Below are 57,671 nucleotides of genomic sequence, written 5' to 3' on the forward strand. Positions count from 1 at the left end.
GCTTACTTTTGCGCTTTTCAAAAGTGAGCCGCTGTAAAAGCGGAACCATTAGCAGCCGTGACCGAAGAAACGGATATGTACTCGGTCTGATCCAGCATCCTGGTCGGCCCAGAGGCCGTCATCGGGGGCAAGCCCCCTCCCACATGGAATCCCCCGCGATTTCACGACTGTATTACCCATGACCGAATCCCAACTCACAGTCACAAATTTCGCGCTATCCTCGCTAATCGTGCTGGCTACTGCATAGAACTGGACAGTCACAAAGGCTTTGCGGCATAGTCGCCGGGTTCTGCGCTACCCCAACCAATAACAAGGAACAGCCGATGGCGACCTTACTGGTTCTTCACGGACCCAACCTGAACCTGCTCGGCACCCGTGAACCGGGCGTCTACGGGGCAGTGACGCTGGAGCAGATCAACCTCGATCTGGAACAGAGGGCCCGTGTTGCCGGCCACCATTTGCTCTACCTGCAAAGCAATGCCGAGTATGAATTGATTGATCGCATCCACGCCGCGCGCGGCGAAGGCGTGGACTTTATTCTGATCAATCCCGCCGCTTTCACGCATACAAGCGTTGCATTACGTGACGCGCTGCTGGCGGTGAGCATCCCATTCATCGAAGTGCATTTATCGAACGTGCACAAACGCGAAGCTTTCCGCCATCACTCTTACTTCTCCGATGTAGCGGTAGGAGTGATCTGCGGCCTTGGCGCCAGCGGTTACCGACTGGCCCTGGAGGCCGCCCTGGAACACGTTGAAGAACAGGCTAAACGCCCCTGACCGACCCTTGGGAGTTGATGATTCATGGATATCCGTAAAGTTAAGAAACTGATCGAACTGCTGGAAGAATCCGGTATCGACGAGCTGGAAATCAAGGAAGGCGAAGAGTCCGTACGGATCAGCCGTCACAGCAAGACCCCGGCCCAACAGTTCTACGCACCCCAGATGCAAGCACCGGCGCCAGCCGCTGCCGCACCTGCCGCCGCCGCTCCAGCCGCAGCACCTGCGGCCCCGGCAGCCCCTGAGCTGAACGGTTTCGTGGTCAAGTCGCCAATGGTCGGTACCTTCTACCGCACCCCGGCACCGACCTCGCCGGCCTTCGTTGAAGTGGGCAAGACCGTGAAAGTGGGCGACACCATCTGCATCGTGGAAGCGATGAAGATGATGAACCACATCACTGCGGAAAAAGCCGGCGTCATTGAATCCATCCTGGTAGAAAACGGTCAGCCGGTTGAGTACGACCAGCCGCTGTTCACCATCGTTTGAACCGCGGAGCACCTTCGATGTTGAAACCTGCGAAGAAACTGCAAAAAGTCCTGATCGCCAACCGCGGCGAGATCGCGCTGCGTATCCTGCGCGCCTGTAAGGAAGAGGGCATCAAGACCGTCGCTGTTTACTCGACGGCCGATACCGAATTGATGCACGTGAAACTGGCGGACGAAAGCATCTGCATCGGCCCGCCACTGGCCACGAACTCGTACCTGAAAGTCTCGAACATCATCGCGGCCGCTGAAGTGACCGGCGCTGATGGCATCCACCCGGGCTACGGCTTCCTCGCGGAAAACGCCGATTTCGCCGAACAGGTGGAAAAATCCGGCTTCGCCTTCATCGGCCCTAAAGCCGAAACCATCCGCCTGATGGGCGACAAGGTTTCGGCCAAGGACGCCATGATTGCAGCCGGCGTGCCCACCGTTCCTGGCTCCGACGGCCCGTTGCCGGAAGACGAGGAAACCGCGCTGCGCATTGGTCGCGAAGTCGGTTACCCGGTGATCATCAAGGCCGCCGGTGGTGGTGGTGGTCGCGGCATGCGCGTGGTGCACAAGGAAGAAGACCTGATCGAAGCCGCCAAGCAGACCCGCTCCGAAGCGGGTGCCTGGTTCGGCAACCCGATGGTCTACCTGGAGAAGTACCTGACCAACCCACGTCACGTGGAAGTGCAGGTACTGTCCGACGGCCAGGGCCACGCGATCCACCTGGGTGACCGCGATTGCTCGCTGCAACGTCGTCACCAGAAGGTCCTGGAAGAAGCGCCGGCACCGGGTCTGGACGAAAAGGCCCGCCAGGAAGTCCTGGCGCGCTGCGTCAAGGCGTGCATCGACATCAACTACCGTGGCGCCGGTACCTTCGAGTTCCTCTACGAGAACGGCCGTTTCTACTTCATCGAGATGAACACTCGTGTGCAGGTAGAGCATCCGGTTTCGGAGATGGTCACCGGTATCGACATCGTCAAGGAGATGCTCAGCATCGCCGCCGGCAACGTGCTGTCCTTCACCCAGGATGACGTGAAGATCCACGGCCACTCCCTGGAGTGCCGCATCAACGCCGAAGACCCGCAAACCTTCATGCCGAGCCCTGGCCTGGTCAAGCATTTCCACGCGCCCGGCGGCAACGGCGTACGTGTGGATTCGCACCTGTACAGCGGCTACAAGGTTCCGTCCAACTACGACTCGCTGATCGGCAAGCTGATCACCTGGGGCGCGACCCGCGACGAGGCCATGGCCCGCATGCGCAACGCCCTGGACGAAATCGTGGTCGACGGCATCAAGACCAACATCCCGCTGCATCGGGACCTGGTTCGTGATGAAGGCTTCTGCGAAGGTGGTGTGAACATTCACTACCTGGAACACAAGCTGGCCAACCAGTAAGTGCTCCACCCAACAAAGCCGCCTTCGGGCGGTTTTGTTGTTTGTGCACCCCAACTTTCAGGCCATACACAGTCCAAATGTGGGAGGGGGCTTGCCCCCGATAGCGGTGGATCAGTTACAGATATTGAGACTGACACACTGCAATCGGGGGCAAGCCCCCTCCCACATTTGATCTGTGCAGGTCGTCTTCTGCCGTTCGCTCGCGTAAACTTGCGCGCTTTCGCGGCCTACGCGCTGCACACTCATTTTTTTCAAAGGTGCCCGCCATGCCTTGGCTGCAAGTTCGTCTCGCCATCAGCCCGGAACAAGCCGAAACCTACGAAGACGCTTTCCTCGAAGTCGGCGCCGTGTCGGTGACTTTCATGGATGCCGAAGACCAGCCGATCTTCGAACCGGAACTCAACACCACCCCGCTGTGGTCCCACACCCATCTGCTGGCCCTGTTCGAAGACGGCACCGATGCCGACGCCGTGCTGGCGCATATGGAATTGCTCACCGGCGGCCCGCTGCCCGAGCATCACAGCGAAGTGATCGAAGACCAGGACTGGGAACGCAGCTGGATGGATAACTTCCAGCCCATGCGCTTCGGCCAGCGCCTGTGGATCGTACCAAGCTGGCACGCCGCACCCGAGCCGGAGGCCGTCAACCTGCTGCTGGACCCGGGCCTGGCGTTCGGCACCGGCACTCACCCCACCACCGCGCTGTGCCTGGAATGGCTGGACGGCCAGGACCTGACTGACTGCAACGTGCTCGACTTCGGCTGCGGCTCGGGGATCCTGGCGATCGCCGCCCTGCTGTTGGGCGCCAACGAAGCCGTGGGCACCGATATCGACGTGCAAGCGCTGGAAGCTTCCCGCGATAACGCCGGGCGCAATCACATTGCTGAAGGCAAATTCCCACTCTATCTGCCTGAGGACCTGCCCCAGGTGCAGGCCGATGTGCTGGTCGCCAATATTCTCGCCGGCCCGCTGGTTTCACTGGCGCCGCAGTTGTCGAGCCTGGTCAAGCCGGGCGGGCGCCTGGCGCTGTCGGGCATCCTCGCCGAGCAGGGCGAAGAGGTCGCTGCCGCCTACGCCCGGGATTTCGAGCTGGACCCCATCGCCAACCGTGACGGTTGGGTGCGCATCAGTGGACGTCGGCGCTAGAATGAGCGCTTGCCTGAATCGGATGGCCGCATGACCGACAGTTTCGTCACCCAGTGCCCGCATTGCCAGTCGCGCTTTCGCGTCAGCCACGCTCAGTTGAACGTGGCCCGCGGCGTGGTGCGCTGCGGCTCGTGCCTGCAAGTGTTCAATGCCGCTCGCCAGCTACTGGAGCAACGGGCGCACATGCAACCTGGCCAGGCTGCTGACCATGCTCCTGGCCACGCTCCTGACTATGCTCCCGACCACGCCCCTGAGCTTGAGCCTGCCGCCGAAGCCCCACGCGCCATCAGCCAGAAGCAGTGGACGGCCGAAGAACTGGACCTGGACAACCTGGACCTGGACGAAGAGCTAGCCAAACTCGAGCGCCGCGAGATTCAGCACACCCAGCCCGTCGGCGCAGAACGGCGCCAGCCGGGGGCCGACCGTCGGCACAAGGACGAGGCCCTCAGCGCCAGTCGCCATACGGTCAAGGCCGAGGAAGAAAAATGGGCCGCCAGTCTGTTCAGCGAGCCGCCGCAGGAACGCGACCTGCCCGCCGAAGCGGAACCTGCGCCGAGCGCCCGCACCGAACCGTCCATGTCCTTTCACACCGACGATATCGACGACGAGCCGCCACTGCGTGAGACCCCGCACGACGATGATGATCCGGACCCACCGTTCACGCCCCTGACCCCGGCGGCGAACGCAGTCGACGAGCGTGCGCAATCGCGGCGCAAGCGAGTGCGCGCCGATTCCAGCGCCCACGACGACCTGTTCCAGGAGCTGGAAGACGATCCGCTGCACCTGTATGCGCACAAGCGCGCGTCAGGCTGGGGTCGCCGCCTGATCTGGATCGTGCTGGTGCTGCTCGCTGCCGCCGGCCTGGCAGGCCAGTACATCGCCTACCAATTCGACGAACTGGCCCGCCAGGACACCTACCGCCCGTGGTTCCAGCAACTGTGCCCGACCTTGGGCTGCACCGTGCCATCGCGGGTCGACATCGCCCATATCAAGAGCAGCAACCTGGTGGTGCGCAGCCACCCGGAGTTCGCCGGGGCCCTGGTGGTGGATGCGATCATCTACAACCGCGCAACCTTCTCCCAGCCCTTCCCGCTGCTGGAACTGCGTTTTGCCGACCTCAACGGCGGCCTGATCGCCAGTCGGCGCTTCAAGCCCGCCGAATACCTGAGCGGCGAATTGGCCGGGGTCAGCGAAATGCCATCGCAGGTGCCGATCCACATCTCCCTGGACATCCTCGACCCCGGCAACAAAGCCGTGAATTACAGCCTGACCTTCCATTCGCCCGAATGAAGCTACGCCGCAACCGTGGTTTGACGACGGATTATTGACTGCACCGGCGTCATCCAAACCGATGGCGATAAAAAAATAACTGTTCAGATTTTATCCAATTCAGCCTTTATCCAGTCATCGAGAGCGGGTATCATGCCAACCCTTTTTCGAACTCTAATGATCCGGCCCCACAACAGGGAAGTCCTATGTCGGCGGTACGCATCGGCCCATATACATTGCACAACGGCTTGATCCTCGCCCCGATGGCGGGCGTCACGGACCAGCCCTTTCGTCAGCTCTGCAAACGTTTGGGCGCGGGTCTAGTAGTCTCTGAAATGGTCACCAGCGACATGAGTTTGTGGAACACCCGCAAGTCGCGGATGCGCATGATCCACGAAGGTGATCCCGAGCCGCGCTCGGTGCAGATCGCCGGGGGAGATGCGCAGATGCTGGCGGATGCGGCCAGGGCCAATGTGGAGCTGGGCGCGCAGATCATTGATATCAACATGGGCTGCCCGGCCAAGAAGGTCTGCAACAAGGCCGCCGGTTCCGCCCTGTTGAAAGATGAGCAGTTGGTTGCCGAGATCCTGCAGGCCGTTGTCGCCGCAGTCGATGTGCCGGTGACCCTGAAGATTCGTACCGGCTGGGACCGGGACAACAAGAATGGCCTGACGGTGGCGAAGATCGCCGAACAGGCGGGTATTGCAGCGCTGGCGGTGCATGGCCGCACCCGCGCCGACCTTTATACCGGGGAAGCCGAGTACGACACGGTTGCCGCGATCAAGCAGGCCGTGTCGATGCCGGTGTTTGCCAATGGCGATATCGATTCAGCCGAGAAAGCCCGGCGCGTGCTGCACGCCACCGGTGCCGACGGCTTGTTGATCGGCCGGGCCGCCCAGGGGCGGCCATGGATTTTCCGTGAAATCGAGCATTTCCTGCGTACCGGCGACGTGTTGCCGGCACCGGGACTGACCGAGGTGGAACGTATTCTGCTGGAGCATCTGGCCGCCCTGCACGCCTTCTATGGGGACGTGATGGGCGTACGTATTGCTCGCAAGCATGTCGGCTGGTACCTCGCCACCTTGCCGGGCGCCAAGGAATTGCGCGCTCAGTTCAATCGTTTGGATGAAACGCAGGCACAGGTCGCCATCGTTCGTGAATTCTTCGCCGAACGTGACAAGAGCCTGGCAACAGGGGATGGAGAAGGGGTGGCCGCATGACCTTGATGACCGAGACTTTAGTGAGTGGAACAGCACCCGTGAGCGACAACGTCAATTTGAAACAGCACCTCAACACGCCGAGCGAAGAAGGCCAGACCCTTCGCGGGAGTGTCGAGAAGGCGCTGCACAATTATTTCGCCCACCTCGAGGGTGCTTCCGTCACGGACGTGTACAACCTGGTGCTCTCCGAAGTCGAGGCGCCCCTGCTCGAGAGCGTGATGAACTACGTCAAGGGCAACCAGACCAAAGCCAGTGAGCTGCTGGGCCTCAATCGTGGGACCTTGCGCAAAAAGCTCAAGCAGTACGATTTGCTGTAAGCATTCAATCAAACCAGAAAGGCGCCCGCGTAAAAACGGTCGCCTTTTTTGCTGACTCCTTTGCTTTTGATGGAAATTGAAATGACCGACCAGACTACCCGCCTGCCGATCCGCCGCGCCTTGATCAGTGTTTCCGACAAGACCGGGATCCTCGAATTTGCCCGGGAGCTGGAAGCCCTGGGCGTGGAAATCCTCTCCACGGGCGGGACCTTCAAACTGCTGCAGGACAACGGCGTGGCCGCAGTAGAAGTCGCGGACTACACCGGTTTCGCGGAAATGATGGACGGTCGGGTCAAAACCCTGCACCCGAAAATTCACGGCGGCATCCTCGGCCGTCGCGGTATCGACGACGCCATCATGAACGAGCACGGCATCAAGCCGATCGACCTGGTGGCCGTCAACCTCTACCCCTTCGAAGCCACCATCAACAAGCCAGGCTGCGACCTGCCGACCGCCATCGAAAACATCGATATCGGCGGCCCGACCATGGTCCGCTCGGCGGCCAAGAACCACAAAGACGTGGCCATCGTGGTCAATGCCGGCGACTACGCCCAAGTGCTGGAAAGCCTGAAGGCCGGCGGTCTGACCTACGCCCAGCGTTTCGACCTGATGCTCAAGGCGTTCGAACACACCGCCGCCTACGACGGCATGATCGCCAACTACATGGGCACCGTGAACCAGGCGGCCGAGACCTTGAGCACAGAAGGCCGCAGTCAGTTCCCGCGTACCTTCAACAGCCAGTTCATCAAGGCCCAGGAAATGCGCTACGGCGAGAACCCGCACCAGAGCGCGGCGTTCTACGTGGAGGCAAACCCGACCGAAGTGGGCATTGCCACTGCGACCCAGCTGCAAGGCAAGGAGCTGTCCTACAACAACGTGGCCGACACCGACGCCGCGCTGGAATGCGTGAAGAGCTTCGTCAAACCGGCCTGCGTGATCGTCAAGCACGCCAACCCGTGCGGCGTGGCCGTGAGCCCGGACGCTGAAGGCGGGATCCGCCAGGCCTACGAACTGGCCTACGCCACCGACACCGAATCGGCGTTCGGCGGCATCATCGCCTTCAACCGCGAACTGGATGCCGAGACCGCCAAGGCGATCGTCGAGCGCCAGTTCGTCGAAGTGATCATCGCGCCAAGCGTCAGCGAAGAGGCCCGCGCCATCGTCGCGGCCAAAGCCAATGTGCGCCTGCTGGCCTGCGGTGAATGGTCGGCTGACCGCGCCGCTGCCTGGGATTACAAGCGCGTCAATGGCGGCCTGCTGGTACAGAGCCGCGACATCGGCATGATCGGCAGCCAGGATCTGAAAGTCGTGACCAAACGCGCGCCCACCGAGCAAGAGATCAACGACCTGATCTTTGCCTGGAAAGTGGCCAAGTACGTCAAGTCCAACGCCATCGTCTACGCCAAGAACCGCCAGACCATCGGTGTCGGCGCCGGCCAGATGAGCCGTGTGAACTCGGCGCGTATCGCCGCGATCAAGGCTGAACACGCCGGCTTGCAGGTGATGGGCTCGGTGATGGCGTCCGATGCGTTCTTCCCGTTCCGTGATGGCCTGGACAATGCCGCGAAAGCCGGCGTGACCGCCGTGATCCAACCGGGTGGCTCGATGCGTGATGCTGAAGTCATCGCCGCCGCTGATGAAGCCGGTATAGCGATGGTCTTCACCGGCATGCGCCACTTCCGCCACTAAACACCACTGCTTCCTACTGTAGGAGCGAGCTTGCTCGCGAAAAGCCCGAGAGCGCCACGGGGGTCAGGTTTCCCCCGTTATCGTTGACGATCTTCGCGAGCAAGCTCGCTCCTACAGTGAAGCACAGCGTTTCCCAGAGGTTTTTGAAATGAATGTTTTGATCATTGGCAGCGGTGGCCGTGAACACGCCTTGGCCTGGAAAGTTGCCCAGGACCCCCGTGTGCAGAAAGTCTTCGTTGCGCCCGGCAACGCCGGTACCGCCATTGAAGCCAAGTGCGAAAACGTCGCCATCGACGTGCTGGCGCTCGAGCAACTGGCGGACTTTGCCGAAAAGAACGTCTCCCTGACCATCGTCGGCCCGGAAGTACCGCTGGTGGCCGGCGTCGTCGACCTGTTCCGCAGCCGTGGCCTGGATTGCTTCGGCCCGACCGCCGGTGCCGCTCAACTGGAAGGCTCGAAAGCCTTCACCAAGGACTTCCTGGCGCGCCACAAGATTCCGACCGCCGACTACCAGAACTTCACCGAGATCGAGCCGGCCCTGGCTTACCTGCGTGAAAAAGGTGCGCCAATCGTGATCAAGGCCGACGGCCTGGCCGCCGGTAAAGGCGTGATCGTCGCCATGACCCTGCAGGAAGCCGAGGACGCCGTACGCGACATGCTCGCCGGCAACGCCTTTGGTGATGCCGGTTCGCGCGTGGTCATCGAGGAATTCCTCGACGGCGAAGAAGCCAGCTTCATCGTGATGGTCGACGGCAAGAACGTCTTGCCGATGGCCACCAGTCAGGACCACAAGCGCGTCGGCAACGGCGACAGCGGCCCGAACACCGGCGGCATGGGTGCTTATTCCCCGGCGCCGGTGGTCACCGCCCAGGTGCACCAGCGCGTCATGGACCTGGTGATCTGGCCGACCGTGCGCGGCATGGCCGACGAAGGCAACGTCTACACCGGTTTCCTCTACGCCGGCCTGATGATCGACAAAGCCGGCAACCCGAAAGTCATCGAGTTCAACTGCCGCTTCGGCGACCCGGAAACCCAACCGGTGATGCTGCGCCTGCAATCGAGCCTGGTGCTGCTGGTGGAAGCCGCGCTGGCCCAGGCCCTGGACAAGGTCGAAGCACAGTGGGACCCACGCCCGAGCGTCGGCATCGTGCTCGCGGCCGGCGGTTACCCTGCCGATTACGCCAAGGGCGATGTGATTGAAGGCCTGGACGCCGCGGCTGCGCTGGAAGGCAAAGTGTTTCATGCCGGCACTGCGCTGCAGGACGGCAAGGTCGTCACCGCCGGTGGCCGCGTGCTGTGCGCCACCGCGATGGGCGCCAGCGTCGATGCCGCGCAGCAGCAAGCGTACAAGTTGGCCGCAAAAATCGACTGGAAAGGCTGCTTCTACCGCACCGACATCGGTTACCGCGCCATTGCCCGTGAACGCGGCGAGAACCACTGAGTAGCTATCCGTTCGGGTAGGTAAGGGCCTCTGGCCCTTGCCGTACTCATGCCGCCCCGCGCATAGTTAACCCGTGCATTCACCTACGAAGGGACTTCGCCGTGCGCTGGCTCAGGATCGCCTTAGGTTTTACCGTCAGTCTGCTGACCCTGCTCTGCCTGGTCCCGGCTCAAGCCGCGGCGCAAGGCAGTGGTTGGGCAGTCTTGCTCGATGATCAGGCCGACCTGCAACTGAGCGACATCCGTTCCTCGCGCTACACCAATCAATTCAGCCCCATCGAACTGGACCGGATTACCGCCGCGCCCCCGGACGGTGCGTTGTGGGTACGCTTCAAGCTGCAACCCGGCAAGCATGAACAGGTGCTGCGGGTGTTCGCCCCGGACTTGTCGAGCCTGAGCCTGTATGTGCTGGACGGCAACAGCCTGGTGGAGCAGCAGACCACCGGCACGCGCCAACCCCAGGCCGAGCGCCCGCTGCCCAGCAGTGACTTCATGCTGCCGATGCCACAGAGCCAGCGCCCGCTCGAGGTTTACCTGCGCCTGGTGTCGGAACACGAGCTGCGCCCCTATATCACCCTGGAACCCGCCGTACTCGCCGCCGCCAACCAGAACCAGACGCTGGTCTACGGCTTGCTGTTCGGCGTCCTGCTGATGCTGATCCTGCATAACCTCACGCGCTTCGCCTACCACCGCTCGCGCAGCAGCCTGTGGCTGGCCGCGTGTGAGTTCCTGCTGATGCTCAGCCTGGCACTGTTGCTCAACGTGGTGGGGCCGTGGCTGCCCAACTGGCACGCGATCCAGACCCCCGGCGCCTACCTCGCCCTGCTGCTGACCGCGCCGTGCGGGCTGATGTTTGCCTATCGCTTCTTCATGCCGCTGGGCCCGCACCCGCTGAACAAACTGTTGATGGCCGACATATTGGTGATCGTGCTGTGTGGCCTGCTGCTGTTGTTCGTCAACACCCTGCCGCTGAACATCATCACCTATGCCCTGGTGGCGCTGGCCGGCCTGAGCATGCTGTTTGTCTCGGCCTATCACTGGCAACGGGGCTATCGTCCGGCGCGCCTGTTCGTGGCGGGGATGGTGGTGTTCAACATCGGCACGCTGATCATTCTTCCCGCCCTGCTCGGCCTCACGTTGTTGGCACCGCAAGGCCTGATCATCACCCTGCTGAGTTTCATCTGCATCAGCGGCCTGCTGATGAGCCTGGCCCTTGGCGAACGCCAGCGCGCCATTGTTGAAACGCGCTTCAGCCTCAGCCGCGACCTGGCCGCGAGCAATGCCGAAATCGCGGCCAAAGCGGAGTTCCTGGCGAAAATCAGCCACGAAATCCGCACCCCCATGAACGGCGTGCTGGGCATGACCGAGTTGCTGCTGGGCACGCCGTTGTCGGTGAAACAACGCGACTACGTGCAGACCATTCACAGCGCCGGCAACGAATTGCTCACGCTGATCAACGAAATCCTGGACATCTCCAAGCTCGAATCGGGGCAGATCGAACTCGATGATGTGCAGTTCGACCTCAACGCGCTGATCGACGACTGCCTGAGCATCTTCCGCGCCAAGGCAGAGCAGCAGAACGTCGAGCTGATCAGCTTTATCCAGCCCCAGGTGCCGCGCGTGATCAGCGGTGACCCGACACGCCTGCGCCAGGCGCTGTTGAGCCTGCTGGAAAACGCCCTGCATAAAACCGACGAGGGCGAAGTGCTGATCGTCGTTGCCCTCGACGAGCGCAGCCCCCAGCCACGCCTGCGCATTGCCGTGCAAGACAGCGGCGTGCCCATGGACGCCGCCGAGCGCGACGCCCTGATGCACAGCGAACTGCACAGCAAGAACTTCCTCTCGGCCACACGCTTGAGCGGCCACCTGGGCCTGGTGATCGCACGCCAGTTGATCCTGTTGATGAACGGCGAATTCGGCGTCAAGAGCGGCAGTCACCAGGGCAGTACCCTGTGGCTGACCCTGCCGTTGGACCCCGAACGCCTCGAGCACCCGACCTCCGATCTCGACGGCCCGCTCAAGGACGCACGGGTACTGGTGGTGGACGACAACGACACCTGCCGCAAGGTGCTGCTGCAGCAATGCTCGGCCTGGGGCCTGAACGTCAGCGCCGTGGCTTCGGGCAAAGAGGCCCTGGCCCTGCTGCGCACCAAGGCGCACCTGCGCGATTACTTCGACGTGGTGTTGCTGGACCAGAACATGCCCGGCATGACCGGCATGCAACTGGCGGCCAAGATCAAGGAAGACCCGAGCCTGAACCACGATATCCTGCTGATCATGCTCACCGGCATCAGCAACGCGCCGAGCAAGATCATCGCGCGCAACTGCGGGATCAAGCGCATCCTCGCCAAGCCGGTGGCCGGTTATACGCTCAAGACCACCCTGGCCGACGAACTGACCCAGCGCAGCAAAGGCGCCCCCCACCCTCGCCTCGCTCCCGCCGCGCCGGCAGCCATTACCGTGCCCAGCGACTTCCGCATCCTGGTGGCCGAGGACAACAGTATCTCCACCAAAGTGATACGCGGCATGCTCGGCAAGCTCAACCTCAACCCGGATACCGCCAGCAACGGCGAAGAAGCGTTGGAGGCGATGAAAGCCCAACGCTATGACCTGGTGCTGATGGACTGTGAAATGCCGATCCTCGATGGTTTCTCCGCCACCCAGCAGCTGCGCGCGTGGGAAGTCAGCCACCAACGTGTGCGCACGCCGGTGGTGGCGCTCACGGCGCATATTCTCTCGGAACATAAAGAACGCGCGCGCCAGGCGGGGATGGACGGGCATATGGCCAAGCCGGTGGAACTGTCACAGTTGCGCGAGCTGGTGGATTACTGGGTTGTGCAACGCCAGCAACGCCCGGAACACGCGCCTTCCTGATTGAAATGCCATCAAGTGCTATGGGTGATCAAATGTGGGAGGGGGCTTGCCCCCGATAGCGGTGGGTCAGTGACAAATAAGCTGACTGTCACACTGCAATCGGGGGCAAGCCCCCTCCCACATTTGACGCGCGTCGCCTGATAGACTCACTGCACTTCCACCGCCCGCGAGTCCCCCCATGCTCCACGTGTTATTCAGCGTTTACCTGAAGATGCTGGTGCTCTACAGCCCGTTCTTCGTGCTGTCCTGCTTTATCAGCCTGACCCGCGGCTATTCCAGCAAGGAGCGGCGGCGCCTGGCCTGGAAAGTCGCGTTGGCGACGCTGGTGTCGAGCGTGCTGCTGTACCTGTTCGGCCGGGTCATTTTCAGTGTGTTCGGCATCACCGTGGACGCGTTCCGCATCGGCGCCGGCAGCGTGCTGTTTATCTCCGCCCTGGGCATGGCCCAGGGCAAGTCGGCGGTGCAAACCGATAACGTGCAGCAGGACGTGACCATCGTACCGCTGACCATCCCGCTCACGGTCGGCCCCGGCACCATCGGCGCATTGCTGGTAATGGGGGTGAGCCAGCCCCATTGGGACGACAAGCTCACTGCCATCCTCAGCATCGCCCTGGCCAGTCTCACGGTGGGGGTGGTGCTGTACCTGTCCAATCGGATCGAACGCATTCTTGGCGACCAGGGCTTGCAGATTGTCAGTCGGTTGATGGGCTTGTTCGTGTGCGCCCTGGCCGCGCAAATTATCTTTACCGGGGTCCGTGGCTATCTGGTGACCTAGATCCGGTACTTGGCGATGGCCGACTGCACTTTGTCACCCGCACTGTCGCGCATCAGTTGCAGGGTCTGTTCATTGACCACCGAGGTATTGAGCACCAGGCAGGTCTGCCCGCTGAAGGCCTCGAACGATGAGCTGTCCCATTCAAGGAACGGCAACCCCACCTGCTTGCTCACGCCATGGCTGCTGTAGGTCACCAGGACCATCATCACTTCGCCATTGGTTTCAGCGCAGGACGCCACGCCGAAGTCACCACCCTGATGCACGCTGCTGTTGCGTTTGAACAAATCGAAAGATGCCGGCAGTTGCTTCAAGGTCTCCAGCGCATCGGCGGCCAGTTTCGGCAGCAGGCTGAGCAACGGCCCCGACATGGACATCGAGGCGAGCATCGCGCCGATGATATTCAGCGCCGTCAGTTGCACCGTCAGCCCCCTGCCCGCGCGCGAGACGCGCTCGAAGCTGCTGCGCACCGGCAGCCAGCCGAGGCTGACCATCACTTTGATAAATTCGTCGTACCAGGCCTCGGTGCCCCGATGCACCTTCAATACATCGCTCACGTAACTGCTGGCCAGCAGGTAGCTTTTACGGATGTATTCGCGGTTAAGCCCGGACAGCCCCTCGGCAAAGGAAATCACCCCGTTGTTGACCACCGCCGCATTGCAGTCATCTTCGGTGTCCAGCGGTAACGTCGCGGGCGTGCCCGGCGCGCCCGGCAATTTGTAGGCGGCAATCAGCTTGCGCCGTTTTGTACTGTTGATCCTTCTGTGGTGTCGCTCCATTTCCCAATTCTCCACGTACACCCCGACTCGGGGCCTGTAACCACACTAGTCCACTCACCGACGGGCTTTCCAGGCAACAAACATCCCTTGGCGCGGCCCGGCAAAACGCGCCGACCCGCAATAACGCGGCATGCACGATGAGCCTCGTAGTTTCGTCGTGAAAAAAAGAAAAAGCCCCGAACGACAACAGAAAAATCCTGGTGTCATTCGGAGCTTTCGGGCCACTGCCGAGCTGTTTTCAGCCGGCGGGTTTATCGCCGTACCAGCGCGGGGTGTACACCCACTCGCCGCCACCGGCACGCGCAAAGGTGCAGGTGGTGGACGAGCCGATCAGCACCATGGTGCGCATGTCCACCTGGTCCGGGGTGAGTTGCCCCAGGGTGGTGACGCGCAGCGTCTGGCCCGGGCGACCGATATCGCGGCCCAGCACCACCGGCGTTTCAGGGGTGCGGTGCTGGGCGACGATCTCCAGTGCACGCCCCAGTTGCCACGGCCGCGCGCGGGAAATCGGGTTGTAGAAGGCCAGGGCCAGGTCGGCCTGGGACGCGAGGTCCAGACGCTTTTCGATGATCGACCACGGCTTGAGGTTGTCCGACAGCGACATCACACAGAAATCATGCCCCAGCGGCGCCCCGGCCTGGGCAGCGGTGGCCAGGGACGCCGAGACGCCCGGCAGGATTTGCAGGTCGACCTGGTGCCAGGCCGGGTCGCCGGACTCATGCAACGCCTCGATCACCGCAGCGGCCATGGCGAATACACCCGGGTCGCCGGACGACACCACCACCACCGAGCGCCCTTGGGCGGCCAGCTCGAAGGCGTGACGGGCCCGCTGCATTTCTTCGCGGTTGTCCGTGCAGTGCTGCACCTGATCCTCACGGAACGGCCCGGCCATGCGCACGTAGGTTTCGTAGCCCAGCACATCGGTGCAGCGCGCCAACTCGGCCTTGACCGCCGGCACCATCAAGTCAGCGGCGCCCGGACCGAGCCCGATCACGGCAAGGCGCCCGCGTGGGCGGCCGACCTGTGACACGTCCAACGGCTGTTCGGCGACGCTGAGGGTGATGTCCGCCTGCGGCTCGACCTTGTCAAACCGCAGCGGTACGCCCAGTTCCAGCGCAGCCTCATGCAGTGACGCATCAGCCATCTGCAGGTCGCTGGCAAGCAGGCACGCCAGCGACTGCACGGCAATGCCTGCCTCATGCAAGGCGGTGCGCACACGTGCGGCCAGGTGCGCGCCCGGCTTGCAGGTGGCGCAGACGGTTTTCGGATAAATCACTAATTCGTTGGCGGCCGGCACGCGCTCGGCACTGCCCACATGTATCGCCAGGCGCGCCTGCGCGGCCTGCGGCAAGTTGGCCTGCGCCAGCCAGGGCGCCGCGCCTTCAATGCGCACGCTTTCACCGGCGAGCAGGTCCGAGACAAAGCGCTTGCCCAACTCCAGGTCCGCCAACTCATAGCCCCTCGGCGGGTTGAGCAGGCAGGTGCCAAAGCGCAACTCGCCGCTGGTGGTGATCGCCGCCGCCACCCCCAGCGCAGCGGCAATCTCCCGCGCCATCACATTCACACCGCCCAGCCCGCCCAGCAGGGGCACCACGGCGCTGCCGTCTTCGGCAACGGCCAGCACGGCCGGCTCCTCACCTTTTTCGAGCAGCAGCGGCGCGAGGGTACGGATGACGATGCCGGCGGCGCACAGCGCAATCAGCGGTGTTCCCTGCTGGTAGAGCTGGCGCAGTGTGGCGCCGAATTCGCTGTAGACCTGGTCCGCGCCGTCGACCCGACCGGTCAGGCCATGGATCTGCGCGGCCGGGTAAAGCTGCTGGATCCTGCGCGCAGTCGCCAGGCTGCCCTGGCCCAGAATGACAATCGCCGGGCTCATCAACCTTGCCACCGTTCACCGGGCACGATGATCAAGGAAAAATACGGTGACGACATCGGCTCCACCTGGTCCAGCGGCACGATTTTCTGATTGGCCATGGTGGCGCGTTCCACGTACAGCGCACGCCCGGCCAGACCGAGTTCCTCCAACACCTGGCGCACCTTGTGGAAGTTGCGCCCCAACTTCATGATCACCGCCGCGTCGGCGTCCGCCAGCCGGCGCTTGAGGTCGTCGTGCGGCAACACCCCCGACAGCACCGACAGGCTCTGGTTGCGATACACCAGCGGCGCACCCAACACCGAAGCGCCGCCCAGCATCGAACACACGCCCGGGATGACCTGCGCTTCATAGCGCTCGGCAAGGCGGTCATGCAGGTACATGTAGGAGCCGTAGAAGAACGGGTCGCCTTCACAGATCACCGCCACATCGCGGCCCGCATCCAGGTGCGCGGCCACGTCGACGCTGGCGGTGTCGTAGAAGTCGCTGATCACTTGCTCATAGGACAGCGGCGCCGGCAGCGCCTCGGTGGTTACCGGGTACACCAGTGGCATCAGGGTCTGTTGCGGCACCAGATGATCTTCGATGATGCCGAACGCATTGCCCTTCTTGCCCTTGGCCACGAAGTACGCCACCACCGGCGACTCGCGCAGCAGGCGCAGGGCTTTGACCGTTATCAGTTCCGGGTCGCCGGGGCCCACGCCCAGGCCGATCAGACGTCCGCGTGGGTGCATTATTCGACCTCCGTGGCAAGCGCATTGACGGCGGCGGCGGCCATGGCACTGCCGCCCAGACGGCCCTGCATGATCACGAACGGCACGCCACGGCTGTCGGCGGCAAGCATCGCCTTGGATTCGGCGGCGCCGACAAAGCCCACCGGGAAGCCGAGGATCAACGCCGGTTTCGGCGCGCCGGCGTCGAGCATTTCCAGCAGGTAGAACAAGGCGGTCGGCGCGTTGCCGATCACCACCACGCTGCCTGCCAGGTGCGGGCGCCACAGCTCCAGCGCGGCAGCGGAACGGGTGTTGCCCAACGCCCGCGCCAGCTCAGGCACGCTGTCATCACGCAGGGTGCAGATCACCTCGTTATTGGCCGGCAGACGCGCGCGGGTCACGCCTTCGGAGACCATCCGCGCATCGCATAAAATTGGTGCGCCCGCCGCGAGCGCGTCGCGCCCGGCCTTGCCCGCGCCTTCGGAGAATTGCAGGCCGTCGATCGCCTCGACCATGCCGCAGGCATGAATCACCCGCACCGCGAGTTTTTCCAGATCGGCCGGGATGCGGTCCAGGTTGGCTTCCGCGCGAATAATGGCGAAGGAGTTGCGATAGATCTCCTGACCGTCGCGGATGTAATCAATCATCGGTGTTGCTCCGTGGGCGAGCGCGTAACAGGGCGCCCGCCGCGTCAATGGAAAGAGTGCGCGCGTGCAGCCGGCCAAACCCTGGATGGGCGGCGTCGCGAAAATAGAGGTCGTAATGGCCGGGACTCACCGCCAGCAAGGTGACCGGCGCGGTGTGCGCGGCGGCGCAGGAGCGCGGGCAACCGGACAGGTGCACCTCCACGCCGGGTTGCAGGGTGGCCAGTTGCACTGCGTCGGCCTTGGTATCGGCCAGGCCTTTGCCGCAACCGCTGGAACCGGTGCAGGCAATCATGCGCGCAAGGGGTTGCTCGATTGAACAGAGAAAGCCCAGTTGCCCCAAGCGGTCGGTGACGGCGCCAGGGCGTGCAATGTTGGGCAGCAGCACGCCTTGCCAGGGCGTGAAGCGCAACGTGCCATCGCCGTGCTCGCTGGCCAGCTGCGCGGCGCCCTGGAGCATCCGCGAATCCAGACGGCCCAGTGGCGCGACTGCCGCGACGTAGAACTGATTCTTCCGGGGCTGGGGATAACTTCCGATGTGCAGCAGCGCACCACCGGCCGGGCGTTTGAAGCCCTGGGCCGACAGCAGCGGCAGGCTCAGGCGGCTCAATAACTTATCCACAGCCAGATGACGCATGCGCGTTTGTTCGGGCGTCGCCAGGTCGAGAAAGGCCTCCAGCACCGCCACCACCAGCGCATGGCCCTGGTTCAGTGGCACGGCCGCCACCGGCGCATTCAGGCCGGGGCAGCCGGCCAGGCCGAACGCCAGCAGCGTTTGCCCCTCGCGCACAAACGCCGACAGCCACAGGTCATGGTGATGCTCGAGCATCGCCAGGGCTTCACCACCGTCCAGCTGCACGGCGAACTTGGCCGACAACTGATGAAACCGCGGATGACTGTCCAACGTGGCAAGAATCTGCGCGGCCAGCGGGCGGGTGTCGAACAGCATCTGCGGATCGATGCCGGCGCTGGGGCTGAGCATCAGGTTGCGCACGTCATCACCGGCCGCGTTGCTCGGGCCGAGGCCGGCCGCCAGCAGCATTGCGATCAAGGCGTCCTGCTCGGCGCCGATCCCGCGAATCTGCAAGTTGGCGCGGTTGGTCGCCTCGATCACCCCGCCCGCGTACGCCTGGGCAGCATCCGCCACGGCGTTGGCCTGGGCCGCGGTAAGCGAACCACCGGCCAGTTTGACCCGACAGATACCGCCGTCCAACGCCTGGACAATACGCAGCAACCCCGGACAGGCCGAGGGGCGCAAGGTATTTACAGCGGGCGTTGGGTTCACGGGGCTACCGGTTGACGGGTAAAGGCGCGGTATTATGCCTGCTTTGTCCGGCGGCATGAAAAGCCTGCCCGTCGGATGTCGTTCAAGGAATTGCTATGTCGCCCTGGCTGACGGTTGTAGGCATCGGTGAAGACGGCTTCAAGGGCCTGGGCAGGAATGCCCGGCACGCCCTGTTGCGCGCTACGCGGATTATAGGCGGCCAACGCCAGTTGGACCTGTTGCCATTGTGTATCAGTGGCGAGCGCCAGGCGTGGCCGAGCCCGTTTTCCCTGGAGCCGGTGTTGTCACGGCGTGGGGAGCCTGTGTGCGTATTGGCCAGTGGTGATCCGATGTTCTATGGCGTCGGCGCCAGTCTGGCGCGCCAGATTGCGGCGGATGAGTTGCTGGTTCTACCGGCGCCGTCGTCGGTGTCCCTGGCGGCGGCGCGCTTGGGCTGGCCGTTGCAGGACGTGGTGACGGTGTCCGTGGTGGCCCGACCTTTCGCGGCAATCAACGCGCACCTGGCCAGCGGTGTGCGCTTGCTGGTGCTGAGCAATGATGGTGGCAGCCCTGCGTTGATTGCCGCGTTATTGACGCAGGCAGGGTTCGGGCCCAGCCGATTGACGGTGTTTGAACACTTGGGCGGCGCGAACGAGCGGCGCCTGGACGGCCTGGCCGCAGACTGGCATCACCTCGGCACTGCCGATCTGAACCTGGTCGCCATCGATTGCCTGGCCTCCAGCGAGACGCCGCCCTTGTCGCGCCTGGCAGGCCTGCCGGACTCGGCGTTCCAGCACGACGGCCAACTGACCAAGCGCGATGTGCGCGCCATGACCCTCGCCCGCCTCGCCCCGATGCCCGGCGAACTGCTGTGGGATGTGGGCGCGGGCAGCGGTTCCATCGGCATCGAATGGATGCGCACGCACCCCAGCTGCCGTGCCCTGGCGATCGAGCCCGACCCGGGCCGCCAAGGCCTGATCGAACACAATCGCGACGCCCTCGGCGTGCCGGGCCTGCACCTGATTCGCGGCAAAGCCCCGGACGCGTTGCACGGCCTGCCGGTACCCGACGCCATCTTCATCGGTGGCGGCGTCACCCGCGACGGCGTGCTCGACACCTGCTGGCAACACCTGCGCCCCGGTGGCCGTCTTGTCGCCAACGCCGTGACCCTGCAAAGCGAAATGACCTTGATGAACTGGCGCGCCGAGCACGGCGGCGAACTGACCCGCATCCACGTCGCCCAGGCGCAGCCACTGGGCGAGTTCGACACCTGGCGCCAGGCGTTGCCGATCACGCTGCTGGAAGTGATCAAGCCGCAATGAAAAGGATCCTGTTGCTGGGCGGCGTGACGGAAGCGCTGGCCATTGCCCGCACCCTGGGGCCGGAGCATATCTACAGTTTGGCCGGCGTGGGACGTGTGCCGACCGACCTGAGCTGCCAGGTTCGCGTCGGGGGCTATGGAGGCGCTGAAGGGTTGGCGCAGTTTGTTCGTGATGAACGCATCAGCCTGATCCTCGATGCCACCCATCCGTATGCAGCGCAGATCAGCCACAACGCGGCCCGGGCTGCACGGTTGTGCGCTGTGCCGTGCTGGGCATTGCGACGTCCGGCGTGGCAGCCGCAGGCCGGCGATGATTGGCGCGAAGTGTCTGACTGGGCTGAACTGATCCAAGGATTGAAGCCCTTCAAGCGCCCGCTGTTCACCTTGGGCCGCGAACCGTTGCAGCATCTCGATGAAATCCCCGCCGACCAGTTCTGGACGTTGCGCGCGCTGGACGTGTACCCGGGCAACGAGCGCTGTGAAGTGATCGGCGCACGCGGGCCGTTTCTGATCGAGGATGAGCGGGCGTTATTCGAACGACGCCGGATTGATGTGCTGATCAGCAAGAACAGCGGCAGCACCGCCACCGAACCGAAGCTGGAGGTGGCGCGGGAGTGTGGGGTGCCGGTGTTGGTGTTGAAGCGGCCGGTGTTGGCTCATGTAGACCGTGAACTCTTGTCGCCTGAAGAAACACTCATCGCGTTGGCAAATTTCATTCGATAAGTCAGGATCTCTCGCTTGCTTGATAAGTAACCTATTTGTTACCTTCAGGACGGCGAATGATCGAGATTGAAGAATACCGACGTGACAACCTGTCCAGCCCGTTCGATGAGTGGTTTTCATCCTTGAGTGTGCCGGCGGCAACCAGAGTTACGACCGCTCTGGTTCGACTTGAAATGGGCAACACCAGCAACATCAAGTGGTGCGACGGGTTCGGTGAATACCGCATCGATTGGGGGCCAGGCCTGCGAATCTATCTGATACAGGCAGGCCTACGATTAATCATCCTGTTCGGTGGCGGGGACAAGTCCAGTCAAAAGCGCGATATCAAAGTCGTTAAGTCGCTGATCAATGAGCATCAGCGTGACAAGAAATTGAAACAAAAGAGGTAACCAGCATGGCGTTAACCCGTAGCTACAAGCACACCATCGCTGAACGTGCCCAGCGCGACCCTGCATTTGCCCAAGCTCTTCTCGACGAGGCCGCTACGCTGTTTCTCAACGGTGAGCCGGAAGTTTCCCGCGTGATTCTGCGTGATTTGGTCAACGCCACGGTGGGTTTTGAAGGACTTGCGAAAGAAACTGCCAAACCGAGTAAAAGCCTGCACCGAATGCTCTCAGCCAGCGGTAATCCAAGCATGGATAACCTCGCCGCGATTTTTGCAGTGATCAGAAAAGCCTTAGGTGTCGACATGCAGGTGCACGGAGTTCCCGCTGCATAATTGGTACAACAACCAGCATCAGCGATGCTACAGGCAATGTGGGAGGGGGCTTGCCCCCGATAGCGGTGTGTCAGTCACTGATTTTCTGGCTGTTCCTCCGCACTCGGGAGCAAGCCCCCTCCCACAGTTGACCTGGGCAGCCTTGAAGTTCGGCACCCACTCAATTCCCCGTCTATCCTCAAATCCGACACTGCGACACCACACCACACCACGCGTTTTTACTTATCCCCCCCGATCAGGCTAAATACCCGCCTGATCGTTTAACCCTACGGATTATCCGCCATGGCCCGTCAACGCTTTGCAATTGCCTGGATCGCCTGCCTTGCAGTGCTGTTCAATGCGTTTGCCATGCCGCTGGCCAGTGCGATGAAGCAGACCGATGACCCGGTCAAGCGCCTGCTGTTGGGTGGGTTCTGTTCGTCCAATGGCGCCAGCCTGCAGGCCATTGCCCTGGGTCAGTTGGAAATCCCGGCAGCGCCGGACGATCACTCCGCCATGCAGCATTGCTGGTGTTGCTCGGGCTCGGCGCCGTGGGTGGCGTTGCCGGGGCATGTGCCGCAGTTGTATGTGACGCGCCAGCAAGCGCTGCAGAGCCTGCCGCCGCGCGTGTTGCGCAATCCCGCCCCGCGCCGGCAATGGCCGAGCCTCAATCCCCGCGCCTCTCCAACGGTCTGATCTTCTTCGCAAGTGAACTGCGTTTAGAACCGTTCCGGAGAACTGCCATGCTTAAATCTTCCCTGCTTCTGGCGGCGTTGCTGCTGCCGGTGTTCAGTGCTGCCAATGCCGAGGACTACAAGGCCGGTGACCTGTTGGTCAGCGACCCCTGGTCCCAGGAGTTGCCACCGAATGCGCCCACGGTCGCGGCGTACTTTGTGATTCATAACACCGGGACTGCCCCGGATCGCCTGCTTGGCGTTGAAACCAGCGTGGCCGAAAAAGCCGAGCTGCACGAGCATGTGATGCAGGGCGACCTGATGAAGATGCAGCAAGTGCCCAGCGTTGCCGTACCGGCCAAGGGCGAACTGACGTTCGCGCCGATGGCCTATCACGTGATGCTGCTGGGCCTCAAGGACCGCAGCCTGTTGGCCGATGGCAAGCAATTCCCACTGACCCTGACGTTTGAAAAAGCCGGCAAGGTCGAGGTGAACGTATCGGTTCAGAAGTCGCCACCGATGACCGCTCACGAGCATAAGCACGCCCAGTAGGCCTACCCCGATGGGCGCCCGCAGCGCCAGGTTGTCTCCACGCCGCGGCTTGATGCGCGGCAGTTGGGTCAGCCTGTTCGCCATGTTGATGATCTTTATCGGTCCGCTGATTTCCCAGGCGATGCCGATGGATCATCACGCAGGTATGTCCATGGACATGCCCGCGTGCCACGGCGAGCCCAAGCCGAGCAAAGCCCCCGACGAACATCATGTCCTCTGGGAAAAATGCGGCTATTGCAGCCTGCTGTTCAGTTGCCCTGCCCTGCCCGGCAGCGTCTCCTACATCACCCTCGGCACCCCGCCGCCCGCCAACGCGCTCATCCCCACCCCGCGCCTGGGCCATGCCCGGCAGAGCATCTTCCCCGGCGCGCGCAGTCGTGCGCCGCCCATCGCGTCGTAAGCCCTTCACCGCGCTACTTCACCCCGGCCGACTTCAAACAGACAGCCGCAGGCTGCTGGCCGTGTTGTTTACGACTGATTGATGGAATTTTTCATGTCCAGGTTTTCTGCTGACACCCGATTGGGCGCTGCCCCGGTTTTCGCCGTTCTGTGCGGCGCGCTGCTTGCGCCACACGCCCATGCTGACGAACACGAACTGAGCCCCACGGTCGTCACCGCGATCGCCCCCAGCTCGCCGCTTACCGTTGTCACCCACCCCAAGGATCCACGCCAGCCGGTGCCCGCCAGCGATGGCGGCGATTACCTCAAGACCATCCCCGGCTTCGCCCTGGTGCGCAACGGCGGCACCAACGGTGACCCGGTGTTGCGCGGCATGTTCGGCTCGCGCCTGAATATCCTTACCAACGGCGGCATGATGCTCGGCGCCTGCCCGGGCCGCATGGATGCGCCCACCTCGTATATCTCGCCGGAAACCTACGACAAACTCACCGTGATCAAAGGCCCGCAAACCGTGCTCTGGGGCCCCGGTGCGTCAGCCGGTACGATCCTGTTCGAGCGCGAGCCCGAGCAGTTCGGCGAGCTGGACACGCGGGTCAATGCCAGTGTGCTGGCCGGCTCCAACGGGCGTTTCGACAAGGTCATCGATGCCGCTGCCGGAGGGCCGTTGGGCTATGTGCGGGTGATCGGCAACCAGGCCCATGCCGACGACTACAAGGACGGCAACAACGACCGCGTCGCCTCGCGTTATGACAAGTGGAATGGCGACGTGGCCGTCGGTTTCACCCCCGACGCCGATACCCTGCTGGAACTCACCGCCGGCCGTGGCGATGGCGAAGCGCGCTATGCCGGGCGCGGCATGGACGGCTCGCAGTTCCTGCGCGAAAGCCTCGGCCTGCGTTTCGAAAAGTCCAATATCGGCGAGGTGCTGGACAAGGTCGAGGCCCAGGTCTACTACAACTACGCCGACCACGTCATGGACAACTACAGCCTGCGCTTCCCCTCGGGCACCGGCATGATGGCCGGGCCCATGGCCTCCAACGTCGACCGGCGCACCCTCGGTGGGCGGATCAAGGCGACCTGGCGCTGGGCCGATGTGCAACTGATGGGCGGCCTGGACGCGCAGACCAACGAACACCGCGCGCGCAGCAGCATGGGCATCGACACCTACAAGGACCTGCCGCGCAGCAAGGACGCCGACTTTCACAACTACGGCGTGTTCGGTGAACTGACCTGGTACGCCGCCGACACTGACCGCCTGATCACCGGCGCCCGCCTGGACCGTGCCTCGGCCAGGGATTTTCGCCAACGCAACGGCTCGGCAATGATGAGCCGTGCCAACCCCACCGCCGACGCCACCCGCGCAGACACCTTGCCCTCGGGCTTCGTGCGCTTTGAGCATGACCTTGCGGACACGCCCACTACCGTTTATGCGGGCCTGGGTCACGCAGAACGGTTCCCGGACTACTGGGAACTGTTCTCCCCCAACACCGGCGCGGCCGGCTCGGTGAATGCCTTCGACGGCGTTAAGCCGGAGAAGACCACCCAGCTGGATGTTGGCGCGCAGTACAAAACCGCCAACCTTGACGCCTGGGCCTCGGCTTATGTCGGCCAGGTGCGCGACTTCATCCTGTTCGACTACCGGCCCGGCATGATGGGCACCACTTCCCAGGCACGCAATGTCGACGCACGCATCATGGGCGGTGAACTGGGCGCGGCGTACAAGCTGACCACTCACTGGAAAGCCGACGCGAGCCTCGCCTACGCCTGGGGCAAGAACAGCAGCGACGGCAACGCCCTGCCGCAGATGCCGCCGCTGGATGCGCGCCTGGGCCTGACCTACAGCCAGGACGATTGGAGTGCCGGCGCGTTGTGGCGGGTGGTCGCGGCGCAGAACCGCATCGACCCGAACAAGGGCAACGTGGTCGGCAAGGACTACGACACAAGCGGCGGTTTTGGCGTGTTCTCGCTCAACGCCGCGTACCGCATCAATAAGCACTTCAAGGTCAGCAGCGGGGTCGACAACCTGTTTGGCAAGGCATACGCCGAGCATTTGAACCTGGCGGGGAATGCCGGGTTCGGTTACCCGGCAAGCGACCCGCAGGCCATCAAGGAACCGGGGCGTACGCTCTGGACCAAGGTGGATATGAGCTTCTAACAGCATCGGGGGCAAGCCCCCTCCCACACTTGACCGGGTTCCCAAATCCAACTATGTGAACCCAATCCAATGTGGGAGGGGGCTTGCCCCCGATAGCGGTGTAACCGACACAAAAAATCAAAAGCCTTGCGGAGCCCTGATGAGCACTCAACAAAAAGTTTCCTTCTATAACCTGGCCTGGCGCTGGCACTTCTACGCCGGCCTCTTCGTCGCCCCCTTCATGGTGCTGCTGGCCCTGACCGGCATCATCTACCTGTTCAAACCCCAGCTCGACCCGTTGCTGTACGGCCACCTGCTCAGCGTTCCCGCCGCCGAACACGCGCTGAGCGCCGACGAGCAGTTGCAACGCGCCAGAGCCGCCTACCCCCAGGCGGCGATCAGCAAGTACCTGCCGCCCGTCGATGCCACCAGCAGCGCGCAGTTCGTGATGCAACACGATGGCCGCGAAGTGACGGTATTCGTCGACCCGTATCGCGGCACCGTCCTGGGTGAGCAGGACGCCAAATACAACCTGCAAGCCATCGCCCGCGCCCTGCACGGCGAGTTGATGATCGGCACCACCGGCGATCGCCTGATAGAGCTCGCCGCCGGCTGGGGCGTAATGCTCGTGGTGTCCGGCCTGTACCTGTGGTGGCCGCGCGGCAAGTCATCGGCCGGCGTATTGTGGCCCCGACTCAACAGCCGTGGCCGCGTGTTCTGGCGCGACCTGCACGCCGTCGCCGGTTTCTGGGGCGCAGTGTTTTTGCTGGTGATGCTGCTCAGCGGCATGACCTGGACGGGCTTCTGGGGCAAGCAATACGCCGCCCTGTGGAACACTTTTCCGGCGGCGATGTGGAACAGCGTGCCGCAGTCCGACCAGCAGGCACGCGTGCTCAACACGGCCACCCAACAGACCGTGCCCTGGGCCCTGGAAAACACGCCGATGCCGATGTCCGGCGACCACGCCGAACACATGAACCACGGCGCCATGCATGCAGGCCCCGCCGCGCCGACCGTGCGCCTGCAACAGGTGGTCGACCTGGCCAATGCGCGCAAGGTCGAGCCCGGCTACAGCATCACCTTCCCCACCACCGCCACGGGGGTATTCACCGTCGCGGTGTTCGCCAACGACCCGCGCAATGACGCAACCCTGCATGTGGACCAGTACACCGGCAAGGTCCTGGCCGATGTGCGTTGGGAGCATTACAACCTGGTCGCACGCGCCACCGAGACCGGCGTGATGTTGCACGAAGGCAAGATGTTCGGCTGGATCAATCAACTGATCGTGCTGGTGATCTGCCTGATGATCCTGCTCAGCGCGGTGAGTGGCGTGGTGATCTGGTGGAAGCGTCGACCGCAGGGCAGACTGGGTGTGCCGCCGCTGCGTCATGACGTGCCGAAGTGGAAAACCGCGATGGTGATCATGCTCGGGCTGGCGATCATTTTCCCGTTGGTGGGCGCATCGTTGATCCTGGTGTGGGCGCTGGATCGCCTGGTGCTGTCACGCTTTTTTGCCCAAGGTGAATCTGCCTCAGGTTAAGCATGAAACAGGCGAGATGCCCGACGCTGCGGGCTTGTGTAGCCTTGCGCGACTGTTGTCGCGCAGCCAATAAGTGTTAACTTATAACACTTTCTGCGTTATCGTTGCTCGCCGCGCCCTGCGGCGAGCCCCCCCTTCAAGAAGCGATTGAATCGACCGATGAACAACTCCCTAGCGTGCGGCCTGTGCCTGCTCGCCCTGCATACCAACGCCCAGGCCATGACCCTGCCCGAGAGCGCCATCACGGCACCGGCAGTCGATAACGAACGCGTGGAGCTCAATACGCCGACTACCGCCGGTTCGCGCCTGAACCTGACGGCGCTGCAAACCCCCGGCAGCGTAGAAAGCCAGACCGGCGCGCAGATCCGAGCACGTGGCGACGCCAGCGTGCAGGACGCCATCTCCCGCGCCACCGGCATCACCCGCACCGGCACCCCGGGCGACGGTGGCACCTCGCTGCAGGCCCGTGGCTTTACCGGCCAAAGCTCGGTGATGCAACTGTACGACGGTAACCGCATGTACACCGGCATGGGCACCTCGACCTTCCCGGTGGACACCTGGGCGGTGGAACGGGTGGACGTGCTGCGTGGCCCGGCCTCGGTGCTGTACGGCGAAGGCGCTACCGGCGCGGTGGTCAATACGGTCCCGAAAAAGCCTTTCACGGGCGCGATCGAAAACCGCATCCGCCTCGGCTACGGTTCCTACGACCGCCAGCAACAAGCCCTGGACAGTGGCGGCTCACTGACCGATACCCTGAGCTACCGCCTGAACCTCAACCGCCTGCGCAGCAACGGTTTCATCGACCGTGGCGACGCCAGCAGCGACTTCATCAGCGGTGCTCTGCGCTGGCAGGCGGCCGACAACCTGAGCTTCACCCTGGCCAGTGACTACGGCGACCAGCGCCCACAAAACTACTTCGGCACGCCCCTGATCAACGGCCAGTTGCACAAGGGCCTGCGCGACAAGAACTACAACGTCAGCAACGACACCCAGCACTACAACGACCAGTGGACACGCCTGACCAGCGAGTGGCAGTTGAGCGATAACGTCAGCGCCACCAACGAGCTGTACTACCTGAAAAACCAGCGTCGCTGGCAGAACGCCGAGAACTACAACTTCACCAACGGCCAACTGACCCGCAGCGGCAACTTCGGGATCAAGCACGATCAGGAACAGGTGGGCGACCGCCAGACCTTCACCTTCAAGCACACCCTGTTCGGCCTCGACAGCCAGACCGTGGCGGGCGTGGAATACAACCGCATTCGCTTCCGCCTGGCGAGCAACACGCCGTTTAATGACGTGGCGCAAACCGGCCAACCCGTCGACCTGTATCACCCGGCGCCTGCGCCATTTGCCAGCCAGGACCCGTTCAAGCCGGTGTTCGCCACCACCACCAGGACGGTGGCCGGCTTCGCGGAAAACCGCCTGCAACTCACGGATAAACTCGCGCTGGTCACCGGCATCCGCCGCGACTACGCGCACATCGACCGCGACGATCTGCGCACCGGTGGCCAATCCGACAAAACCCTCACCGGCAATAACTGGAAAGCCGGACTGGTCTACGCGATCACCCCGCAGACTTCGGTCTACGGCCAGTACGCCACCAGCACCGACGGCGTCGGCGGGCTGATTTCCCTGAGCCCGAGCCAGCAGCAGTTCGACCTGTCCAGCGCCAGGCAGACCGAGGTCGGTATCAAGCAAGCATTCTGGGACGCACGGGGTGAATGGACCCTGGCGGCCTACCACATCGTCAAGGATAAGCTGCTGACGGACGTGCCGGGCGTCCCGGGGTTCAAACAGCAAGTCGGCCAACAATCTTCCAACGGCCTGGAGGCCAGCCTCGACCTGCAACTGCCTCACGCCTGGCAGTTGCAAGCCAACGCCGCCATCGTGCGAGCGCAGTATGACGACTTCAAACAGGACGTCGGCGGCGTGCAGGTGTCGCGCGACGGCAACCGCCCAGTGGACGTGCCGCGCCGCACCGCCAACCTGTGGCTGAGCAAGGCCGTGACCGACAACGTGCGTGCCGGTGCCGGTGTGCGTTATGTCGATGCACGGTATGCCGACATGGCCAACCAGAACGAGGTGCCGAGCTACACCGTGGTCGATGCGACGCTGTCGTGGAACGCCATGCGCAACACCACACTGGGCCTGCAACTCAACAACCTGTTCGATCGCACTTATGCAGTCAGCCAGTACAACGATGGGCAACAGTGGATTCTCGGTGTACCTCGTTCCATGTTCATTACTGCCGACTACACCTTTTAATGACCTCGCTCACCCTCACCGACCTGGCTTGGACTCCACCCGGCCACGACCACTGCCTTCACCGGTTCCAACTGCGTGACGCCGGCCTGCAGGTCGCTGCCGGGGAGTTTGTCGGCCTGATCGGGCCTAACGGCAGCGGCAAGACCAGCCTGCTGCGCTGTGCCTATCGATTCACCCGGCCGGAGCGCGGCGAGGTAATGCTTGAGCACCAGAACGTCTGGAAGCAAAGCGCCAAGTGGTGTGCGCAACGCATCGCGGTGGTGCTGCAGGAATTCCCCGACGCGTTCGGCTTGCGCGTGGATGAAGTGGTCGCCATGGGCCGCACGCCTCACAAGGGGTTGTTCGACAGCGACACCCAGCACGACCAGCAACTGATCCGCAACGCACTGCAGTCGGTGGGGATGCAGGGTTTCGCAGACCACGCCTTCGCCACCCTCTCGGGCGGTGAAAAACAGCGCGTCATCCTGGCTCGCGCCCTGGCCCAGCAACCGCAACTGCTGATCCTCGATGAGCCGACCAACCACCTCGACCCGCGCTATCAGCTGGAGCTGTTAAGGCTGGTCAAGCAGTTGAACATCGGCACCCTGGCGAGCATCCACGACCTGAACCTGGCCGCCGCGTTCTGTGATCGCCTGTACGTGATCCATCACGGGCGCATCGTCGCCAGCGGCACGCCCCATGAAGTGCTGACCGCCGCGTTGCTGCGCGACGTGTTTGGCGTCCAAGCCCTGATCGACACCCATCCCTTGTCCGGCTACCCCCGTATCACCTGGATAACCCAACCATGATCCTGCGCGCCCTGCTGTCTCTCGCCCTGATGTTCGCCACTGCCCAAGCGCTCGCCGAAGCCACCCACTACCCGCTGACCATCAAGAGCTGCAACCGCGACGTGACCTTCCAGCAAGCCCCGCAACACGCGGTCAGCCACGACATCAACATGACCCAGATGATGCTCGCCCTGGGCCTCAAGCCACACATGGCCGGCTACAGCGGCGTGACGGGCTGGAAGTCAGTGCCGCCGGACATGGCCGCGATCCTCGACGGCCTGCCGGAGCTGGCGAGCAAGTACCCATCAGTGGAAACCTTGCTCAATGCCAACGTGGATTTCTTCTTCGCCGGTTGGGACTACGGCATGCGCGTGGGCGGCGACCTCACGCCGCACACCCTGCAGCCCTTGGGTATCAACGTGTATGAGCTGACCGAGTCGTGTGCGTTCGTGATGAAGCGCCCCGCTGCCACACTGGAAGACACCTATAACGACCTGCGCAACCTGGGCAAGATTTTCGACGTGCAAGACCGTGCCAACGCGCTGATCGCCCAGATGCAGGCGCAGGTGACCGAGGTACAAAAAGACCTGCCCGCCGACAAGCCACGGGTGTTTCTTTACGACAGCGGCGAAGACCGCGCCATGACGTCAGGACGCCTGGGCATGCCACACGCGTTAATCGACGCCGCTGGCGGGCGCAATATCCTCGACGACGTCGACGCCAGCTGGACCCGGGTCAACTGGGAAACCGTGGTGGAGCGCAACCCGCAGGTGATCGTGATCGTCGACTACAGCGAAATCACGGCCAAGCAGAAAGAGCAATTCCTGCTCGATAACCCGGCCCTGCAATCGGTGGACGCCATCAGGAACCAGCGCTTTATCGTGATCCCGTACGTGCAGGCCACGCCGGGTATCGACAACGTGCTGGCGGTGCAAGCCCTGGCCAAAGGGTTCCACGGCGAATGATCGACCGTCGCTACGCCTTGCTGCTGAGTGCCCTGGGCGCGTTTTTGCTGATCTCCTGCGTGATCTCGCTGGGGTTCGGTTCGGCGCGGGTGCCGGTGGACGTGGTGTGGCGGATCCTGCTGCACAAGACGTGCGGCATCGGTGAAGTGGATTGGAGTGCGGGCCAGGAACATATCGTCTGGCTGATCCGCGTGCCGCGCATGCTGCTCGGCGCCTTGGTGGGCGCCGGGCTGGCGTTGATCGGCGCGGTGTTGCAGGCCGTGACGCGTAACCCGTTGGCCGACCCACATTTGCTCGGCGTGACGTCCGGCGCCACCCTCGGCGCGGTGATCGTGGTGCTGCATGTGGGCGAAGTCATCGGCCTGCTGACCCTGCCCATTGCGGCCTTCATCGGCGCGCTGCTGAGCATGCTGGTGGTGCTCGCCGTGGCCAGTCGCAATGGCCGCCTGGAAAGTGATCGCCTGCTGCTGTGCGGCGTGGCGGTGTCCTTCGTGATGATGGCGGTGGCCAACCTGCTGCTGTTCATGGGCGACCACCGCGCCGCCTCAGCGGTGATGTTCTGGATGCTCGGCGGCCTGGGCCTGGCGCGCTGGGAACTGCTGGCGATTCCCGCCGCCACGGTGGTGCTTGGGTTGGCCCTGCTGTCGGGCATGGCGCGCCCGCTCAATGCCCTGATGGCCGGCGAACAGACCGCCGTGACTCTGGGCCTGAACGCACGCAACGTGCGGCTCAAGGTGTTTTTGATCGCGTCGCTGATGACCGGCGTGCTGGTGTCGATCAGCGGCTCCATCGGCTTCGTCGGCCTGATGGTGCCGCACATCGCCCGGCGTCTGGTAGGCGCCGAGCACCGGCGCTTGCTGTCGGTGTGCGTGCTGCTGGGCAGTGTGTTCCTGGTGTGGGTGGATGTTGCGGCACGCACCCTGATCGCCCCCGAAGACCTGCCGATTGGCGTAGCAACGGCGGCCATCGGCGGGCTGTTTTTTATCGGCTTGATGCGCAGGCGCTGAGCGCGCCCCGTTGTAGCGCACCGCCACGCACCGACACTTGCGCCTGCCATTTCCTGGTGCGTCACGCCTGCAAAAGCGTGGGCAAACCAGGCATTTCATGGGGTTTGGCGACTCGGCACAGCGCTTGCAATCCCCTGCTCAACTTGTCCCTCACACCCTTGTTGAGTTCACGGAGATCGCACTATGAAGCGTCGCAGTTTGATCAAGGCATTCACCCTGTCGGCATCCATTGCGGCCATGGGCTTGACCTGGACCGTCCAGGCCGCCGAGACCATCAAGGTCGGCATCCTGCACTCGTTGTCCGGGACCATGGCGATCTCCGAAACCTCACTTAAAGACATGGCGCTGATGACCATCGACGAGATCAACGCCAAGGGCGGTGTGAACGGCAAGATGCTCGAACCGGTGGTGGTGGACCCGGCGTCCAACTGGCCGCTGTTCGCGGAAAAAGGCCGGCAGTTGCTGACCCAGGACAAGGTCGCCGTGGTGTTCGGCTGCTGGACCTCGGTGTCGCGCAAATCGGTATTGCCGGTGTTCGAAGAACTCAATGGCTTGCTGTTCTACCCGGTGCAATACGAAGGCGAGGAAATGTCGCCGAACGTGTTCTATACCGGTGCGGCGCCGAACCAGCAGGCGATCCCGGCGGTGGAATACCTGATGAGCGAAGAAGGCGGCAGCGCCAAGCGTTTCTTCCTGCTCGGCACCGACTACGTGTACCCGCGCACCACCAACAAGATCCTGCGCTCGTTCCTGCATGCCAAAGGCGTGGCGGACAAGGATATCGAAGAGGTCTACACCCCGTTCGGCCACAGCGATTACCAGACCATCGTCGCCAACATCAAGAAGTTCTCCGCCGGCGGCAAGACCGCAGTGATTTCCACCGTGAATGGCGACTCCAATGTGCCGTTCTACAAGGAACTGGCCAACCAGGGCCTGAAGGCGACCGATGTACCGGTGGTGGCATTCTCGGTGGGTGAAGAAGAACTGCGCGGCATCGACACCAAGCCGCTGGTGGGCAACCTCGCGGCGTGGAACTACTTCCAGTCGGTGGAGAACCCGGTGAACCAGAAATTCGTCGCCGACTGGAAAGCCTACGCCAAGAAACACAACCTGCCGGGCGCGGACAAAGCCGTGACCAACGACCCGATGGAAGCCACCTACGTGGGCATCCATATGTGGGCCCAGGCGGCGGAGAAAGCCAAGTCCACCGACGTCGACAAAGTGCGTGAAGCCCTGGCCGGCCAGACCTTCGCCGCGCCGTCGGGCTTCACCCTGACCATGGACAAGACCAACCACCACCTGCACAAGCCGGTGATGATCGGCGAGATCCAGGCCGACGGGCAGTTCTCGGTGGTGTGGCAGACCGAAGCGCCGATCCGCGCCCAGCCGTGGAGCCCGTACATTCCTGGCAATGACAAGAAGCCGGACTATGCGGTGAAGAGCAACTGAAGCCCACCACAGGTCAAAAATGTGGGAGGGGGCTTGCCCCCGATAGCGGAGTGTCAGACCTATATTCATCAACTGACACACTGCCATAGGGGGCAAGCCCCCTCCCACACTGTCCCCGCATGATCAGGACATTTTTGTATGCCCACTGCCCTCCACCGTTTCATCCTCGCCGTGCTGCTGTTGCTGCCTTTGGCCGCACACGCCAGCGACGCCGACGACTTCCTTGCCGCCAACCCGGTGCAGCAAGCCAAACTCCTCCATGCGTGGGCCGCCAACCCCGATCCTGCGCGCATCGAGCTGGTGGACGCCCTTGCGCAAGGCCAGCTCACGCTCAACGGCGAAACCAAAACCCTGCGCCTGAACAACCGTCTGCGCGGCCTGATCGACAATGTACAAGCCAGCCAGCAATTGCTCGCCGCCGACCCCAAGGTGCGCTTGAGTGCTGCGCGTACCCTGCAAAAAAGCGCAGTGCCTGCGCAACTGAAATTCCTCGACCAGCAGGTCGCCGCCGAAACCGATGAGGAGGTGCACAGCGCCCTCAGCCTGGCCCTGGCCAACCTGCAACTGGTCGACACCGACCCGGTGGTGCGCCTGGCCGCGGTGCGCTTGCTCGGCAGCACCGGCGACCCGCTGGCCCGCACGCGCCTGGAAGCCTTGCTCGCGCCCGGCGTCGAAACCGATGCCGCCGTGCACACCGCCGCCGAAACCAGCCTGGCCCAGGTCAAACGCAAATTGATGTTCGGTGAGATCCTCGGCCAGGCCTTCAGCGGTATGTCGCTGGGCTCGATTCTATTGCTCGCGGCCCTGGGCCTGGCGATCACCTTCGGCCTGCTTGGCGTGATCAATATGGCCCACGGCGAGATGCTGATGCTCGGCGCCTATTCCACCTACGTGGTGCAGTTGCTGATGCAGCGCTACGTGCCCCAGGCCATCGAGTTCTACCCGCTGATCGCCCTGCCGGTGGCGTTCTTCGTCACCGCCGCCATCGGCATGGCGCTGGAGCGCACGGTGATTCGTCATCTGTATGGCCGGCCATTGGAAACCCTGCTCGCCACCTGGGGCATCAGCCTGATGCTGATTCAGTTGGTGCGCCTGGTGTTCGGTGCGCAGAACGTTGAAGTGTCCAACCCACAATGGTTGTCCGGCGGCATTCAAGTGCTGCCCAACCTGGTGCTGCCGTACAACCGTCTCGCGATCATTGCGTTCGCCCTGTTCGTGGTGGTGTTGACCTGGCTGCTGCTTAACAAGACGCGCCTGGGCCTCAACGTGCGCGCCGTCACCCAGAACCGCAACATGGCCGCCTGCTGCGGCGTGCCCACCGGACGGGTGGACATGCTTGCCTTCGGCCTCGGCTCCGGCATCGCGGGCCTGGGCGGCGTGGCGCTGAGCCAGGTCGGCAACGTCGGCCCGGACCTGGGCCAGAGCTACATCATCGACTCGTTCCTGGTGGTGGTGTTGGGCGGTGTCGGCCAGTTGGCCGGCAGCGTGACGGCGGCCTTTGGCCTGGGGATCGCCAACAAGATCCTGGAGCCGCAGATCGGTGCGGTGCTCGGCAAGATTTTGATCCTTGCGCTGATCATTCTGTTTATCCAGAAACGCCCGCAGGGACTCTTCGCACTGAAAGGACGGGTGATCGACTGATGAATCAGCCATTGATGCTAACGGCCACGCAAAAGGCCGGCCCCAAGGTGACGATTGCAGTGGGCGCGGTGATCCTGTTGCTGCTGCTGGCTCTGCCCTTGGGTTCGCTGCTGTCGCCGGAAAACCCGCTGCATGTGTCGGCCTATACCCTGACCCTGGTCGGCAAGATTCTCTGCTATGCCATCGTCGCACTGGCGCTGGACCTGGTGTGGGGTTACGCCGGCATGTTGTCCCTCGGCCACGGCCTGTTCTTCGCCCTCGGTGGTTATGCCATGGGCATGTACCTGATGCGCCAGGCATCGGGCGATGAGTTGCCGGCGTTCATGACGTTTCTGTCGTGGACCGAATTGCCCTGGTACTGGGTGGGCACCCAACACTTCTGGTGGGCGCTGTGCCTGGTGGTCCTGGCGCCGGGTTTGCTGGCCCTGGTGTTCGGCTTCTTCGCTTTCCGCTCACGGATCAAGGGCGTGTATTTCTCGATCATGACCCAGGCCCTGACCTTTGCCGGGATGCTGTTGTTCTTTCGCAATGAAACCGGGTTTGGCGGCAACAACGGCTTTACCAATTTCCGCAGCATCCTCGGCTTTGGCATCACTGAACCCGGCACGCGGGCAGTGTTGTTCGTGGCCACGGTACTGCTGCTGGTGGCCAGCCTGTACATCGGCTTGCGCCTGGCCCGCAGCAAATTCGGCCGCGTGCTCACCGCACTGCGTGACGCGGAAAACCGCCTGATGTTCTGCGGCTATGACCCGCGTGGCTTCAAGCTGTTCGTGTGGGTGCTGAGCGCGGTGCTGTGCGGTTTGGCGGGCGCGCTGTATGTGCCGCAGGTGGGCATCATCAACCCCGGCGAAATGTCGCCGACCAACTCCATCGAGGCCGCCGTGTGGGTAGCGCTGGGCGGGCGTGGCACGTTGATCGGCCCACTGCTCGGCGCGGGCGTGGTGAACGGCATGAAGAGCTGGTTCACCGTGGCCTTTCCCGAATACTGGCTGTTCTTCCTCGGGGCGCTGTTCATCATCGTCACGCTGTACCTGCCCAAGGGCGTCATCGGCCTGCTGAAGAAATGAGGAACGTCATGCTTGAACCTATTTTCGATGCGGGCAGCGGCCGTGATGCGATCGGTATCGGCCAGGCGGCCGGCAAGGGCCTGAATACGCGCCACGGCACCATCCTGACCCTGGAAGACATCAGCGTCAGCTTCGACGGTTTCAAGGCGCTCAACGACCTCAACCTCTACATCGGCGTCGGTGAACTGCGCTGTATCATCGGTCCCAACGGCGCGGGCAAGACCACGCTGATGGACGTGATCACCGGCAAGACCCGGCCCAGCCACGGCAACGCCTGGTTCGGCGAAACCCTGGACTTGACCGGCATGAGCGAGGTGCAGATCGCCCAGGCCGGCATCGGTCGCAAGTTCCAGAAGCCGACCGTGTTCGAGGCGTTGAGCGTGTTCGAAAACCTGGAGCTGGCGCAGAAGACCGACAAGTCGGTATGGGCCAGCCTGCGCGCACGCCTGAGTGGCGAGCAGAAAGACCGCATCGATGAAGTGCTCGACACCATCCGCCTCACCGCCTCGGTGCATCGGCCCGGCGGCTTGCTGTCCCACGGCCAGAAGCAGTTCCTCGAAATCGGCATGCTGCTGATGCAGGACCCGCAACTGTTGCTGCTGGATGAACCGGTGGCGGGCATGACCGACGCCGAAACCGAATTCACCGCCGAACTGTTCAAGCGCCTGGCCGGCAAGCATTCGTTGATGGTGGTGGAGCACGACATGGGCTTTGTCGGCTCGATTGCCGACCACGTCACCGTGTTGCACCAGGGCAGCGTATTGGCCGAAGGGTCGCTGGAACAGGTGCAGGAAAATGAGCGAGTGATCGAGGTTTACCTCGGTCGCTAAGGTGGTTTTCCTGTAGGAGCGAGCTTGCTCGCGAAGATCGTCAACGATAGCGCGGGCATTCTGAATGCACGCGGTGCCCTCAGGTTTTTCGCGAGCAAGCTCGCTCCTACAGGGGATTGAGGAGGTTTTTGGATGCTGCAAGTCGACAAGCTGCACCAGTATTACGGCGGTAGCCACATCCTGCGCGGGCTGTCGTTTGATGTGAAGATCGGCGAAGTCACCTGCCTGCTCGGGCGCAACGGCGTGGGCAAGACCACCCTGCTCAAGTGCCTGATGGGCCTGCTGCCGGCCAAGGAAGGCGCGGTGAATTGGGAGGGCAAAACCATCACCGGTTTCAAGCCGCATCAGCGTGTGCATGCCGGGATCGCTTATGTGCCGCAAGGGCGCGAGATTTTCGCGCGCCTGACCGTGGAAGAAAACCTGCTGATGGGCCTTTCGCGCTTCCCAGGCGCGCAAGCCAGGGAAGTGCCTGCGTTCATCTACGAACTGTTTCCGGTACTGCTGCAAATGAAGCATCGACGCGGCGGCGACTTGTCCGGTGGTCAGCAGCAGCAGTTGGCGATCGGCCGCGCCCTGGCCAGCCGTCCGCGCCTGTTGATCCTCGACGAACCCACCGAAGGTATCCAGCCGTCAGTGATCAAGGAAATCGGCGCCGTCATCAAGCAACTCGCCGCCCGTGGTGATATGGCGATCCTGCTGGTGGAGCAGTTCTATGATTTTGCCGCCGAACTGGCCGACCAGTACCTGGTGATGTCTCGCGGCGAAATCGTGCAGCAGGGCCGTGGTGAAAATATGGAAAGCGAGGGTGTACGCGGTCTCGTAACCATCTAATCTGTAGCCTCCTGACGATAAGCACTCAGCCATGAACCTGCCCGTTTCCCCTGCCCTGTTCACCCCCAGCTGGCACGCCGAGCTGGAACTGGGCTATGCGCGTTTCGGCGACACCACGCGCCCGGTCATGCGCCGTCACCTTGGCCCGCTGCGGGTGCAAAAGCACCTGTACGCCGAAGGCCCCGAGGTGTGCCAGCACATCATCGTGCACCCGCCCGGCGGGATTGCCGGTGGTGATCGCCTGGACATCAGCGCCCACGTCGGCACCGATGCCTGGGCGCAGTTGACCAGCCCCGGCGCAGCCAAGTGGTACCGCGCCGGCGGCCCGGCCTTCCAGCACGTCGAGTTGACCGTCGAGGCCGGCGCGACGCTGGAATGGCTGCCCCAGGAAACCATCGTGTTCAGCGCGGCCCAGGCCGAGCTCACCACGTGCATCGACCTGCAAGGCGATGCGCGGCTGTTCTACTGGGATGTGGTCGCCCTCGGACGCCCGGCCAGTGACGAGCGCTTCGACCTCGGGCACTTTCAATCGCACCTGGATATCCGCCGCGACGGCCAGTTGCTCTGGCATGAGCGCCAGCGCATTGTGGGCGCCGATGGCTTGCTGGATTCGCCCATCGGGTTGGACGGGCAACCGGTGTTCGCCACGTTGCTGGTGACCGGTGAGATCGATCCCCAATTGCTCGAACAATGCCGCTCACTGCCACACGCGGTGCGCGGCGACTTGACCCAATTGCCCGGGTTGCTGGTAGCGCGTTGTTTGGCCAGTGAAGCGCTGCTGGCGCGGGGGTGGTTGATTGATTTATGGCGGTTGTTGCGCCCGGCCGTACTCGGCAGGGAAGCGGTATCACCCAGAATCTGGAGCACATGAAGATGCGCCCTTTTGTAGGAGCGAGCTTGCTCGCGAAGATCGTTAACGATAACGCGGGCATCCTGAAGGCACGCGGCGTCCTCAGGTTTTTCGCGAGCAAGCTCGCTCCTACAGGAGTTAGCGCTCGCCTTTTTAATTGCCTGACTACGGACTGAACCATGGACCTGACCCCACGGGAAAAAGACAAGCTGCTGATCTTCACCGCAGGCCTGGTCGCCGAACGGCGACTGGCGCGCGGTGTGAAGCTCAACTACCCGGAAACCATCGCCTATATCTCCGCCGCCCTGATGGAAGGCGCCCGCGATGGCCGCACCGTGGCCGACCTGATGCACTACGGCACCACCCTGCTCAGCCGCGAACAGGTGATGGAAGGCATCCCGGAAATGATCCCGGATATCCAGGTGGAGGCCACCTTCCCGGACGGCACCAAGCTGGTCACCGTTCATCAACCCATTGCGTAAGGTGCAGCGATGATTCGTGATGCAACCGAACACGACCTGCCGGCGATCCGCGCCATCTACAACGACGCGGTGCTCAACACCACGGCGATCTGGAACGAGCAACCGGTGGACCTGGCCAACCGTCAGGCCTGGTTCAACGCACGCCAGGCGCAGCAGTACCCGATCCTGGTGGCGGTGGAAAACGATGAAGTCACCGGCTACGCCTCGTTCGGCGACTGGCGCCCCTTCGAGGGCTTTCGCTACAGCGTCGAACACTCGGTGTACGTGCGCAATGACCAGCGCGGCAAAGGCCTCGGCCCGCAGTTGATGCTGGCCCTGATCGAGCGCGCCCGCAGCTGCGGCAAGCACGTCATGGTCGCGGCCATTGAAAGCGGCAACCAGGCCTCGATCCGCCTGCATGAACGCCTGGGTTTCATCACCACCGGGCAGATGCCCCAAGTGGGTATCAAGTTCGGCCGCTGGCTGGACCTGACCTTTATGCAACTGACGCTGAATCCGGGCGCCAAACCGCCCAAGGAGTGAGATCGATGAGCGCTGCACACCTGCGTCGCGTCAATGCGGAAAGTTTTGCCCATTACCGCCTGGGCTTGATCGAGCTGTTGCTGGACGCAGTGCAGCATGGCGCATCGGTGGGCTTTATGGCCGACTTCGATGAGACCCAGGCCCGCGAGTACCTGAACGGCGTGCAAGCCGGTATCGAAGACGCCAGCCTGCTGCTGTGGGTAGTGGTGCGCGAAGAACAAGTGGTCGCCAGCGTGCAATTGGCGCTGTGCCAGAAAGCAAACGGCCTGAACCGCGCCGAGGTGCAAAAGTTGCTGGTGCACAGCAGTGCCCGCCGCCATGGCCTGGGCCAGCAATTGATGAACACCCTGGAACTCGCCGCCCGCCAGCACAAGCGCGGCCTGCTGTACCTGGACACCGAGGCCGGCTCCGGTGCCGAGGCCTTCTACCGGTCCCTGCACTACACCAAAGTCGGCGAACTGCCCGACTACTGCCAAAGCCCGGACGGGCGCTACAGCCCGACCGCCATCTACTTCAAGACCCTGGGGCAACCTGCATGATTCCTGGTGAATATCAGATCCAGCCTGGCGAGATCGAACTGAATGTCGGGCGCCGCACCGTCACCTTGAGCGTGGCCAACAGCGGCGACCGGCCGATCCAGGTGGGTTCGCATTACCATTTTTTCGAAACCAATGACGCGCTGGCGTTTGACCGCGCTGCAAGCCGCGGCATGCGCCTGAATATTCCGGCGGGTACGGCGGTGCGGTTCGAGCCGGGACAGAGTCGTGAGGTCGAGCTGGTGGATTTAAGCGGCGGGCGGCGGGTATTCGGGTTTGCCGGGCGGATCATGGGCGACCTTTAGGGCCTCATCGGGGGCAAGCCCCCTCCCACATTTGGAGCTGTGAATACCTTCAAAGGTGGGAGGGGGCTTGCCCCCGATAGCGACTTCACATTCAACACATATTCTTCAGGGCACACACATGAAAATCACCCGCCAAGCCTACGCCGACATGTACGGCCCCACCGTCGGTGACAAGGTGCGCCTGGCCGACACCGAGCTGTTCGTCGAAGTGGAACGGGACTTCACCGTCTACGGCGAAGAGGTCAAATTCGGCGGCGGCAAGGTCATCCGCGACGGCCAGGGCCAGAGCCAGTTGCTCGCCCATGAGGTGGTGGACACCCTGATTACCAACGCGCTGATTATCGACCACTGGGGCATCGTCAAGGCTGATGTCGGCCTCAAGAACGGCCGTATCCATGCGATCGGCAAAGCCGGCAACCCGGATATCCAGCCCGGCGTGACCATGGCCATCGGCGCCAGTACCGAAGTGATCGCGGGCGAAGGCATGATCCTCACCGCCGGCGGCATCGACTCCCATGTGCATTTCATCTGCCCGCAGCAGATCGAAGAAGCGCTGACCAGCGGCGTCACCACCATGATCGGCGGCGGCACCGGGCCGGCCACCGGCACCAATGCCACCACCTGTACCTCGGGGCCATGGCACCTGGCGCGCATGCTGCAAGCCAGCGATTCGTTCCCGATGAACATCGGTTTTACCGGCAAGGGCAACGCCAGTCTGCCCGAGCCGCTGATCGAACAGGTCAAGGCCGGGGCCATTGGTTTGAAGCTGCATGAAGACTGGGGCACCACGCCCGCCAGCATCGACAACTGCCTGAGCGTGGCCGATGAATACGACGTGCAGGTGGCGATCCACAGCGACACACTGAACGAGTCCGGCTTCGTTGAAACCACATTGGCCGCACTCAAGGGCCGCACCATTCACACCTACCACACCGAAGGCGCCGGTGGCGGCCATGCGCCGGACATCATCAAGGCCTGCGGCTTTGCAAACGTACTGCCCAGCTCCACCAATCCGACCCGTCCGTTCACGCGCAATACCATCGACGAACACCTGGACATGCTGATGGTCTGCCATCACCTCGATCCGAGCATCGCCGAGGACGTGGCCTTCGCCGAAAGCCGTATCCGCCGCGAGACCATCGCCGCCGAAGACATCCTGCATGATCTGGGCGCGTTCTCGATGATCAGTTCCGACAGCCAGGCCATGGGCCGCGTCGGTGAGGTCATCACGCGCACCTGGCAGACCGCCGACAAGATGAAAAAACAGCGCGGTGCCCTGCCCGGCGACGGCCCCGGCAACGACAACTTCCGCGCCAAGCGCTACATCGCCAAATACACCATCAACCCGGCGATCACCCACGGTATCAGCCATATCGTCGGGTCCATCGAAGTGGGCAAATGGGCGGACCTGGTGCTCTGGCGCCCGGCGTTTTTCGGCATCAAGCCGACCCTGATCCTCAAGGGTGGCGCGATTGCCTCAAGCCTGATGGGCGACGCCAACGCCTCGATCCCTACGCCGCAACCCGTACACTACCGGCCCATGTTCGCCAGCTTCGGCAGCTCGCTGCACGCCACCAGCCTGACCTTTATCAGCCAGGCGGCGCAGGACGCCGGAGTGCCCGAGGCTCTGGGGTTGAAGAAGCAGATCGCCGTGGTCAAGGGCTGCCGCGATGTGCAGAAAACCGACCTGATCCACAACGACTACTTGCCCCACATCGACGTTGACCCACAGACCTACCAGGTCAAGGCCGACGGCGTGTTGCTGTGGTGCGAGCCCGCCGAGGTATTGCCCATGGCGCAGCGTTACTTCCTGTTTTAACGGCTTTTTGATCCACAGCAGGCCGGTGCCCGCCAGGTGGCGGGCGCAGGCAGGACCTCCTGGCCGCTACAGGTCAGTCGCTTCCTCCTCGGACGATTCACCGTCCAAGGGATGCTCCGCCAATTCCTGACGGCTCAAGGTCTCGATCAACGCCGCTTCCTTGACCGCCAGCCTGGCCTGCTCATCGTTGGCCTTTTGCTTGTACACGCCTTCGGTAAGGTCCCCCGCGTTGAAACGATCAGTCAGCGTGACCAGCTCTTCCTGATGCGGCAGGCTCTGTGCTTCGAACTGCGGCCGGTATTTGTGGGCCAGATAGTCCTGCCAGAACTCCCGGGCCAGCAGCGCCTGAAACTCCTGCGCCGAGTTGTTCAGCGCGACGACCTTCTCATAGGCCACATCGAGCATTGGCGCAGTGACACCCACCAGGCCGATAAACCTGACATGGGCGGGTTGCGCGGGCAATTTCAGACGGTCCTTGAGGCCGTGGCGATAAGCCAGGCGGATTTCCACTTCCTCATTCAGTCGGCTTCTGTGGGGCTGTTTTTCGGCCAGGGACACCGCCGGATCGTTAACGATGGCTTCACTGCGCTGGATATCCGCCGAAGCGATTTTATCGACCTCATGCAGACGGAACAGGCCTCTGGACAACTGCGACAAGGCGCGCCCCGGCGTCTCCCCGAGCGCCTGTGCGCGAGCCCGGTGGACCAGCACCTGCACCTCCAGGTTGCTGAAGGTAAACGCCGCACGATCACAGCAACGCGGCTCACCCGCCCGATCAAACAGCTCCTGGCGCAACCGGTCCGATTGCGGGGTGTTTTCGCTGATCGCGTCCAGCATTTCCCAGACCCGACGCTGCTGCTCCCCCCGGTCAGCGCCAGACAGATCGAGGCGCTCGAGCACACTGTTGAACAAACCATCGGCACCCGGCTGGTCGCGCAATGCAAACCACTGGGTCCGTCTGGCGGCGATTTGCTCGGCGGACAGGTTGGAGGTCCAGCGCAGGAACGGCGTTTCTTGCGCGGCCGTGATCACCCGGCCACCGCGAACCTGCCTGGCGGACTCCACCAACAGATTGATTTCCTGCGCCCCGGACGGCCTTGCCTGCCGCAGCCGGGCAGCATAATCCTGCACCCGCTGCTGGGTCTCTTCGGATAACGGATTGTCGGTCACGCGGGTCACGCGGTTGATCCGAGTCATCTGCTCCAACCGTTCAGCCGGGGGGGCAATCACGGCGGCGGGAATGCTTGTGATCTGGTTGTCTTGCAGGTCGATGGTGTCCAGGGCCGGTTGTTCCGCCAAGCCGACCGGCCAGGTGTCGATCTGGGTTCTGGCCAGGCTGAGGGTACGCAGATCGGTGATACCGCTGAAGTCCGGGCTGATACCCAGTGGGTTGTCATGTATGAGCAGCGCGCGCAGGGTGGTGCGTTCAGACAGAATACGCGCCGTTTGCGCGGTCAGACGGATCTGGTTTTTTTGCAGCATCAAACGCGTCAGGCCGTGCATGTCCCCCAGTGCCGGGGGCAACTCGCGCAGCTGGTTATTCGACATGTCCAGCCAGCGCAGGTGCCGATAGCGCGCGAGAAACCCCTCGGGTGAAGCGCTCAAGTGCATGTTGTTCAATTTGAGTGAGCCGACGTGGCTGAAGTCCACGTCCAGATCCGGCAGGCTGGGCAGGTTCAAGCCACTCAAATCCAGCTCCAGGCCGATAGGCGTGCCGTCATTGGCCAACTTCGGCGCGGTCTCGCGTCGCCAGCATTCGAGGATACGTTGCTGCGCGGTGTACCTGTCCGTCATCGCGGCCGTGTTGGCCTGCCGTTCGCCCATGCGCACATAACGCTGACGCTCACCGCCGCCCGAAAAGACCCAAGCACTCAACTGGTTTTGCAGCACGTCGAACTCCTGCTCCAGCCTGGTCAGCTCCGCACCCGCGTCAGCGCCTGACCGCCAGAGGAACTCCCTGGCTTGCTGGCTGCTTTTACCTGGGTACATCCGCCGATATCTTTCGACATCGGGATTACCAGTGTCGAATGCATTGGATAGGGCGCCCTTGATGAGGTCTGGGCGGGTCTGGCTCAAGCGTTTCCAATAGCTGTCGAGCTCGCGCCAATACTCTGCGGGGAATGCGTTGTCACGCAGCAAGGTCACCCCGTTGATCCTGGCGACCCTGTCAAGCTGGTCGGGTGCAGGCCTGAGGTTCTGCTCCGGCACTTCACGCAGTCGGTTGAAGCTCAGATCCACCATTTCAAGGTTGGCCTGGCTGCTCAGGCCGGTTGGCCACTGATCCATTTCGGTGTGCGCGAGGTTGAGGGTTTTCAACCGGGGCATGCCACTGAAGTCCGGTATTACTCTCAGCGGGTTATTCGCCAGCGACAGTGTCTCAAGATCAGCCATCGCACTGATTTTTCCGGCGCTGTGGCGGGTCAGTCGGATTTGATTGCTGCTGACTCGCCCACGGTATATCCGCCCAGCACTACGTCCCTGTCCGCTCAGGTCCAACGAGACGAGCGTGTTCATATCACCCACCACTTCCGGCAGTTCAGTCAACCCGCAGTCCCTGATCCGCAAACTGCGCAATTGGCTGAAGTTGCTCAGGAACCTGTGGGCACTGTCAGACCAGCGAAACCTGGACAACTCCAGCGACTGGACATGGCTGAAATCCCCTTCCAACGCTGGCAACTCCAGTACCCCGGCTCCGGACAAGTGCAGCGATTCGCCGCTATCCCGTCGCCAGCACCGCCTGATGCTGTTCGCGATACTCACTGCGGGGTCCTGCACACGCGCCAGAGCACTGGCCGTGGGCTGCTCGTGCACCTTGACCCACTCCTTGAGCGTTGTATCCAGGCGATTGTATTGCGTTCTGCGCTGCTCCCGTTCACGGCTTTCGGCTGAGCGCAGCAGGTCCGTGACCCGTTGGACAATGCCGCGCCCCCCACCCAGCAGGCGCATGGCCGGGTCGTAAGCCGGCTTGCGCACCGGGTGCTCCAGCAGCACCGTACGCAATGGCTCCCGCGGCAGTGGAGTGTGTTGAATCGCCGCCTTCAATTGCTGCGCATCGGTGAACCCCAGGCCCTGGCGCTCGGGACCAGACAAAGTATCCCAGGCGCCCGCGTAGAAATCCCGTGGAGCCGGTGCCTGGAACAGGCCGTTGTCCATCTGCACCAGCACCCTGGTGTGGGGCCAGTCCGGCGAGCCGATGGCGTCGAGCAGCGGGCCGGCAGCCGAATACCGACGCAGCTCCACCCGCGTCCCCCGTGGCCATCCCGGCAAGGTTTCAAGGGTGCGCAGGGCCAGGCGCTGGCTGTCGATGTGCGCCATTGTGTCCAGGTGCAGCCCTTCATAGGCTTTGGCCACACGGGTTTCCTGCTCGCACCACTGCGCCAGTTCGGCGCTTTCCGGCGGCAGCCGCCCCGTGTCGCGCAGTGCCTCCAGTGCCGGCGTATCGAGGTGCTTGAGTAACTGCGCCGCCACCGGTTCGGGCAAGTGTGGATAGCTGTCACGGATGAGCCGCACATCGGGATCATCACCGGCGCTCAGGGCGTTGTAACGCTCCTCGAGCAGCGCGCCCTTGAAGGTCTCGACCACACCGGCAATGTCCTGGCGCAACAGACCGGCCCGGGTCTGCAGTGAATCCTCGCCAGTGCCGGGAATGCCTTTGAGCGCGGGGTCAACGCCTTGCAGGGTGTTCAGCACCTCTTCAAGCAGCTCGCCACGGGCGATGTGCTGCTCACTGAGCACCACCACGCGCTTGGCCAGCGATGGCCGTGCATCGTCTTCCCACAACAGCGTGCCGTGACGGTCGAGCACCCGCAGGGGCGGTTCCTGGGGCAGCAGGCCGCGCCGTCGCAGAATGTGCATTTGCAATGCGATGTCGGCCTTGGCGTAGATCGCCGGGTCGCTGCTGCGCAATTGCTCGATGAACGTCGTGAGTTGCTGGTGCAGCTTGAAACGCTCGATGCTCTGGTTGAGCAACACGGGCACCGGCTGATGCTCGACGAAGGTCTCGCGCAACGCGTCCACGCCGACACCGCTGGCGTCCCGGGCGTGCTCCAGGCGCTCGGCACTGAGGGGCTCACGGGTGAGGCCCAGGCGCCGCATCAGGGTGGGGGCGTCCCAGGTCAGCGGCTCTTCGACTTCATGGCTCCAGGCACCGGCATGGTTATGCTCCAGCAGGGGCGCATAGGCCTCGGGGCGGCTCGGGTGCTGGATGCGGTAGTCGCCGGTGCGGGCATCCTGCTTGACCCGGTAATAGTCGCCTTCATGGGGCAGGATCGTCTCACCCTTGTGCTGGTAAAGCCCGAGGCGATCCGGCTTGGCATCGGCGCCCAGGTCCACAGGGATTTTGTACGCCCCCATGTCCGGGTTCCATAGTTGCGACTGACCATCGGGCTGGGTGATGGGCCTGAGGTTATCGACCATGCTCGACACTTTCACTTGCGGCAGGACCTTGGAACCGGTGCCGATAAACGCCGCATTGAGCGCCACACTGGAAAAATGCGCCCACATCGATTTAACGTCGCCCTGCTCGTAGGCTTCAATGCCCTCGAAGGCTTCGCTGGCCATTTGCGCGGCCCCCACCGCCAGCATGATCGGCCCCAACCCCGGCACCACGAACGCCGCCAGGTTGTACACGCTGATGACCGCATCCAGATAGCTCGACAAGCGCTCAAGCCGCGCCTTGCGGTCTTCATCGCCGGTGGGCACCGCCACCGCCCGCCCGTCGGACAGGATCTTGCGCACCTGGGCCCGGCGCAGTTGTTCCCAGAGATTGCCGCTGATCTCCATCTCCGCCAGCGACAACCGCGCGGCACCCGGCTTGATCGGGTAATCGGTGGCCGCGCCGTTGGCGGGTTTGTACAGGGCGTCGAACTGCTTGAAAAACACCCCTTGCTCACGCTGTGGCACAAAACTGCTGAAAAACCGCCGATAGGACGCACTGTGCAAGCGCGTGCGTAGATCGACCATAAAGTCGGCGCTGGAGGCGTACTCCTTGACGGGCTGCTGGGGGTCGTTGGGGATGTACACCACCAGACGCTCGACCCGCTCGCTGTCCAAGCGGTTCGGGCCAATCAGCACAGGGCCCACCAGCGTACAGCCGAACACCTGCAACGCCGCAAAGGTCACCGGCTTGCCATCGAGCGTGGCGCTGGCGGGGTCGGCCACCACTTGTTGGAGCATCTGGAAGGCCGTGTCGCTGGTGCCCCATCCCGTGCGGCCATTGGTAAGGCTACCGGTGAATTGGCGCCGGGCGATTTCGCTGCCCAGGGCCAGTGACTGGCGGTGATATTCTTCTAATTGCTTCTCCAGCGCGTCACGCTCGGCGCCGTCCTCGGGCTGCACAATCGCCTTGAGGTGCTGCTGATACTGCTCACCCAGATCAAGGGTGCGGCAGAGCCTGGCAAACGCATGGGGCGCAAGGCTGACCGCCTGGGCGTTTACGGCGTGGAAGGTGGACAACACCTCTCCGTCATAGCCACTCCACGTGGTAATGAGCTGGCAGTCGTTGCACGGCAGCGGTTGTTCCTCGTCGGCCTCGAAGTTGGCCAAGGCCGCCTCGAGCAGGGAAACACCCCGGTACTCGTAGCTCAGCGACGCATCGTTCTGCTGGTCGAATACCAGAAAACCATAAAGGTCATCGCGGCCTTTAAACGCGTACTTGCGCACCAAGTACACCTGGCGCACATCCAGATCCAGGTTGAACTGCTGCTTGATCGCGTCTTTGAGCGGCTGCTCGGCGAAATCCAGTACATCCTTGATCGTGCCCAGGGTGTTCTCGACCCGGTTCAAGGCTTCGCGGTAACGAATATGGCTGGCTGCCAGCTCGCTTCTGGACTGCGCCGTGGCACTCAAGTACCAGCTGGGCAGCTCCATTTCGTGGTCAGCGAGTTCTTGCTGGCGCTGCGCAGCCGATTGGTTGAACCAGGCGGGCACGCGGTCTTTGAGGAAGTCGTAGTGAACGCCGCGCAGGTCGACGTTGAAGGTCCCTTCGGCACTGGAAGGAGGAGGCAGAGAATCCGGCATGGCGGGTCGTCCTTGGTTGAGAGCAAAGCCCCCAGCCTATCGAACGACCCGTGTTGAAAAGCCTACATAGTTAACCGGTTCAGAAGTGCTCGCGCGGGTTGAATGCGGCTTTTTCCGCCAACGCCTGCCACAGCGCCTTGACCTCTTCATCGCTGGTTTTAGGCATCACCGCCTTGAGCTGCACGAACAGATAACCGCGCTGCCCGGCCTTGTTCAACAGACCGTGGCCCTTGGCGCGCATGCGCTGGCCATTCTGGCTACCGGCGGGCACCTTGAGGTTGATCTTGCCGGTCAGGGTCGGCACTGCCACTTCAGCGCCCAGGGCCAATTCCCACGGCGCCAGCGGCAAGTTGATGATCAGGTTTTCGCCATCCACCTCGAAACGGGCATGGGCGGCGAACTTGATAATCAGGTACAGATCGCCATTGGCCCCACCGCCAATGCCCGGCGCGCCCTGCCCCTTGAGGCGGATACGCTCGCCGTCGGCCACGCCGGCGGGGATCTTCACGTTCAGGCTCTTGACCGTGTTGCTGACGTGCCGACCGGACGCATCGTATTGCGGCACCTGGAAGCTGATCTGCTTGGATTCGGTGGACAGGGTTTCCTCAAGGGAGATCGACAGCTGCATCTCCACGTCCTGGCCCTTGCGCCCGGCAGGCCGACGCTGGCCGCCGCCAAACGCGTCGCCCCGCGAGCCGAAGATCGAGCTGAAGAAGTCCGAGAAGTCTTCAGTGCCGGCGCCGCCGCCAAAGCCGCCACGGCTCTGCCAACCGGGCGGGCCTTGGAACGGCTGGCCATGCTGGCCATATTTGCGCAGTTCGTCGTACTCGGCGCGCTTGTCGGCGCTCTTGAGCGCTTCATAGGCTTCGGACGCGTCCTTGAACTTGGCTTCGGCGTCCTTCTCCTTGCTCACGTCCGGGTGGTACTTGCGGGCGAGCTTGCGATAGGCGGCCTTGATTTCCTTGTCATCGGCGCTTGGCTCGACCCCCAGAATCTTGTAGTAATCTTTGAAGTCCATCGGCGGTTCACCATCCTTAAATCGAGATCGCACAGCCTGGCCACAAGGTGCGCTGGTTTGCACGTGTTGAGTCTTGCGGCCTGGGGTGCGTCGCAGTGTCATTCGGCACATGCCGTATGCACCAGATGTGGGGGCAAATGTCGCGCTTTCAAGCACCATTTAACAGATGGTCGGCCTACGCATCCGGCGTCGACTGGCATACACTGCGCGGCCGTTTTGCAACCGGAACCCGATAGACATGAAAAACGAATCTCCAGCCCGTGCCTGCGGCATCGACTTTGGCACGTCCAACTCCACCGTCGGCTGGATACGCCCCGGCGAGGAGACGCTCATCGCGCTGGAGGACGACAAAATCACCCTGCCGTCGGTGGTCTTCTTCAACTTTGAAGAGCGTCGTCCGGTGTACGGTCGGTTGGCGTTGCACGAATACCTGGAGAACTACGAAGGCCGCCTGATGCGCTCGCTCAAGAGCCTGCTGGGTTCCAAGCTGATCAAGCACGACACCAGTGTGCTCGGCACCGCAATGCCGTTCACCGACCTGCTGGCACTGTTTATCGGCCAGCTCAAGAGCCGCGCCGAAGCCAATGCCGGTCGTGAGTTCGAAGAAGTGGTGCTGGGCCGCCCGGTGTTCTTCGTCGATGACGACCCGATGGCCGACCAGGAGGCGGAAAACACCCTGGTCGACGTGGCGCGCGCGATCGGTTTCAAGGACATCTCGTTCCAGTACGAACCGATTGCGGCGGCGTTCGACTACGAGTCGACCATCGAGAAAGAAGAGCTGGTGCTGATTGTCGACATCGGCGGCGGTACCTCCGACTTCTCCCTGGTACGCCTGTCGCCGGATCGCCGCCACAACGACAACCGCCAGAGCGACATCCTCGCCACCGGCGGCGTGCACATCGGCGGCACCGACTTCGACAAACAGCTCTCGCTGGCCGGCATGATGCCGCTGTTCGGCTATGGCAGCCGCATGAAAAGCGGCGCCTACATGCCCACCAGCCACCACATGAACCTGGCCACCTGGCACACCATCAACTCGGTGTACTCGCAAAAATCCCAGCTGGCCCTGGGCAGCATGCGCTACGACATCGAAGACACCGGCGGCATCGACCGCCTGTTCAAATTGATCGAACAGCGCGCCGGGCACTGGCTGGCCATGGAAGTGGAAGAGACCAAGATCCAGCTGACCCAGGACGACAGCCGCCATGTGCCACTGGACCGTATCGAAGCGGGCCTGAGCGTGGACCTGAGCCGCGCGCTGTTCGAGTCATCCATCGACAACCTGCTCGAACGCGTGCGCGGCAGTGTCACGCAGTTGCTCAATGACGCCTCGGTGAGCGTGGCCCAGGTGGACACGGTGTTCTTTACCGGTGGCTCCAGCGGCATCCCGGCGCTGCGCCACAGCATTGCGGCGATGCTGCCGAATGCGCGGCACGTGGAAGGCAATATCTTTGGCAGTATTGGGAGTGGTTTGGCGATTGAGGCGAGTAAGCGTTACGGCAGTTGAGTTTTAGCTCAAAACTGCGGCGCGCCTATCGGGGGCAAGCCCCCTCCCACAGTTTGATGTGTGAACACTTTCAAATGTGGGAGGGGGCTTGCCCCCGATAGCGTCAGCCCAGGCAACACAAGGCTTAAACCATCCCGCCGAGCTTCAACTCACTCTTGAGATACGCATAGTAAATCGGCCCCGCCACCACCCCCGGCAGGCCGAATGCCGCCTCAAACACCAGCATCGCCAACAACAACTCCCACGACTTGGCACTGATCTGCCCGCCGACAATCCGCGCGTTGAGAAAGTACTCGACCTTGTGGATCACGATCAGGTACCCCAGCGCCGCCACCGCCACCCAGATCGACAACGACAACGCGACTATGGTGATCAGTGTGTTGGACATCAGGTTGCCGATCACCGGCAGCAGGCCGAGCAGGAAGGTCAGTACGATCAGGGTTTTGGTCAGCGGCAGGTGGATGCCGCACAGCGGCAGGACCACGGCGAGGAACACGGCGGTGAAGGCGGTATTGAGCGCGGCGATCTTGATCTGGGCGAAGACGATATTGCGAAACGCCTGGACCAGCAGGTGCAGGCGGTCGAACAACGCCGCAGCCAGGGGTTTGCGCTTGGTCAGGTCAGGCACGCGTTGCAGGGCGATGATCGCGCCCAGCACCATGCCGATCAGCAAGGTGACGAACATGTGCGCGGCGTCCTTGCCGACCAGTTGCAGTTCGCTCAGGTGCTTGCTCAGCCATTGGCCGATGGCCACGCGAAACTCGGCGGCGCTGGCGGGCAGGTAGGCGTCCAAAAACGGCGGCAACTGGCCGCGCGCGCGGTCGACCACGCCCATGAATTTGTCGAGCGAAGCGCCGGGGTTTTCCGCCTCATGGAGCAGAAAGCTGATGGCGCCGGCGAAGATCAGCGCGAGTACGCTGACGATCAAAGTGCCGAGCAGGGCCACCGCCAGCCAGCGCGCACGCCGCCCTTCGATCAGCCGTTGCAGTTGGGGGGTGAGCATGTTGACCAATTCATAGACCAACAGGCCGGCCAGCAGGCTGGGCAGCAATTTGAGCGGCAGCACCAGCAGCAGTCCGCCGAAAATGATGATGTAGCTGGCCAGCAACAACACATGACGCTGAGAAAACGTTGGCATACAGCCTCAAAACGAACGGCGTTAAAGGATGTTGTAGGAGCGAGCTTGCTCGCGAAAAACGAAAGGGCACCGCGTTTAGTCAGGGTGCCCGTTTGATCGTTCACGTTTTTCGCGAGCAAGCTCGCGCCTACAAAGGGACTGCGTGCGAGTGTCGCAGCCTTCTATGGCCTGGGGCTATTACTTCTTCAGGCAGGTGCTCATGAATGTTTTACGCGCATCGCCGGTCAACGCTTGGGTTTTCGCCGACGCATTGCAGTCTTTCATCTTTTGCTGCTGCGGGGTCAGGGTCTTGGCATCATTGGCCGCCGGGGCCGACAGGCAGGTCTTCATGAAAGCCTTGCGCTCATCGCCCTTGAGGGTCTTGGTGGTGGCCTCGGCGTTACAGGTGGTCATTTTGTTTTGCTGGGCGGTGGCGGCAAAACCCTGGGAACACAGCAGCAGGCCCATCATCAACAGCGGAATACGCAGCATCTTCATGGAGTTTTCTCCCTGTTACCGTACCGAAGGGCACGGCCTACAACGCAGTGTAGTCAAAACCTGTTACAACTTCACCGGCGGCGAATAGTCGTCCGACGGTATCGCTTCCACCTCTTCAACACATTGGGTTTGCTTTCGATGCAATACGCGTATCCCCTGCTGGCCATCCTTATCTGGGCCGGCAACACCGTGGTCAACAAACTGGCGGTGGGTTCGATTTTCCCGGCTGAAATCGGCTTTTATCGCTGGCTGTTCGCGGCGCTGCTGTTCACTCCGTTCATGTTCAAGCCGGTGATCGCCAACTGGCCGCTGATCCGCCCGAACCTGGGCAAGATTTTCATGCTCGGCGTGCTGGGCATGGCCGTGTATCAAAGCCTGGCCTATTACGCCGCCACGCTGACCAGTGCCACCAACATGGGCATCATCCTCTCGCTGATGCCGCTGATGGCCCTGACCGCCGCCATTATCAGCCTCGGCCAGCGCCTGACCTTCGGCGCGCTGACCGGCGCGGTGCTGTCGTTCGCGGGGGTTGTGGTGGTGGTGTCATCCGGCAGCCTGGGCGCGTTGCTGCAACACGGGATCAACCTCGGTGACGCCATGATGCTGGTCGCCACCCTGGCCTACGCGGTCTACAGCACCTTGCTGAAAAAATGGCAACTGCGCCTGCCGCCGTTGGTGCTGTTGTACCTGCAAGTGCTGGTGGCGGTGGTGGTGCTGTTTCCGCTGTTCCTGTTCTCGGCCAAGGCGGGCCTGGGCTGGGCGAATATCCCGCTGGTGCTGTATGCGTGCCTGCTGGCTTCGATGCTGGCGCCGCTGGCGTGGATGCACTCGGTCAAGACCCTTGGGCCAAGCCGTACCACGTTGTTTTTCAACCTGCTTCCACTGATTACTGCCTTGATCGCGGCGGTGGTGCTGAAGGAAGCGCTGGCGCTTTATCACCTGGTGGGAGGGTTGCTGACCTTGGGTGGGGTCGTCCTGTCGGAGCGCTGGACCACGCCGGTCAGACCTCGTCGTGACACATCCTGTTAAATCCGATAAAACTTTTCGCCTCTCTCGCGACTCACAACTGGGAGCGATCACGCCGGCAGAGCGTGGCGTAAAACCGGATTAGCCCCAGGAGATTGAGATGACTGAAGCACACTTGACTGACGTTGCGACCCTGCGCAGCCGCGCCCGCCAGAACGTCGAAAACGGTGCCGTGACCGAAGGCTATGACGCCGACCGCGAAGAAATTATCCGCCTGCTCAACGCATCGCTGGCCACCGAACTGGTCTGCGTATTGCGCTACAAGCGTCACTACTTCATGGCCAGCGGCCTGAAAGCCAGCGTTGCCGCCGATGAATTCCTGGAGCACGCCACCCAGGAAGCCGAACACGCCGACAAACTTGCCGAGCGCATCGTGCAACTGGGCGGCGAGCCGGAATTCAACCCCGACCTGCTGTCGAAGAACTCCCACGCGCAATACGTGGCGGGCAACTCGCTGAAAGAAATGGTCTACGAAGACCTGGTGGCCGAGCGGATCGCGGTAGACAGCTACCGTGAAATCATTCAGTACATCGGTGATAAAGACCCGACCACCCGTCGCATCTTCGAAGACATCCTGGCCCAGGAAGAAGAACACGCCGACGACATGGCGGATATTCTGGAAGGCCTGTAATCAGCCGCACAGCACTACCCATGTGGGAGGGGGCTTGCTCCCGATAGCGGTGTTTCAGTCAAAGATTGATTGGCTGATATACCGCTATCGGGGGCAAGCCCCCTCCCACATTTGGTTTCAGGGGCAGTCAGTTACTTCACGGTCTTGGGCGCCTTGCCTTCTCTCATCTGTTGCAGCAACGGTGCACACGCATTCGGCTCGCCGCCGCTTGGCGCGACCAAGGCGAGCAACCCGGCCGCAGGACCTGCGATCACACCCAGGGCGACCATGCCCGCGCCACGCAGTGCCAGGGGGATGGCCTTGACGCCGGCATTGGGCTTGATGAACGGCCCGTTCACATATAACGGCGAGCGCAGGGAGAACAGGCGGAAGCCCTTGGACTCCGGCGTGATGGTCAGGTCCAACTGCTCGGTCGCCATATTCGCCGTGCCATCGACGTAGATGATCGCGTTCTCGGTATCGAATACAAACAAGCGGGTGGTCGCCAGGCCGGTCTTGATACCGAAGTCCGCCGCAGCGCAGTTGATCTTCACTTCCTTGTCGCCAAACAGGCGCCCCACCACGTAATTGCCCACGTTGAGGCCGGCGATTTCCATCAGGCCACGGCTGATCGCACCGTCGTTGATCAGCATCTTCAGGTCACCGTTGGAGGTGCCCAGCAGCGCTGCCACAGAGTTGCCGCGCCCGGCAATATCGGCGTCGCCGTTGAGTTCGCCGAAGCTGGTTTTCATCGGCTCAAAGCTTGGGAACAACTGCTTGAGCTTGAAGTTACGCGCCGTGAGCTTCGCCCGGCCTTCCATTGGCGTGGTGCGGCCGTTCAAGCGGATCTGCGCATCGAGCTTGCCGCCGGCCACGCCGAAGCGCAGGGGTTCAAGGCTCAGCTCACCGTCGTTGAGCACAAGGTGCGTATAAAGGTCGGTGAACGGCAGCTCGGCGCTGTGCACGATGCGTTTGCCGGTGAATTCCACGTCGGCATCCATGTCGCGCCAGCGCTCGGTGCGGAACTCTTCAACCGGCAGCACCTTGGTTGCCGGTTGCTTGCTTTCACCGCCGCGGGCTTTCTGCTTGGCGTTGGAGTCGGCGCCGATCAAGGGCGCCAGGTCGTCCATCAGCAGTTGATTGGACACCAGCGCGCCGCTGAGCTTGGGCCGTGGCTGGCTGGCCACGTAGGCCAGGTCGCCGTGGATATCGCTGTTGCCGATCTTGCCGTTGAAGTTTTCATAGCGAAAGGACGCACCGCTGGCTTCATGCAGCTTGGCGATCAGATGACCGTCGGTTGAATAGGCCGGCGAATCGGGCAACGTCACGCCGGTCAGCGGGTAGAGGTTGCCCAGGCTGGCACCGGCGAGCTTCAGGCGCAGGTCCAGGGCGCCGAGATTCAGCGGGTCGGTCAGGGTGCCGGCCAGGGCGATGCTGGTGTCGCCGATCTTGACCTGGGCCTGCAGCGGGAACGGCTTGGCCGCGTCCTGCAGGGCGAGCAGGCCGCCGATCTTGCCGGTGCCGGCGAGCGCCTGGCCGTGATACTGGCCTTTGACCTTGAGGCCGAACGCGTAGTCCTGGGGGGTCGAGCCTTTTTCCAGGGCTTTTTTGGCATCCGCGTCGCCGACGATTGCACCGAAGGGGATCGGCTTGCCCAGCGGGTCGATGATCACATCGAGCCGGGTCTTGAGGGTCTGGTCGTCGAGGGTGACGTGGCCTTTGTCGAAACCGATGGCGCCGATATCTACCACCCAGTTGGAAGGTTCGGCGTCGGGGTCCTTGGGGTCGAACTTGAAGGTCCAGTTGGCGCGTCCGTCGGCCAGACGCTGCAGGTCGGCGCTCGGCTCGGTGAGGTCAATACGCGGGATCACCACGCGTTGTGCCAGCAACGCCAAGGGTGAAATACGCAATTCGACCTTCTTGAGCGTGACCATCTGCGGTTGCTTGGACCAATCGGGATTGCCCAGGCTCAGGTCTTCGGCAATCACGTGGGGCCAGGGCACCCAGGCCCGCCAGCCGCCCTCGTCGGGCTCACGCTGCCACACCACCGCCAGGTTGCCGTTGATGGCGAACGGGCGGTGCAACTCTTCGGAGACCTTGGCGTTAAGGGGCGGCTTGATGCGGTTCCAGTCAAAAAACACCAGGACCAATACCGCGATGGCGATTAACAGAACGAAGCTGGCGCAGCACCAGGCGACGATTTTTCGAGTGCGCGTCATTGCACAAAACTCCTGATTACGACTGGCTGGGCAACAGCCTTTGAAACAGCTTATAGGACTACGACTGGCAAAGTGCCCGGGGGTTTAACGCAACGGCCGATTTAGCCGAAAAAAGCGATTTTCCTGATCGATCAGACCGTTTCCGCTCAGCAACCACGCACCATTGTTACCCAGGTGCGTGTCGAAAATACCCACTACGGTGCAAAACCGCGTGCTTGAGAGGCGCGAGCTAGAGCCTCCCGCGAGAACAATCAATTCTGTTGATTATTACCATTGTGTTTATGAACTTTTATATCGACTTATCAAGAGTAGCATTAGCCCTGTACCCACTTTATCGCCCTCCCGAGGAGCAACCATCATGAAACGCCAAGTACTTGCTACCCTCCTGTTATCCGTCCTGGCTTCCAGTGCCTTTGCCCTGCCAGCCGCCGAACAGGCCACCCCACAGAACCAGTCCCAGGCCGTGCAGTCGAGCCAGACCCTGGCCCGCAGCGGTTCGCAGGAAGATGAGAACCGTGACTACGCCAAAGGCGCTGTCGCTGAAAACGGTTCGGAGCAGGCCAACAAACGTGCCTACACCGAAGGCCTGACTGAAGGTGGCAACGACCGCCTGCAGGAAAAAGGTCTGGTAGAAGGCGGCGCTGAACAAGCCAATGACCGTGCCTACACCCAGGGTATCGCTGAAGGCGGTGCCGACCGTCTGCAAGAACTGCATCAAGCACAGAGCTAAGCCCGTGGTGGCCCAGAAAAAAGCCCGATCTACCGATCGGGCTTTTGCTTTTCTATAGACCGCGTCACGTCTGCCCCCGTCAAGTTCGACGCCGGCAAAGCGCTTTTGCTAGAGTGCGTCGTTGTACTCGCCGACAAAGCCCATCCGCTCATGCTGCCCCGCGCCGAACAGAAGCAACAGACTCGCCTCGCCTTGATGGACGCTGCCCGCCATCTGATGGAGTGTGGCCGTGGGTTTGGCAGCCTGAGCCTGCGCGAAGTGGCCAAGACAGCGGGCATCGTGCCCACCGGCTTCTATCGCCATTTTGCCGACATGGACCAGCTTGGGCTCGCGTTGGTCAGTGAAGTCGGCCAGACATTCCGCGCCACGATTCGCCTGGTGCGCCACAACGAATTCGTCATGGGCGGGATCATCGATGCGTCCGTGCGGATCTTTCTCGATGTGGTCTCGGCCAACCGTTCCCAATTCCTGTTTCTGGCCCGCGAACAATACGGCGGTTGCCTGGCCGTGCGCCAAGCCATCGGCGCGCTGCGCGAAGACATCACCCGCGACCTGGCGGCCGACCTTACGCTGATGCCCAAGCTGCAGCACCTGGATGCCGACGGCTTGCACGTGATGGCCGACCTGATCGTCAAAAGTGTATTTGCCACCCTGCCCGACATCATCGACCCTCCCGTCCAGGCCTTGCCTGCCCACCTCACGCCCCAGGCGAAGATCACCCAGCAATTGCGCTTTATCTTTATCGGCCTCAAGCATTGGCAAGGCCTGGGCAGTACCGAGTAATACGATCAGCCGGCCTTGTGAAAGCGCTTGGCGGTGGTGTAGTTCCTGTTCCAGTAGCTATTGCTCAACGAATCGATACGCACGTTCTTGCCGGTACGCGGTGAATGGATAAATTTGCCGTCG

The 57,671-nt window shown here is 62.6% G+C and carries 51 protein-coding genes (1 of these 51 only partly in view); 40 read left to right on the forward strand and 11 right to left on the reverse strand.

Annotated features, from left to right (window positions below; all coding sequences use genetic code 11):
• Window positions 1–323: 323 nt before the first annotated feature.
• The 11 genes from aroQ to BFQ00_RS22160 all read left to right on the forward strand — a co-directional run bounded on the left by aroQ (window position 324) and on the right by BFQ00_RS22160 (window position 13,373).
• On the forward strand, window positions 324–779 hold the full coding sequence (aroQ, locus tag BFQ00_RS22110; RefSeq protein ID WP_057724120.1) for a type II 3-dehydroquinate dehydratase: 456 nt from the start codon (window positions 324–326) through the stop codon (window positions 777–779).
• Window positions 780–803: 24 nt separating this feature from the next.
• Entirely contained in the window at window positions 804–1,265 is a 462-nt protein-coding gene (gene accB, locus BFQ00_RS22115; protein WP_065894602.1) for an acetyl-CoA carboxylase biotin carboxyl carrier protein, read from the forward strand.
• 17 nt (window positions 1,266–1,282) lie between these two features.
• Window positions 1,283–2,644, forward strand: a complete 1,362-nt coding sequence (gene accC, locus BFQ00_RS22120) for an acetyl-CoA carboxylase biotin carboxylase subunit (RefSeq protein ID WP_065894600.1) — start codon at window positions 1,283–1,285, stop codon at window positions 2,642–2,644.
• A 266-nt stretch (window positions 2,645–2,910) separates the two neighbouring features.
• The gene (gene prmA / locus BFQ00_RS22125; protein ID WP_065934763.1) at window positions 2,911–3,789 is read left to right on the forward strand and encodes a 50S ribosomal protein L11 methyltransferase; all 879 of its coding nucleotides are present in this window, start codon (window positions 2,911–2,913) and stop codon (window positions 3,787–3,789) included.
• A 30-nt stretch (window positions 3,790–3,819) separates the two neighbouring features.
• Complete coding sequence (locus BFQ00_RS22130) at window positions 3,820–5,079, forward strand: DUF3426 domain-containing protein (RefSeq protein WP_065934764.1); 1,260 nt, start codon at window positions 3,820–3,822, stop codon at window positions 5,077–5,079.
• 185 nt (window positions 5,080–5,264) lie between these two features.
• Window positions 5,265–6,278, forward strand: coding sequence for a tRNA dihydrouridine synthase DusB (dusB, locus tag BFQ00_RS22135; protein ID WP_065883448.1), 1,014 nt, complete (start codon window positions 5,265–5,267; stop codon window positions 6,276–6,278).
• Window positions 6,275–6,595, forward strand: a complete 321-nt coding sequence (gene fis / locus BFQ00_RS22140) for a DNA-binding transcriptional regulator Fis (RefSeq protein WP_007250933.1) — start codon at window positions 6,275–6,277, stop codon at window positions 6,593–6,595. Before dusB ends, fis begins: the two co-directional genes overlap by 4 nt.
• An 81-nt stretch (window positions 6,596–6,676) precedes the next feature.
• Entirely contained in the window at window positions 6,677–8,284 is a 1,608-nt protein-coding gene (gene purH / locus BFQ00_RS22145) for a bifunctional phosphoribosylaminoimidazolecarboxamide formyltransferase/IMP cyclohydrolase (protein WP_065934765.1), read from the forward strand.
• A gap of 148 nt (window positions 8,285–8,432) precedes the next feature.
• A complete protein-coding gene (gene purD / locus BFQ00_RS22150) occupies window positions 8,433–9,725 on the forward strand; it encodes a phosphoribosylamine--glycine ligase (RefSeq protein WP_065883445.1) in 1,293 nt (430 codons plus the stop codon).
• A 101-nt stretch (window positions 9,726–9,826) separates the two neighbouring features.
• Window positions 9,827–12,598, forward strand: a complete 2,772-nt coding sequence (locus tag BFQ00_RS22155) for a hybrid sensor histidine kinase/response regulator (protein ID WP_065883443.1) — start codon at window positions 9,827–9,829, stop codon at window positions 12,596–12,598.
• A gap of 178 nt (window positions 12,599–12,776) precedes the next feature.
• Entirely contained in the window at window positions 12,777–13,373 is a 597-nt protein-coding gene (locus BFQ00_RS22160; RefSeq protein ID WP_065883442.1) for a MarC family protein, read from the forward strand.
• Here the strand turns inward: BFQ00_RS22160 and BFQ00_RS22165 are convergent.
• From BFQ00_RS22165 to cobG, 5 genes are all read right to left on the reverse strand, one after another.
• Complete coding sequence (locus BFQ00_RS22165; RefSeq protein ID WP_065883440.1) at window positions 13,370–14,149, reverse strand: hypothetical protein; 780 nt, start codon at window positions 14,147–14,149, stop codon at window positions 13,370–13,372. The genes BFQ00_RS22160 and BFQ00_RS22165 overlap by 4 nt on opposite strands.
• A gap of 238 nt (window positions 14,150–14,387) precedes the next feature.
• Window positions 14,388–16,025, reverse strand: a complete 1,638-nt coding sequence (cobJ, locus tag BFQ00_RS22170) for a precorrin-3B C(17)-methyltransferase (protein ID WP_065934766.1) — start codon at window positions 16,023–16,025, stop codon at window positions 14,388–14,390.
• Window positions 16,025–16,756, reverse strand: a complete 732-nt coding sequence (locus BFQ00_RS22175) for a precorrin-2 C(20)-methyltransferase (RefSeq protein WP_065934767.1) — start codon at window positions 16,754–16,756, stop codon at window positions 16,025–16,027. Before BFQ00_RS22175 ends, cobJ begins: the two co-directional genes overlap by 1 nt.
• Window positions 16,756–17,382 carry a precorrin-8X methylmutase gene (locus BFQ00_RS22180; protein WP_065934768.1) on the reverse strand — a complete coding sequence of 209 codons (627 nt, stop codon included), beginning with the start codon at window positions 17,380–17,382 and terminating at the stop codon, window positions 16,756–16,758. Before BFQ00_RS22180 ends, BFQ00_RS22175 begins: the two co-directional genes overlap by 1 nt.
• A complete protein-coding gene (gene cobG / locus BFQ00_RS22185; protein ID WP_065934769.1) occupies window positions 17,375–18,721 on the reverse strand; it encodes a precorrin-3B synthase in 1,347 nt (448 codons plus the stop codon). Before cobG ends, BFQ00_RS22180 begins: the two co-directional genes overlap by 8 nt.
• Before the next feature lie 38 nt (window positions 18,722–18,759).
• Between cobG and BFQ00_RS22190 the strand changes: the two genes are divergently transcribed.
• The 24 genes from BFQ00_RS22190 (at window position 18,760) to ureC (ending at window position 42,022) form a co-directional block, all read left to right on the forward strand.
• Window positions 18,760–19,965 carry a bifunctional cobalt-precorrin-7 (C(5))-methyltransferase/cobalt-precorrin-6B (C(15))-methyltransferase gene (locus tag BFQ00_RS22190; RefSeq protein ID WP_065934770.1) on the forward strand — a complete coding sequence of 402 codons (1,206 nt, stop codon included), beginning with the start codon at window positions 18,760–18,762 and terminating at the stop codon, window positions 19,963–19,965.
• On the forward strand, window positions 19,962–20,687 hold the full coding sequence (locus tag BFQ00_RS22195) for a cobalt-precorrin-6A reductase (protein WP_065934771.1): 726 nt from the start codon (window positions 19,962–19,964) through the stop codon (window positions 20,685–20,687). The genes BFQ00_RS22190 and BFQ00_RS22195 overlap by 4 nt, the downstream gene beginning before the upstream one ends.
• A 56-nt stretch (window positions 20,688–20,743) precedes the next feature.
• Window positions 20,744–21,076, forward strand: coding sequence for a type II toxin-antitoxin system RelE/ParE family toxin (locus tag BFQ00_RS22200; RefSeq protein ID WP_065934772.1), 333 nt, complete (start codon window positions 20,744–20,746; stop codon window positions 21,074–21,076).
• A 5-nt stretch (window positions 21,077–21,081) separates the two neighbouring features.
• Window positions 21,082–21,405 (forward strand): helix-turn-helix domain-containing transcriptional regulator, encoded by a 324-nt coding sequence (locus BFQ00_RS22205; protein WP_065883425.1) that lies wholly within the window; start codon window positions 21,082–21,084, stop codon window positions 21,403–21,405.
• Between the two features lie 282 nt (window positions 21,406–21,687).
• Window positions 21,688–22,080 carry a DUF2946 domain-containing protein gene (locus BFQ00_RS22210; protein WP_065934773.1) on the forward strand — a complete coding sequence of 131 codons (393 nt, stop codon included), beginning with the start codon at window positions 21,688–21,690 and terminating at the stop codon, window positions 22,078–22,080.
• Window positions 22,081–22,127: 47 nt separating this feature from the next.
• Window positions 22,128–22,610 (forward strand): copper chaperone PCu(A)C, encoded by a 483-nt coding sequence (locus tag BFQ00_RS22215; protein ID WP_065895732.1) that lies wholly within the window; start codon window positions 22,128–22,130, stop codon window positions 22,608–22,610.
• A gap of 52 nt (window positions 22,611–22,662) precedes the next feature.
• The gene (locus BFQ00_RS22220; RefSeq protein WP_083227421.1) at window positions 22,663–23,010 is read left to right on the forward strand and encodes a DUF2946 domain-containing protein; all 348 of its coding nucleotides are present in this window, start codon (window positions 22,663–22,665) and stop codon (window positions 23,008–23,010) included.
• 93 nt (window positions 23,011–23,103) lie between these two features.
• Window positions 23,104–25,164 carry a TonB-dependent copper receptor gene (locus BFQ00_RS22225; RefSeq protein WP_065934775.1) on the forward strand — a complete coding sequence of 687 codons (2,061 nt, stop codon included), beginning with the start codon at window positions 23,104–23,106 and terminating at the stop codon, window positions 25,162–25,164.
• A 139-nt stretch (window positions 25,165–25,303) separates the two neighbouring features.
• Window positions 25,304–26,683, forward strand: coding sequence for a PepSY-associated TM helix domain-containing protein (locus BFQ00_RS22230; protein ID WP_065934776.1), 1,380 nt, complete (start codon window positions 25,304–25,306; stop codon window positions 26,681–26,683).
• 159 nt (window positions 26,684–26,842) lie between these two features.
• A complete protein-coding gene (locus BFQ00_RS22235; protein WP_065934777.1) occupies window positions 26,843–28,951 on the forward strand; it encodes a TonB-dependent receptor in 2,109 nt (702 codons plus the stop codon).
• Complete coding sequence (locus BFQ00_RS22240; RefSeq protein ID WP_065883412.1) at window positions 28,951–29,739, forward strand: ABC transporter ATP-binding protein; 789 nt, start codon at window positions 28,951–28,953, stop codon at window positions 29,737–29,739. Before BFQ00_RS22235 ends, BFQ00_RS22240 begins: the two co-directional genes overlap by 1 nt.
• Entirely contained in the window at window positions 29,736–30,683 is a 948-nt protein-coding gene (locus BFQ00_RS22245; RefSeq protein WP_065934778.1) for an ABC transporter substrate-binding protein, read from the forward strand. Before BFQ00_RS22240 ends, BFQ00_RS22245 begins: the two co-directional genes overlap by 4 nt.
• Complete coding sequence (locus BFQ00_RS22250) at window positions 30,680–31,690, forward strand: FecCD family ABC transporter permease (protein WP_065934779.1); 1,011 nt, start codon at window positions 30,680–30,682, stop codon at window positions 31,688–31,690. The genes BFQ00_RS22245 and BFQ00_RS22250 overlap by 4 nt, the downstream gene beginning before the upstream one ends.
• Window positions 31,691–31,873: 183 nt before the next feature.
• Window positions 31,874–33,139: an urea ABC transporter substrate-binding protein gene (urtA, locus tag BFQ00_RS22255; protein ID WP_065894564.1), complete on the forward strand. Its 1,266-nt coding sequence runs from the start codon at window positions 31,874–31,876 to the stop codon at window positions 33,137–33,139.
• Between the two features lie 138 nt (window positions 33,140–33,277).
• On the forward strand, window positions 33,278–34,780 hold the full coding sequence (gene urtB / locus BFQ00_RS22260; RefSeq protein ID WP_065934780.1) for an urea ABC transporter permease subunit UrtB: 1,503 nt from the start codon (window positions 33,278–33,280) through the stop codon (window positions 34,778–34,780).
• On the forward strand, window positions 34,780–35,847 hold the full coding sequence (gene urtC, locus BFQ00_RS22265; RefSeq protein WP_065896750.1) for an urea ABC transporter permease subunit UrtC: 1,068 nt from the start codon (window positions 34,780–34,782) through the stop codon (window positions 35,845–35,847). The genes urtB and urtC overlap by 1 nt, the downstream gene beginning before the upstream one ends.
• Window positions 35,844–36,677: an urea ABC transporter ATP-binding protein UrtD gene (gene urtD / locus BFQ00_RS22270; RefSeq protein ID WP_170827582.1), complete on the forward strand. Its 834-nt coding sequence runs from the start codon at window positions 35,844–35,846 to the stop codon at window positions 36,675–36,677. The genes urtC and urtD overlap by 4 nt, the downstream gene beginning before the upstream one ends.
• 132 nt (window positions 36,678–36,809) lie before the next feature.
• The gene (gene urtE / locus BFQ00_RS22275; RefSeq protein ID WP_065934782.1) at window positions 36,810–37,508 is read left to right on the forward strand and encodes an urea ABC transporter ATP-binding subunit UrtE; all 699 of its coding nucleotides are present in this window, start codon (window positions 36,810–36,812) and stop codon (window positions 37,506–37,508) included.
• Between the two features lie 31 nt (window positions 37,509–37,539).
• Entirely contained in the window at window positions 37,540–38,379 is an 840-nt protein-coding gene (locus tag BFQ00_RS22280) for an urease accessory protein UreD (protein ID WP_065934783.1), read from the forward strand.
• Window positions 38,380–38,537: 158 nt separating this feature from the next.
• Window positions 38,538–38,840, forward strand: coding sequence for an urease subunit gamma (ureA, locus tag BFQ00_RS22285; RefSeq protein ID WP_003171437.1), 303 nt, complete (start codon window positions 38,538–38,540; stop codon window positions 38,838–38,840).
• A gap of 9 nt (window positions 38,841–38,849) precedes the next feature.
• Entirely contained in the window at window positions 38,850–39,362 is a 513-nt protein-coding gene (locus BFQ00_RS22290; protein ID WP_065934784.1) for a GNAT family N-acetyltransferase, read from the forward strand.
• Between the two features lie 5 nt (window positions 39,363–39,367).
• Window positions 39,368–39,901, forward strand: coding sequence for a GNAT family N-acetyltransferase (locus BFQ00_RS22295; protein WP_065883393.1), 534 nt, complete (start codon window positions 39,368–39,370; stop codon window positions 39,899–39,901).
• A complete protein-coding gene (locus BFQ00_RS22300; protein ID WP_065883391.1) occupies window positions 39,898–40,203 on the forward strand; it encodes an urease subunit beta in 306 nt (101 codons plus the stop codon). Before BFQ00_RS22295 ends, BFQ00_RS22300 begins: the two co-directional genes overlap by 4 nt.
• Before the next feature lie 118 nt (window positions 40,204–40,321).
• A complete protein-coding gene (ureC, locus tag BFQ00_RS22305) occupies window positions 40,322–42,022 on the forward strand; it encodes an urease subunit alpha (protein WP_065934785.1) in 1,701 nt (566 codons plus the stop codon).
• Window positions 42,023–42,088: 66 nt separating this feature from the next.
• Here the strand turns inward: ureC and BFQ00_RS22310 are convergent, their stop codons facing one another.
• Entirely contained in the window at window positions 42,089–48,040 is a 5,952-nt protein-coding gene (locus BFQ00_RS22310; protein WP_065934786.1) for an NEL-type E3 ubiquitin ligase domain-containing protein, read from the reverse strand.
• A gap of 79 nt (window positions 48,041–48,119) precedes the next feature.
• On the reverse strand, window positions 48,120–49,058 hold the full coding sequence (locus tag BFQ00_RS22315) for a DnaJ C-terminal domain-containing protein (protein WP_065896745.1): 939 nt from the start codon (window positions 49,056–49,058) through the stop codon (window positions 48,120–48,122).
• A 238-nt stretch (window positions 49,059–49,296) separates the two neighbouring features.
• Here BFQ00_RS22315 and BFQ00_RS22320 point away from each other — a divergent pair, with 238 nt between their 5' ends.
• Window positions 49,297–50,565: an Hsp70 family protein gene (locus BFQ00_RS22320; RefSeq protein ID WP_065883383.1), complete on the forward strand. Its 1,269-nt coding sequence runs from the start codon at window positions 49,297–49,299 to the stop codon at window positions 50,563–50,565.
• Window positions 50,566–50,689: 124 nt separating this feature from the next.
• Here BFQ00_RS22320 and BFQ00_RS22325 read toward each other — a convergent pair whose 3' ends face one another.
• Entirely contained in the window at window positions 50,690–51,703 is a 1,014-nt protein-coding gene (locus BFQ00_RS22325; protein ID WP_065883382.1) for an AI-2E family transporter, read from the reverse strand.
• A 177-nt stretch (window positions 51,704–51,880) separates the two neighbouring features.
• Window positions 51,881–52,180 carry a PsiF family protein gene (locus BFQ00_RS22330; protein WP_065883380.1) on the reverse strand — a complete coding sequence of 100 codons (300 nt, stop codon included), beginning with the start codon at window positions 52,178–52,180 and terminating at the stop codon, window positions 51,881–51,883.
• Window positions 52,181–52,318: 138 nt separating this feature from the next.
• Between BFQ00_RS22330 and BFQ00_RS22335 the strand changes: the two genes are divergently transcribed.
• Both BFQ00_RS22335 and BFQ00_RS22340 read left to right on the forward strand, forming a co-directional pair.
• On the forward strand, window positions 52,319–53,209 hold the full coding sequence (locus BFQ00_RS22335) for a DMT family transporter (RefSeq protein WP_065894545.1): 891 nt from the start codon (window positions 52,319–52,321) through the stop codon (window positions 53,207–53,209).
• A gap of 97 nt (window positions 53,210–53,306) precedes the next feature.
• Window positions 53,307–53,837 (forward strand): ferritin-like domain-containing protein, encoded by a 531-nt coding sequence (locus BFQ00_RS22340; protein WP_065883376.1) that lies wholly within the window; start codon window positions 53,307–53,309, stop codon window positions 53,835–53,837.
• 131 nt (window positions 53,838–53,968) lie between these two features.
• Here the strand turns inward: BFQ00_RS22340 and BFQ00_RS22345 are convergent, their stop codons facing one another.
• The gene (locus BFQ00_RS22345; protein ID WP_065934787.1) at window positions 53,969–56,035 is read right to left on the reverse strand and encodes an AsmA family protein; all 2,067 of its coding nucleotides are present in this window, start codon (window positions 56,033–56,035) and stop codon (window positions 53,969–53,971) included.
• Between the two features lie 358 nt (window positions 56,036–56,393).
• Between BFQ00_RS22345 and BFQ00_RS22350 the strand changes: the two genes are divergently transcribed.
• Window positions 56,394–56,765 carry a hypothetical protein gene (locus BFQ00_RS22350; protein ID WP_065934788.1) on the forward strand — a complete coding sequence of 124 codons (372 nt, stop codon included), beginning with the start codon at window positions 56,394–56,396 and terminating at the stop codon, window positions 56,763–56,765.
• Window positions 56,766–56,915: 150 nt separating this feature from the next.
• A complete protein-coding gene (locus BFQ00_RS22355) occupies window positions 56,916–57,548 on the forward strand; it encodes a TetR family transcriptional regulator (protein WP_065934789.1) in 633 nt (210 codons plus the stop codon).
• A gap of 5 nt (window positions 57,549–57,553) precedes the next feature.
• On the opposite strand, the gene BFQ00_RS22360 is transcribed toward BFQ00_RS22355, so the two are convergent.
• Window positions 57,554–57,671, reverse strand: partial view of a C40 family peptidase gene (locus tag BFQ00_RS22360; RefSeq protein ID WP_065934904.1) — the 3' end only. The gene runs 380 nt beyond the window's last position; only the last 118 of its 498 coding nucleotides appear in the window; its start codon lies off the right edge, out of view — the gene reads right to left on this strand; the stop codon is at window positions 57,554–57,556.

Origin of the sequence: Pseudomonas sp. 28 E 9 (assembly GCF_900004785.1) — a bacterium.
Lineage (GTDB): Bacteria > Pseudomonadota > Gammaproteobacteria > Pseudomonadales > Pseudomonadaceae > Aquipseudomonas > Aquipseudomonas orientalis_A.

Bases quoted from the DNA above. Each gene is read 5' to 3' on its own strand.
- aroQ (WP_057724120.1), top strand. From the start codon at position 324: ATGGCGACCTTACTGGTTCTTCACGGACCCAACCTGAACCTGCTCGGC.
- accB (WP_065894602.1), top strand. From the start codon at position 804: ATGGATATCCGTAAAGTTAAGAAACTGATCGAACTGCTGGAAGAATCC.
- accC (WP_065894600.1), top strand. From the start codon at position 1,283: ATGTTGAAACCTGCGAAGAAACTGCAAAAAGTCCTGATCGCCAACCGC.
- prmA (WP_065934763.1), top strand. From the start codon at position 2,911: ATGCCTTGGCTGCAAGTTCGTCTCGCCATCAGCCCGGAACAAGCCGAA.
- BFQ00_RS22130 (WP_065934764.1), top strand. From the start codon at position 3,820: ATGACCGACAGTTTCGTCACCCAGTGCCCGCATTGCCAGTCGCGCTTT.
- dusB (WP_065883448.1), top strand. From the start codon at position 5,265: ATGTCGGCGGTACGCATCGGCCCATATACATTGCACAACGGCTTGATC.
- fis (WP_007250933.1), top strand. From the start codon at position 6,275: ATGACCTTGATGACCGAGACTTTAGTGAGTGGAACAGCACCCGTGAGC.
- purH (WP_065934765.1), top strand. From the start codon at position 6,677: ATGACCGACCAGACTACCCGCCTGCCGATCCGCCGCGCCTTGATCAGT.
- purD (WP_065883445.1), top strand. From the start codon at position 8,433: ATGAATGTTTTGATCATTGGCAGCGGTGGCCGTGAACACGCCTTGGCC.
- BFQ00_RS22160 (WP_065883442.1), top strand. From the start codon at position 12,777: ATGCTCCACGTGTTATTCAGCGTTTACCTGAAGATGCTGGTGCTCTAC.
- BFQ00_RS22165 (WP_065883440.1), bottom strand. From the start codon at position 14,149: ATGGAGCGACACCACAGAAGGATCAACAGTACAAAACGGCGCAAGCTG.
- cobJ (WP_065934766.1), bottom strand. From the start codon at position 16,025: ATGAGCCCGGCGATTGTCATTCTGGGCCAGGGCAGCCTGGCGACTGCG.
- BFQ00_RS22175 (WP_065934767.1), bottom strand. From the start codon at position 16,756: ATGCACCCACGCGGACGTCTGATCGGCCTGGGCGTGGGCCCCGGCGAC.
- BFQ00_RS22180 (WP_065934768.1), bottom strand. From the start codon at position 17,382: ATGATTGATTACATCCGCGACGGTCAGGAGATCTATCGCAACTCCTTC.
- cobG (WP_065934769.1), bottom strand. From the start codon at position 18,721: ATGCCGCCGGACAAAGCAGGCATAATACCGCGCCTTTACCCGTCAACC.
- BFQ00_RS22190 (WP_065934770.1), top strand. From the start codon at position 18,760: ATGTCGCCCTGGCTGACGGTTGTAGGCATCGGTGAAGACGGCTTCAAG.
- BFQ00_RS22195 (WP_065934771.1), top strand. From the start codon at position 19,962: ATGAAAAGGATCCTGTTGCTGGGCGGCGTGACGGAAGCGCTGGCCATT.
- BFQ00_RS22200 (WP_065934772.1), top strand. From the start codon at position 20,744: ATGATCGAGATTGAAGAATACCGACGTGACAACCTGTCCAGCCCGTTC.
- BFQ00_RS22205 (WP_065883425.1), top strand. From the start codon at position 21,082: ATGGCGTTAACCCGTAGCTACAAGCACACCATCGCTGAACGTGCCCAG.
- BFQ00_RS22210 (WP_065934773.1), top strand. From the start codon at position 21,688: ATGGCCCGTCAACGCTTTGCAATTGCCTGGATCGCCTGCCTTGCAGTG.
- BFQ00_RS22215 (WP_065895732.1), top strand. From the start codon at position 22,128: ATGCTTAAATCTTCCCTGCTTCTGGCGGCGTTGCTGCTGCCGGTGTTC.
- BFQ00_RS22220 (WP_083227421.1), top strand. From the start codon at position 22,663: ATGCGCGGCAGTTGGGTCAGCCTGTTCGCCATGTTGATGATCTTTATC.
- BFQ00_RS22225 (WP_065934775.1), top strand. From the start codon at position 23,104: ATGTCCAGGTTTTCTGCTGACACCCGATTGGGCGCTGCCCCGGTTTTC.
- BFQ00_RS22230 (WP_065934776.1), top strand. From the start codon at position 25,304: ATGAGCACTCAACAAAAAGTTTCCTTCTATAACCTGGCCTGGCGCTGG.
- BFQ00_RS22235 (WP_065934777.1), top strand. From the start codon at position 26,843: ATGAACAACTCCCTAGCGTGCGGCCTGTGCCTGCTCGCCCTGCATACC.
- BFQ00_RS22240 (WP_065883412.1), top strand. From the start codon at position 28,951: ATGACCTCGCTCACCCTCACCGACCTGGCTTGGACTCCACCCGGCCAC.
- BFQ00_RS22245 (WP_065934778.1), top strand. From the start codon at position 29,736: ATGATCCTGCGCGCCCTGCTGTCTCTCGCCCTGATGTTCGCCACTGCC.
- BFQ00_RS22250 (WP_065934779.1), top strand. From the start codon at position 30,680: ATGATCGACCGTCGCTACGCCTTGCTGCTGAGTGCCCTGGGCGCGTTT.
- urtA (WP_065894564.1), top strand. From the start codon at position 31,874: ATGAAGCGTCGCAGTTTGATCAAGGCATTCACCCTGTCGGCATCCATT.
- urtB (WP_065934780.1), top strand. From the start codon at position 33,278: ATGCCCACTGCCCTCCACCGTTTCATCCTCGCCGTGCTGCTGTTGCTG.
- urtC (WP_065896750.1), top strand. From the start codon at position 34,780: ATGAATCAGCCATTGATGCTAACGGCCACGCAAAAGGCCGGCCCCAAG.
- urtD (WP_170827582.1), top strand. From the start codon at position 35,844: ATGAGGAACGTCATGCTTGAACCTATTTTCGATGCGGGCAGCGGCCGT.
- urtE (WP_065934782.1), top strand. From the start codon at position 36,810: ATGCTGCAAGTCGACAAGCTGCACCAGTATTACGGCGGTAGCCACATC.
- BFQ00_RS22280 (WP_065934783.1), top strand. From the start codon at position 37,540: ATGAACCTGCCCGTTTCCCCTGCCCTGTTCACCCCCAGCTGGCACGCC.
- ureA (WP_003171437.1), top strand. From the start codon at position 38,538: ATGGACCTGACCCCACGGGAAAAAGACAAGCTGCTGATCTTCACCGCA.
- BFQ00_RS22290 (WP_065934784.1), top strand. From the start codon at position 38,850: ATGATTCGTGATGCAACCGAACACGACCTGCCGGCGATCCGCGCCATC.
- BFQ00_RS22295 (WP_065883393.1), top strand. From the start codon at position 39,368: ATGAGCGCTGCACACCTGCGTCGCGTCAATGCGGAAAGTTTTGCCCAT.
- BFQ00_RS22300 (WP_065883391.1), top strand. From the start codon at position 39,898: ATGATTCCTGGTGAATATCAGATCCAGCCTGGCGAGATCGAACTGAAT.
- ureC (WP_065934785.1), top strand. From the start codon at position 40,322: ATGAAAATCACCCGCCAAGCCTACGCCGACATGTACGGCCCCACCGTC.
- BFQ00_RS22310 (WP_065934786.1), bottom strand. From the start codon at position 48,040: ATGCCGGATTCTCTGCCTCCTCCTTCCAGTGCCGAAGGGACCTTCAAC.
- BFQ00_RS22315 (WP_065896745.1), bottom strand. From the start codon at position 49,058: ATGGACTTCAAAGATTACTACAAGATTCTGGGGGTCGAGCCAAGCGCC.
- BFQ00_RS22320 (WP_065883383.1), top strand. From the start codon at position 49,297: ATGAAAAACGAATCTCCAGCCCGTGCCTGCGGCATCGACTTTGGCACG.
- BFQ00_RS22325 (WP_065883382.1), bottom strand. From the start codon at position 51,703: ATGCCAACGTTTTCTCAGCGTCATGTGTTGTTGCTGGCCAGCTACATC.
- BFQ00_RS22330 (WP_065883380.1), bottom strand. From the start codon at position 52,180: ATGAAGATGCTGCGTATTCCGCTGTTGATGATGGGCCTGCTGCTGTGT.
- BFQ00_RS22335 (WP_065894545.1), top strand. From the start codon at position 52,319: ATGCAATACGCGTATCCCCTGCTGGCCATCCTTATCTGGGCCGGCAAC.
- BFQ00_RS22340 (WP_065883376.1), top strand. From the start codon at position 53,307: ATGACTGAAGCACACTTGACTGACGTTGCGACCCTGCGCAGCCGCGCC.
- BFQ00_RS22345 (WP_065934787.1), bottom strand. From the start codon at position 56,035: ATGACGCGCACTCGAAAAATCGTCGCCTGGTGCTGCGCCAGCTTCGTT.
- BFQ00_RS22350 (WP_065934788.1), top strand. From the start codon at position 56,394: ATGAAACGCCAAGTACTTGCTACCCTCCTGTTATCCGTCCTGGCTTCC.
- BFQ00_RS22355 (WP_065934789.1), top strand. From the start codon at position 56,916: ATGCTGCCCCGCGCCGAACAGAAGCAACAGACTCGCCTCGCCTTGATG.